This window comes from Erysipelatoclostridium sp. DFI.2.3 (assembly GCF_019132535.1).
In the GTDB taxonomy this organism is placed as follows: domain Bacteria; phylum Bacillota_I; class Bacilli_A; order Erysipelotrichales; family Erysipelotrichaceae; genus Clostridium_AQ; species Clostridium_AQ innocuum.
Genome location: NZ_JAHOOJ010000017.1, coordinates 1 through 57671, shown reverse-complemented (window position 1 = coordinate 57671; position 57671 = coordinate 1). Strand labels below are relative to the sequence as shown.

Annotated in this window: 51 protein-coding genes, 2 tRNA genes and 1 CRISPR repeat array (1 of these 54 running past the window's edge); of the genes, 19 read left to right on the top strand and 34 right to left on the bottom strand. The window is 44.0% G+C overall.

The features are described from left to right. From KSZ58_RS16165 to KSZ58_RS16135, 7 genes are all read right to left on the bottom strand, one after another. A protein-coding gene (locus tag KSZ58_RS16165) for a MazG nucleotide pyrophosphohydrolase domain-containing protein (protein ID WP_002608404.1) crosses the window boundary here: on the bottom strand, nucleotides 1-31 show its 5' end (the start). It extends 296 nt beyond the left edge of the window; only the first 31 of its 327 coding nucleotides appear in the window; its start codon is at nucleotides 29-31; the stop codon falls past the left edge of the window. Nucleotides 32-52: 21 nt separating this feature from the next. Further along, entirely contained in the window at nucleotides 53-223 is a 171-nt protein-coding gene (locus KSZ58_RS16160) for a hypothetical protein (protein WP_154410952.1), read from the bottom strand. Nucleotides 224-553: 330 nt separating this feature from the next. Then, entirely contained in the window at nucleotides 554-997 is a 444-nt protein-coding gene (locus tag KSZ58_RS16155; protein ID WP_100933518.1) for a GNAT family N-acetyltransferase, read from the bottom strand. A 197-nt stretch (nucleotides 998-1194) separates the two neighbouring features. Beyond that, complete coding sequence (locus tag KSZ58_RS16150) at nucleotides 1195-1875, bottom strand: dihydrofolate reductase family protein (RefSeq protein ID WP_008818980.1); 681 nt, start codon at nucleotides 1873-1875, stop codon at nucleotides 1195-1197. Nucleotides 1876-2625: 750 nt separating this feature from the next. Continuing rightward, nucleotides 2626-3132: a hypothetical protein gene (locus tag KSZ58_RS16145; RefSeq protein ID WP_044905376.1), complete on the bottom strand. Its 507-nt coding sequence runs from the start codon at nucleotides 3130-3132 to the stop codon at nucleotides 2626-2628. A gap of 113 nt (nucleotides 3133-3245) precedes the next feature. Further along, the gene (locus tag KSZ58_RS16140) at nucleotides 3246-4040 is read right to left on the bottom strand and encodes a polysaccharide deacetylase family protein (protein WP_009269419.1); all 795 of its coding nucleotides are present in this window, start codon (nucleotides 4038-4040) and stop codon (nucleotides 3246-3248) included. Between the two features lie 6 nt (nucleotides 4041-4046). Continuing rightward, nucleotides 4047-5507: an aldehyde dehydrogenase gene (locus KSZ58_RS16135; protein ID WP_224727261.1), complete on the bottom strand. Its 1461-nt coding sequence runs from the start codon at nucleotides 5505-5507 to the stop codon at nucleotides 4047-4049. Nucleotides 5508-5834: 327 nt separating this feature from the next. Here KSZ58_RS16135 and KSZ58_RS16130 point away from each other — a divergent pair, with 327 nt between their 5' ends. Beyond that, on the top strand, nucleotides 5835-7349 hold the full coding sequence (locus KSZ58_RS16130) for a 4Fe-4S dicluster domain-containing protein (RefSeq protein WP_002608396.1): 1515 nt from the start codon (nucleotides 5835-5837) through the stop codon (nucleotides 7347-7349). Between the two features lie 335 nt (nucleotides 7350-7684). On the opposite strand, the gene KSZ58_RS16125 is transcribed toward KSZ58_RS16130, so the two are convergent. Continuing rightward, a complete protein-coding gene (locus tag KSZ58_RS16125; RefSeq protein WP_008818984.1) occupies nucleotides 7685-8593 on the bottom strand; it encodes a cation diffusion facilitator family transporter in 909 nt (302 codons plus the stop codon). A 252-nt stretch (nucleotides 8594-8845) separates the two neighbouring features. Between KSZ58_RS16125 and KSZ58_RS16120 the strand changes: the two genes are divergently transcribed. Continuing rightward, on the top strand, nucleotides 8846-10777 hold the full coding sequence (locus tag KSZ58_RS16120; protein ID WP_008818985.1) for an NAD(+) synthase: 1932 nt from the start codon (nucleotides 8846-8848) through the stop codon (nucleotides 10775-10777). A 129-nt stretch (nucleotides 10778-10906) separates the two neighbouring features. On the opposite strand, the gene KSZ58_RS16115 is transcribed toward KSZ58_RS16120, so the two are convergent. The 4 genes from KSZ58_RS16115 to KSZ58_RS16100 all read right to left on the bottom strand — a co-directional run bounded on the left by KSZ58_RS16115 (nucleotide 10907) and on the right by KSZ58_RS16100 (nucleotide 16693). After that, a complete protein-coding gene (locus tag KSZ58_RS16115) occupies nucleotides 10907-13129 on the bottom strand; it encodes a GGDEF domain-containing protein (RefSeq protein ID WP_008818986.1) in 2223 nt (740 codons plus the stop codon). A 477-nt stretch (nucleotides 13130-13606) separates the two neighbouring features. Further along, complete coding sequence (locus tag KSZ58_RS16110) at nucleotides 13607-15346, bottom strand: carbohydrate-binding domain-containing protein (RefSeq protein ID WP_009269422.1); 1740 nt, start codon at nucleotides 15344-15346, stop codon at nucleotides 13607-13609. After that, nucleotides 15336-16007 carry a DUF4956 domain-containing protein gene (locus tag KSZ58_RS16105; protein ID WP_008818988.1) on the bottom strand — a complete coding sequence of 224 codons (672 nt, stop codon included), beginning with the start codon at nucleotides 16005-16007 and terminating at the stop codon, nucleotides 15336-15338. Before KSZ58_RS16105 ends, KSZ58_RS16110 begins: the two co-directional genes overlap by 11 nt. Further along, on the bottom strand, nucleotides 15989-16693 hold the full coding sequence (locus KSZ58_RS16100; protein ID WP_009269423.1) for a polyphosphate polymerase domain-containing protein: 705 nt from the start codon (nucleotides 16691-16693) through the stop codon (nucleotides 15989-15991). Before KSZ58_RS16100 ends, KSZ58_RS16105 begins: the two co-directional genes overlap by 19 nt. A gap of 134 nt (nucleotides 16694-16827) precedes the next feature. Here KSZ58_RS16100 and KSZ58_RS16095 point away from each other — a divergent pair, with 134 nt between their 5' ends. Then, complete coding sequence (locus KSZ58_RS16095; RefSeq protein ID WP_009269424.1) at nucleotides 16828-17940, top strand: 4-hydroxybutyrate dehydrogenase; 1113 nt, start codon at nucleotides 16828-16830, stop codon at nucleotides 17938-17940. A 482-nt stretch (nucleotides 17941-18422) separates the two neighbouring features. Here the strand turns inward: KSZ58_RS16095 and KSZ58_RS16090 are convergent, their stop codons facing one another. Both KSZ58_RS16090 and KSZ58_RS16085 read right to left on the bottom strand, forming a co-directional pair. Continuing rightward, on the bottom strand, nucleotides 18423-19022 hold the full coding sequence (locus KSZ58_RS16090) for an HdeD family acid-resistance protein (RefSeq protein WP_009269425.1): 600 nt from the start codon (nucleotides 19020-19022) through the stop codon (nucleotides 18423-18425). Beyond that, a complete protein-coding gene (locus KSZ58_RS16085) occupies nucleotides 19019-19294 on the bottom strand; it encodes a hypothetical protein (protein WP_008818992.1) in 276 nt (91 codons plus the stop codon). The genes KSZ58_RS16090 and KSZ58_RS16085 overlap by 4 nt, the downstream gene beginning before the upstream one ends. Before the next feature lie 285 nt (nucleotides 19295-19579). Here KSZ58_RS16085 and KSZ58_RS16080 point away from each other — a divergent pair, with 285 nt between their 5' ends. Together KSZ58_RS16080 and KSZ58_RS16075 are read left to right on the top strand one after the other, a co-directional pair. After that, nucleotides 19580-20296: a NifB/NifX family molybdenum-iron cluster-binding protein gene (locus tag KSZ58_RS16080; RefSeq protein ID WP_008818993.1), complete on the top strand. Its 717-nt coding sequence runs from the start codon at nucleotides 19580-19582 to the stop codon at nucleotides 20294-20296. 438 nt (nucleotides 20297-20734) lie between these two features. Next, nucleotides 20735-20899 carry a hypothetical protein gene (locus KSZ58_RS16075; RefSeq protein ID WP_162232147.1) on the top strand — a complete coding sequence of 55 codons (165 nt, stop codon included), beginning with the start codon at nucleotides 20735-20737 and terminating at the stop codon, nucleotides 20897-20899. 59 nt (nucleotides 20900-20958) lie between these two features. Here the strand turns inward: KSZ58_RS16075 and KSZ58_RS16070 are convergent, their stop codons facing one another. The 4 genes from KSZ58_RS16070 to KSZ58_RS16055 all read right to left on the bottom strand — a co-directional run bounded on the left by KSZ58_RS16070 (nucleotide 20959) and on the right by KSZ58_RS16055 (nucleotide 22771). Then, entirely contained in the window at nucleotides 20959-21165 is a 207-nt protein-coding gene (locus KSZ58_RS16070; protein WP_009269427.1) for a heavy-metal-associated domain-containing protein, read from the bottom strand. A 41-nt stretch (nucleotides 21166-21206) separates the two neighbouring features. Next, nucleotides 21207-21764 (bottom strand): hypothetical protein, encoded by a 558-nt coding sequence (locus KSZ58_RS16065; RefSeq protein WP_009269428.1) that lies wholly within the window; start codon nucleotides 21762-21764, stop codon nucleotides 21207-21209. Further along, entirely contained in the window at nucleotides 21761-21943 is a 183-nt protein-coding gene (locus KSZ58_RS16060) for a 4Fe-4S binding protein (RefSeq protein ID WP_040014021.1), read from the bottom strand. Before KSZ58_RS16060 ends, KSZ58_RS16065 begins: the two co-directional genes overlap by 4 nt. A 63-nt stretch (nucleotides 21944-22006) precedes the next feature. Further along, complete coding sequence (locus tag KSZ58_RS16055) at nucleotides 22007-22771, bottom strand: 4Fe-4S binding protein (RefSeq protein WP_009269429.1); 765 nt, start codon at nucleotides 22769-22771, stop codon at nucleotides 22007-22009. A gap of 348 nt (nucleotides 22772-23119) precedes the next feature. Between KSZ58_RS16055 and trxA the strand changes: the two genes are divergently transcribed. Then, the gene (gene trxA, locus KSZ58_RS16050) at nucleotides 23120-23428 is read left to right on the top strand and encodes a thioredoxin (RefSeq protein ID WP_009269430.1); all 309 of its coding nucleotides are present in this window, start codon (nucleotides 23120-23122) and stop codon (nucleotides 23426-23428) included. 764 nt (nucleotides 23429-24192) lie between these two features. Here the strand turns inward: trxA and KSZ58_RS16045 are convergent. From KSZ58_RS16045 to KSZ58_RS16035, 3 genes are all read right to left on the bottom strand, one after another. Beyond that, entirely contained in the window at nucleotides 24193-24705 is a 513-nt protein-coding gene (locus tag KSZ58_RS16045) for a pyridoxamine 5'-phosphate oxidase family protein (RefSeq protein ID WP_224727260.1), read from the bottom strand. A gap of 44 nt (nucleotides 24706-24749) precedes the next feature. After that, nucleotides 24750-25412, bottom strand: a complete 663-nt coding sequence (locus tag KSZ58_RS16040; protein ID WP_009269432.1) for a DUF5680 domain-containing protein — start codon at nucleotides 25410-25412, stop codon at nucleotides 24750-24752. A gap of 450 nt (nucleotides 25413-25862) precedes the next feature. Continuing rightward, nucleotides 25863-26645 carry a PHP domain-containing protein gene (locus KSZ58_RS16035; protein ID WP_002608378.1) on the bottom strand — a complete coding sequence of 261 codons (783 nt, stop codon included), beginning with the start codon at nucleotides 26643-26645 and terminating at the stop codon, nucleotides 25863-25865. Between the two features lie 195 nt (nucleotides 26646-26840). Between KSZ58_RS16035 and KSZ58_RS16030 the strand changes: the two genes are divergently transcribed. The 4 genes from KSZ58_RS16030 (at nucleotide 26841) to KSZ58_RS23250 (ending at nucleotide 29034) form a co-directional block, all read left to right on the top strand. Beyond that, complete coding sequence (locus KSZ58_RS16030) at nucleotides 26841-27161, top strand: DUF6442 family protein (protein ID WP_009269433.1); 321 nt, start codon at nucleotides 26841-26843, stop codon at nucleotides 27159-27161. Next, entirely contained in the window at nucleotides 27158-27373 is a 216-nt protein-coding gene (locus KSZ58_RS16025) for a helix-turn-helix transcriptional regulator (RefSeq protein ID WP_035303272.1), read from the top strand. The genes KSZ58_RS16030 and KSZ58_RS16025 overlap by 4 nt, the downstream gene beginning before the upstream one ends. 316 nt (nucleotides 27374-27689) lie before the next feature. Continuing rightward, nucleotides 27690-28349 carry a TetR/AcrR family transcriptional regulator gene (locus tag KSZ58_RS16020; protein WP_008819004.1) on the top strand — a complete coding sequence of 220 codons (660 nt, stop codon included), beginning with the start codon at nucleotides 27690-27692 and terminating at the stop codon, nucleotides 28347-28349. Further along, entirely contained in the window at nucleotides 28342-29034 is a 693-nt protein-coding gene (locus tag KSZ58_RS23250) for a M23 family metallopeptidase (protein WP_009269434.1), read from the top strand. The genes KSZ58_RS16020 and KSZ58_RS23250 overlap by 8 nt, the downstream gene beginning before the upstream one ends. Nucleotides 29035-29057: 23 nt before the next feature. Here the strand turns inward: KSZ58_RS23250 and KSZ58_RS16010 are convergent, their stop codons facing one another. From KSZ58_RS16010 to KSZ58_RS15990, 5 genes are all read right to left on the bottom strand, one after another. Further along, nucleotides 29058-29330, bottom strand: coding sequence for a DUF1905 domain-containing protein (locus KSZ58_RS16010; RefSeq protein ID WP_009587848.1), 273 nt, complete (start codon nucleotides 29328-29330; stop codon nucleotides 29058-29060). A 227-nt stretch (nucleotides 29331-29557) separates the two neighbouring features. Next, entirely contained in the window at nucleotides 29558-30466 is a 909-nt protein-coding gene (locus tag KSZ58_RS16005; RefSeq protein WP_008819007.1) for a phosphocholine cytidylyltransferase family protein, read from the bottom strand. Nucleotides 30467-30555: 89 nt separating this feature from the next. Beyond that, nucleotides 30556-32142, bottom strand: a complete 1587-nt coding sequence (locus KSZ58_RS16000; protein ID WP_009269435.1) for an ABC transporter permease subunit — start codon at nucleotides 32140-32142, stop codon at nucleotides 30556-30558. Next, nucleotides 32132-32917, bottom strand: a complete 786-nt coding sequence (locus KSZ58_RS15995; RefSeq protein WP_008819009.1) for an ABC transporter ATP-binding protein — start codon at nucleotides 32915-32917, stop codon at nucleotides 32132-32134. Before KSZ58_RS15995 ends, KSZ58_RS16000 begins: the two co-directional genes overlap by 11 nt. Then, nucleotides 32905-33882: an extracellular solute-binding protein gene (locus KSZ58_RS15990; protein WP_009269436.1), complete on the bottom strand. Its 978-nt coding sequence runs from the start codon at nucleotides 33880-33882 to the stop codon at nucleotides 32905-32907. Before KSZ58_RS15990 ends, KSZ58_RS15995 begins: the two co-directional genes overlap by 13 nt. 184 nt (nucleotides 33883-34066) lie before the next feature. On the opposite strand from KSZ58_RS15990, the gene KSZ58_RS15985 reads away from it, so the two are divergent. Next, complete coding sequence (locus KSZ58_RS15985; RefSeq protein WP_009269437.1) at nucleotides 34067-34666, top strand: hypothetical protein; 600 nt, start codon at nucleotides 34067-34069, stop codon at nucleotides 34664-34666. Nucleotides 34667-34824: 158 nt separating this feature from the next. On the opposite strand, the gene KSZ58_RS15980 is transcribed toward KSZ58_RS15985, so the two are convergent. Beyond that, nucleotides 34825-35538: an NTP transferase domain-containing protein gene (locus tag KSZ58_RS15980; RefSeq protein WP_008819012.1), complete on the bottom strand. Its 714-nt coding sequence runs from the start codon at nucleotides 35536-35538 to the stop codon at nucleotides 34825-34827. Then, nucleotides 35535-36590, bottom strand: a complete 1056-nt coding sequence (locus KSZ58_RS15975) for an alanine--glyoxylate aminotransferase family protein (protein ID WP_009269438.1) — start codon at nucleotides 36588-36590, stop codon at nucleotides 35535-35537. Before KSZ58_RS15975 ends, KSZ58_RS15980 begins: the two co-directional genes overlap by 4 nt. A 769-nt stretch (nucleotides 36591-37359) precedes the next feature. Between KSZ58_RS15975 and KSZ58_RS15970 the strand changes: the two genes are divergently transcribed. From KSZ58_RS15970 to KSZ58_RS15960, 3 genes are all read left to right on the top strand, one after another. Beyond that, nucleotides 37360-37433, top strand: a tRNA-Cys gene (locus KSZ58_RS15970). 8 nt (nucleotides 37434-37441) lie between these two features. Further along, nucleotides 37442-37529: transfer RNA gene (locus KSZ58_RS15965), tRNA-Leu, on the top strand. A 309-nt stretch (nucleotides 37530-37838) separates the two neighbouring features. Further along, nucleotides 37839-38942: a DUF2974 domain-containing protein gene (locus KSZ58_RS15960; RefSeq protein WP_009269439.1), complete on the top strand. Its 1104-nt coding sequence runs from the start codon at nucleotides 37839-37841 to the stop codon at nucleotides 38940-38942. 102 nt (nucleotides 38943-39044) lie between these two features. Here KSZ58_RS15960 and KSZ58_RS15955 read toward each other — a convergent pair whose 3' ends face one another. Further along, nucleotides 39045-39902 (bottom strand): metallophosphoesterase, encoded by an 858-nt coding sequence (locus tag KSZ58_RS15955; RefSeq protein ID WP_009269440.1) that lies wholly within the window; start codon nucleotides 39900-39902, stop codon nucleotides 39045-39047. 448 nt (nucleotides 39903-40350) lie between these two features. On the opposite strand from KSZ58_RS15955, the gene KSZ58_RS15950 reads away from it, so the two are divergent. Continuing rightward, nucleotides 40351-41487 carry an anaerobic ribonucleoside-triphosphate reductase activating protein gene (locus tag KSZ58_RS15950; protein WP_008819016.1) on the top strand — a complete coding sequence of 379 codons (1137 nt, stop codon included), beginning with the start codon at nucleotides 40351-40353 and terminating at the stop codon, nucleotides 41485-41487. Between the two features lie 18 nt (nucleotides 41488-41505). Next, nucleotides 41506-43884: a ribonucleoside triphosphate reductase gene (locus tag KSZ58_RS15945; protein ID WP_009269441.1), complete on the top strand. Its 2379-nt coding sequence runs from the start codon at nucleotides 41506-41508 to the stop codon at nucleotides 43882-43884. 259 nt (nucleotides 43885-44143) lie between these two features. After that, nucleotides 44144-46200: direct repeats of the CRISPR family, unit length 33 nt; unit sequence GTCTAGCCTCTCCTGAGGCTAGTGGATCTAAAT. Nucleotides 46201-46296: 96 nt separating this feature from the next. Here KSZ58_RS15945 and yunB read toward each other — a convergent pair. The 4 genes from yunB to rbr form a co-directional block, all read right to left on the bottom strand. Continuing rightward, complete coding sequence (yunB, locus tag KSZ58_RS15940; protein WP_008819018.1) at nucleotides 46297-46980, bottom strand: sporulation protein YunB; 684 nt, start codon at nucleotides 46978-46980, stop codon at nucleotides 46297-46299. A gap of 115 nt (nucleotides 46981-47095) precedes the next feature. After that, a complete protein-coding gene (locus tag KSZ58_RS15935) occupies nucleotides 47096-47773 on the bottom strand; it encodes a TrkA family potassium uptake protein (protein WP_002608360.1) in 678 nt (225 codons plus the stop codon). 12 nt (nucleotides 47774-47785) lie between these two features. Beyond that, entirely contained in the window at nucleotides 47786-49183 is a 1398-nt protein-coding gene (locus tag KSZ58_RS15930) for a TrkH family potassium uptake protein (RefSeq protein WP_009269442.1), read from the bottom strand. Between the two features lie 245 nt (nucleotides 49184-49428). Next, the gene (rbr, locus tag KSZ58_RS15925; protein WP_002608358.1) at nucleotides 49429-49965 is read right to left on the bottom strand and encodes a rubrerythrin; all 537 of its coding nucleotides are present in this window, start codon (nucleotides 49963-49965) and stop codon (nucleotides 49429-49431) included. A 335-nt stretch (nucleotides 49966-50300) separates the two neighbouring features. Here rbr and KSZ58_RS15920 point away from each other — a divergent pair, with 335 nt between their 5' ends. Beyond that, on the top strand, nucleotides 50301-52394 hold the full coding sequence (locus tag KSZ58_RS15920) for a glutamine synthetase III (RefSeq protein ID WP_009269443.1): 2094 nt from the start codon (nucleotides 50301-50303) through the stop codon (nucleotides 52392-52394). Between the two features lie 223 nt (nucleotides 52395-52617). Continuing rightward, complete coding sequence (locus tag KSZ58_RS15915) at nucleotides 52618-54291, top strand: Na/Pi cotransporter family protein (protein WP_008819021.1); 1674 nt, start codon at nucleotides 52618-52620, stop codon at nucleotides 54289-54291. A 1604-nt stretch (nucleotides 54292-55895) separates the two neighbouring features. Here KSZ58_RS15915 and KSZ58_RS15910 read toward each other — a convergent pair. After that, entirely contained in the window at nucleotides 55896-56408 is a 513-nt protein-coding gene (locus KSZ58_RS15910) for a hypothetical protein (protein WP_142419646.1), read from the bottom strand. A gap of 132 nt (nucleotides 56409-56540) precedes the next feature. On the opposite strand from KSZ58_RS15910, the gene KSZ58_RS15905 reads away from it, so the two are divergent. Beyond that, nucleotides 56541-56783: a hypothetical protein gene (locus tag KSZ58_RS15905; protein WP_217752799.1), complete on the top strand. Its 243-nt coding sequence runs from the start codon at nucleotides 56541-56543 to the stop codon at nucleotides 56781-56783. Nucleotides 56784-57671 lie beyond the last annotated feature (888 nt).

The following is a 57671-nucleotide window of genomic DNA, read 5'->3' as shown; positions in this document are numbered from 1 at the left end:
CTTTCATTTCATTGATCGTAAATTCATCCATGTTATCCTCCTTTATTCTAATTTATTTCTTTCCCTTCTCTATACATTCAGGCAAGCTGCCAATCAGCAACCCAACCACGAAACCAAGAGCTATATTATCCAATAATAGTCCGCCCATAAATCCCAAAATCAGGCCCCATGCGATTTTATCATTAGAACTGGATTTTCTGTTTTTCCTGTTTTTCACCATCATCCTCCTGCGCATATTCTGCTTATAGTAATCTATTCATGCTTATCTATGAGTCCCTTGTAGTCCTGATTCCAACAAATGGGTAGGTAATGGATTCTCCAGTGAGAACTGTACACCTACCTTTGATAAACATTCATATTACAAGCCTGTTTCAGAAAATTCAGATGTCCAATGGTATCTACAAAAGCTTGATTGCACATAATCTTCTTCTGTTGCCTTTTCTATTATATGTAAGAATGAACCATATCTTTGATCAGCAGGCTCAGACCCATACATACAGCCTTTCCATACCCTGTGAATATTCTAGCAGCTTCGTTTGTGTATTCGGACAGATCAATTCAATTTCATATATAAAAGTGGGTATGGATTGCCTTGTTCATCACACTCTGTCCTTTTATACACTTTAAATCCCATGTATTCATAAAACCCTTTTGCTAGAGGATTTTGTTCATTTACTGCCAGATCATTCACTGAATATTTTTCTATTCCGAATGTAAGCAATTCTCTGCCCAAGCCTTTTCCTCTTTCTTCGTCAGAAATGAAGAGCATTTCAAGATGCTGCTCTGCAATTCCCATGAATCCTACAGGAACCTGATGTTCATTTACCGCGATAATCAAATACGGTATTTCCTGTATTGCCTGTGGCACATAGTTCTTAATATTTTCTATTTCTTCCTCTGACAGGAAGAGATGGGTTGCTTTTACAGAGCTTTCCCACACCTCTAGCAGCTGCCCTGTCAGTGTTGGATTTCTATCTATTGCTTCCATGATTTTCATTTTGTTATCCTCCGTAATTCTAAAATATTTTATGCTGTCAAAGTACCATCAACAACAAGCACTGCCTAACCAATACAGCCAAGTGAAACAGCCCTCCTATTGCATATGCTGTTACAGTATCCATAAAAGAAAGTGTGCCGTCTTATCGCCTTAGCGCCTATATACTAAAATACTGACATTTTAAACCGACCAGCTTTTCAATTGATCACTTTATATCTTAGGCGAATATACGAATTTTTCAGTACATCACACGCTTCCAGCTTCAGTACTCCCAATGCATGCAAATCATCTACAGATGTGATGGAAGCTCCGTCAATCAGTGTTGCAGTATCTTTTCCGCCAATCAATATCGGGGCAACAACAATATCTATATAGTCCAGCAATTTCTTCCTCAAAAAAAGTCCGTTCAAGGTACCTCCTGACTGTACCGTTAATCGACTGCATCCATAATCCTCTTTTAAAATTTCCAAAGCGCCTGCCAGATCCAATGTATCCTGCATGATGATGTGTAAATTATCTTCCTTTACTAAAAATGCCGGATGTGCGGGGTTTTGTGTAATCAACACAAATTCCTTGGACAACTGACAGAAATACCGAATGCCGTGCTCCGTTAGATGATGATTATCCAGCAACACAAAGGATACAGGCGATTTTGCCGGGAAATCCTCTTCATTTACTCCCATTTTCTGCTGAACTCGACCGGTATTAAAGGACCATAGATCACTCATTTGTTCAAATTCATAATATTGATGAAGTCCCTCCTTAACGCCGGTTATATTAGGAAAGTCTTTATCTACATCCAATTCATCCGATGACCCGGTACTGATTTTCCCATCTACTGACATCAGCATAAACAAGGTGGTTACTGCTCTATCCATAATTCATTCCTCCTATGACTAGCTTCATTCTAACACAGTGAAATGAAATTGTCATGAATGAATAAACTCCCGGGTTGCAAGCTGGATTTCTTCATGAGTAAAAAATAAAAGCAGTCACCTATTTACCACTTATTGACATAATCGAGCTTACTCAATACTTATATCCTTTCGGAATATATGATGGAACTGCTATTTTAAGAATAGTGAATACAAAAAGAAGTGAATTCTATAAAAGACTCCACTTCTATTTCTATCGCTTTGATATTGCCTAGGTATCTTTCTAAATGCGATATAACGCAATTATAGTATATTTAACGCTTTTACGCAATACCTCTGTATAAATCTTCATATAGAAAGGGCAGGTATTTTTTGGCTTAAAGCAGATTCATTTCAGCTTGTTTACACAACCTTGCTACATTCCCAGTTAAGCCGAAGCATACTATCCTGTTTAAACTGCATTGAAAAATAAAGAACGACGTTTTTGCAAATGGGCATATCATTGGTATATCTCACTATGCTGACTGTTTTTATTTTGAATATATCAATTTCTTCATCGATATCTTAATATCCCCTGCAGATCTTTTGTGTTTTCTTTCTGCTTTTCTTTCTCTCTAACATGACGATTTATACACATATAACTGTAAATAATTCTAATTCGCCAAATATGCAAATTCCCACAATAGTAAAGACCCCTGCAATACATGCAGGAGTCCGTTTGTTATATGAATCGCCTGAAAAAGGAATCAGCTGTTAATCTTCGTATTCTTCGTACTCTTCGTATTTTCTATCTGTTTCATCATAGTCGAATGCTTCCGCATAATCCTCACGCAGATCATCATCACGCAGTCGGCAGTTTCTCATGCAGCGGCGATACTGCTCACGGCAGCGGTCCTCACAGCTAGGGCGTGGCGGACACGGTCTTGGCGGGCATGGTCTCGGTGGACATGGTTTTGGCGGACACGGTTTTGGCGGGCATGGTCTTGGTGGACATGGTCTTGGCGGACACGGACGGTGATTGCCGCAGCCACAGCCATGAGAGTTTCCATTGCTTCCACAACCGCAGTCATTGTCATGGTGATGACAGCCGCAGCTGCCATGATTACCACCGCAGCCCGGACGGTAGGTGTTGACACAGGAACAGCGGGAACGGCTTTCCGTATTGCAGCCGGACTGGTTTACCAGAATTCTTTCTCCATTGCGTGCGCAGGAAGACCCGCGTCCGCTGTTGGAAGAACAATTGCATCTTGAGTTATACATGTAAGATTTCCTCCTTTATATGAGATTTCATCCATCTCAATCCACTATATGCAAATGTCCGATGCCCAACATAGGCGTATCACAATGGTGGAGGGAAAATCTGTGTTTTTTTCTTACCTGCTTTCCAGCATGGCGCGGAATACATCCAGTCTGGTATAGGCGTTTACATTAAACCGCGGCAGTGCATAGGAATCATCACTGCGTTTTGCTTTGCGGTTCTCATTGTATCCAAAGGCAAGGCGCGTGCCGTTATCATTCAGAATTTTCTGTATTCTTTTATTATATTTCCCATACGGATATGCGTAATAGGTGATAGAGCCCTGCTTTGCGGCCTGCTCCGTATCCCTTTGCAGCTGTTCATCGTTCAGCTGATCGATGCGAAAGCCATCCGCATTCTTATGATGAAGATCATAGGAATGTGAGAAATACTGCAGCACACGTTCATCCTGCATATCCGCATGGGAAGCATGCTGGCGAAGCTTAGGATCATAGGGACCGTGCTGTTCATCAATAACCGAGCCAATCACGAATACCGAGCCGGTAAAGCCATAGCGCTTCAATACCGGCTGTGCAAATTTCGTCGTTGAATAAAATCCGTCATCAAAGGTGATGGCAATACTTTTCTCATCCAAATCTTTCTTCCCCATCTTCCAGGCATATACATCCTCCAGTGTCACACTGTGGTAGCCCTCTTCCTTTAACAGCTGCATCTGCCGTTCAAAATCAGAGAGGGAGATCACCCACATGTTGTTCGGGAAGAAGGCCTGTTTATCAGCATCCGGAACAACATGGTGATAGCCGATAATCGGTATGCCGTCCTCGCGGTTAAACGCCTGCACAAGCGCATTTCCCGCATACAGCAATAGCAGGATGCAAAGCAGAATGACCGTTAGCTTTCTCTGACGCATAAACACCTACTTCAGAAACAGACGCACCAGGCGCTGCTTGCATGTTGTATAGGGGTGATAGCGAAAAGGCAGATCGATCCAGTTCGCTTTTTTTACGATACTCTTGCGGTGAGAGAAGGTTTGAAAGCTGTCATAGCCGTGATAGCTTCCCATCCCGCTTTGACCAACACCGCCAAAGCCCATCGCACTCGTTGCCAGATGAATAATCGTATCGTTGATGCAGCCGCCCCCATAGCTAAGAGCTGACAACACCCTGTGCTGATTCTGCTTCTGCTCGCTGAACAGATACAATGCCAGAGGTTTTTCCTTATCCAGAAGTGTCTGTACAACCTCATCCAGATCCGTAAAGGTCAGTATCGGAAGCAGCGGACCAAAAATTTCCTCCTGCATGATGGCATTGTCCCATGAGATATTCTCAATTACCGTTGGCTCGATTTGACACGTTTCTTCACGGATGGCTCCGCCCATACAGATGCTTCCCTCCTGCATGAGTGCACAAAGGCGGGCAAAATGCTTTTTATTTATGATTTTCGGATAGGTTGCACAATCCATGGCACTTCCCTGAAAAAAGGTATGCAGACTGTCCTGCAGATAAGCCAGAAACTCATTTTTCACCGATGCCTCTACATATACATAATCCGGGGCAACACAGGTCTGTCCCGCATTCAGGAACTTCCCAAACGCAATACGGCGGGCAGCCAGCTTCAAATTTGCGCTCCTATCTACAATGCATGGACTTTTACCGCCAAGCTCCAGCGTGATCGGTGTCAGATATCTGCTGGCCTTTTCCATGACCAGACGGCCGACCTCTACTCCGCCGGTAAAAAAGATATAATCAAAGCGCTGCTCCAGCAGCTCTGTATTTTCACGGCGGCCTCCCTCAACCACTGCCACATATTCACTGGGAAAGCAACGGCGAATCAGCTTTGCGATGATGGCAGAGGTTGCGCTCGCATAGGCACTCGGCTTGATGATGACCGTATTCCCTGCCGCTATCGCGCCAATCGCCGGCTCCAGTGAAAGCTGGAACGGATAATTCCACGGCGCTATTACCAGAACTACCCCATAAGGCTCAAACTGCGTCCAGCTTTTTGCTGAAAACTGTGCAAGTGGTGTATGTACGCGCTTTGGCTTTGCCCACTGCTCCATATGGCGAAGCTGATAGGTCAGCTCACTCAGCACCATACCGGTTTCGCTCATATACGCTTCCATATCGGATTTATTGAGGTCTGCGCGCAGAGCCGCATGAATTTCCGCTTCCATGTCGCGAATTGCTGAACGCAGCTTCTTCAATGCATTTCGGCGTATTTCCAAATCCTTTGTTGCCTGCGTGCGAAAATATGCACGCTGTTTCTTTACCAATCCTTCGATTTCCATACCATCACCTGTTTCCTTTGTTTCTGAAATTATAGCAGAATTCTGTCTGCTTGTGTACCTTACGGCTGAAAAACCTCTGCTGCTTTTCATCACCGGATTTCCATTCAAATCGAAACATACACCGCGATATGCATTGCCGCAGTATCGTATGCATAAAGCATATCAAATTTTTTCCTCTATAAGTATTTATAAGGGATACATACCGCAGGCCACCCTGCTGGAACACGATGCTTTCGTTCCTGCTGCTTGGAATTTTTGTCTACCATGTGTCTTATTCATTTCCTTTGTCTCATAGCTTCTCGCTGTCATTCACTGAAAAAGCGATTGATTATAGAGGTAACGAAAAATTTCACAAATTTACATTTCCTGCTTACAAATAGAAATAAATACAGTATAATGGAATCGAGGTGAAACGTTATGAGAGGTATTTACAATTCAGTAACTGATATAAGAAGAAATGTCTTTACAGAAATCGCCCGCCTTGCCTATGAAGGCGGAGATTATGCAAGCAGTATTGAAAAGCTGCCATTTAAAATTATCCCGGGAGAACGTGCTACTTACCGTGATTCTATTTTTCTGGAGCGTGCCATTGTTGGTGAGCGCCTGCGTCTTGGAATCGGTCTTCCTGTAAGAAGAATGGATGAGCATTCTTCCTTGAGTGATGGTATTGAAGAGAGTGCCATCGCCGAAAAATATTACGATGACCCACTGGTAAACGTTATCAAGTTTGCCTGCAATGCATGTCCGGAAAAGACGGTTGTGGTAACCGATACGTGTCAGGGCTGTCTGGCACATCCATGCAAGGAGGTATGTCCAAAGGATGCGATCTCTATGGTGAACGGAAAATCCTACATCGATCAGGAAAAATGCATCAAATGCGGACGCTGTATGGATGTGTGTCCATATGGTGCAATCAATAAGCTGGAGCGTCCTTGTGCAAGAAGCTGCGGTATGGATGCCATTACCTCCGATGAGCTGGGTCGGGCGGAAATCGACTATGATAAGTGTGTATCCTGCGGTATGTGTCTGGTGAATTGTCCATTCGGTGCCATTGTCGATAAGGGACAGATTTTCCAAACCATTCATGCGATGAAGTCCGGTAAGGAGGTGATTGCCGCGATTGCCCCTGCCTTTGTCGGCCAATTTGGACCGACTGTCACCCCGGAAAAGGTAAAAGGAGCATTAAAGGAGCTTGGCTTTGCGGATGTTGTTGAAGTTGCAATCGGTGCTGACCTTTGTACAGTGGAGGAAGCTGAGGATTTCCTGAGCAAGGTACCGGCTGAGCAGCCGTTCATGGCGACCTCCTGCTGTCCTGCATGGTCTGTTATGGCGAAAAAGCTGTTCCCGGACTTCAAGCCGTATATTTCCATGGCTTTGACTCCGATGGTACTGACCGGACGGCTGATCAAAAAGCAGAAGCCGGACGCAAAGGTTGTCTTCATCGGACCTTGCGCCGCAAAGAAGCTGGAAGCCAGCCGGAAAAGTGTGAGAAGTGATGTGGATTTTGTCTTGACCTTTGAAGAGGTAATGGGGATGTTTGAAGCAAAGGGAATCAACCTGCCGCAGGTCGAGGCAGACGCTCCATTTGAGGAAGGCACTGCCAATGGTCGTGGCTTTGCAGTCAGCGGAGGCGTTGCCAATGCGGTGAAGCAGTGTATTCAGAAGGAGCATCCGGACAAGGAGGTTCTGATCGATTCCGCTGAAGGTCTGAAAAACTGCCGCACCATGCTGATGATGGCAAAGGCTGGAAAAAGAAACGGCTATCTGCTGGAGGGTATGGCATGTCCGGGTGGCTGTGTAGCCGGTGCCGGAACATTGCAGCCGGTAATCAAATCCAGTGCTCTGGTTAAGAAATATACAAATGATGCAGAAAAAAAGCTTGCATTCGAAAGTGAATATCTGGATAATCTGGATTTACTGACCAAAGAATAAACACATAAAAAAATAAAACAGACATCCTGTACAGCAATTCGCGGTTCTTTCTTACTTTAGGGTGTTTGCAAAAGGGGAGACTTCAACTTGTATTGATAACTGCAATAGTTGGAAGTCTCCCTATTTTACGTTTACCTGCAATCGAGAAAGAACCCAATTCGCTACAGGATGTCTTTTGAAAAAGGAAGTCCTTGTGTACAGGGGCTTCCTTTTCTGACGATAGTATACTGTTCACCTTTAGAATAAGCTAAAGTGATGGACTTTCAGGCTGTCCTGCACTTGACCTTTCTGCGAGGATGCTGTAAGCCGTTTTTCAAATTACATATACCTGAGAATCAGCCTGCCGCTTCTTTGATATCCGGTGTGATTTCCACATAGACATCATCATAAATATCCTGCAGGGAGCTGCTCAGCTGCTTCTGTATAGCCGCAAGCTGCGTCACATTGATCATATTGGTATCGTTGCGGATGTATATTTCCACCCAAAGCTTTCGTCCGGTCTGTATGATATTATAAAAGGTTGGTTCATAGGAATACCGTTCGAATTCATGATCCGCCAGCCTTCGAATCCGCTGTGTTACATCCTCCTCAGGCGCAAACAGAATCAGACTGCGAAATGCATCCTTCATCATACGCCATGGCTGCGGCAGCATGATCATCGCAATGACGATGGCGATAATCTGATCCACATAGGGAGACAGCCATGCAAGCGAGGTATCGGCCAACAGGCCGGCACACAGAAACGCAGCGGCAACACCGATGCTGCTGCACACATCAATTTTCCAGCCCAGCAGCTCCGCTTTTATCAAAGGAGAATCGACACGGCGATTCATCACCAGTAAGGCGATGAGTATGACAGCGGACAGCACTGCCAGAAACAGCTCAAACCAGCCAATCATTCCCTGATCCACATGATTACCGCCATTAACGATCATCTGTACATTACCAACGATCAATCCAATAGTTACAGCTGCCAGAAAACCTCCCTTCATCAACAAAAAGAAGGACTCCAGCTGGGAGTAGCCATATGGCTTGCGCTCCGAATACGGGCGGTACAGCAGCGGTACAAGAAAGACCATCAGCGCAAGGACAACAGCCTCCGCACCGTCATAGATACTGTCCATCAGCACCGCCTGAGAATTTGTATAGATTGCCATCATGACCTCGATTACGGAAAACAGAATTCCCGCAGCGACCGTCACATGCAGAAGACGCTGTTCATAATTCATTTTTTCTTTATTCATTGTTTATTCAGCCTCACTTTTCCATAAAGAAATACCCTTCTCTATTGAAACGGGCCCGGCTGTATATATTGTTTGGATGTACGCTTTTTTCTTTTGTCCGAATGGACAAGCATAGTTTCACAATCCTTTCCTGTTTCCATTGTATCGCTTTTTGTACTGCATTACAAGGTATGCATTCACCTTCCATATATGAATTTATTGTATTTTGCTTACTTTTTGCTTATACTAAACAGGAAAGTGAGGTCAGATATTATGGAAAATTACGGATACTTTCATGTTGCGTGTATTACGCCTGCTGTTCAGATTGCGGATGTGGAGACCAATCGAAAGACCATGCAGAGACTGCTGCATACCCTGCGCCCCGATATACGGCTTGCGGTGTTTCCTGAATTGTCGCTGTGTGCTTACACCTGTCAGGATCTGCTGTATCAAAATCTGTTGCTGGATGATTGTCTGGCAGCCTTGAAAGCACTGCGGGATGAGAATGAAAGTGAAGCCATCCTTGCAGTCGGTCTTCCCCTTCGACAGGGGAATCATCTGTTTAACTGTGCAGCGTTTCTATATAAGCATGATATTCTCGGCATCGTTCCCAAAACCTATGTCCCGAATTATAATGAATTTTATGAGAAGCGGTGGTTTTCAGACAGTGAGCAGCGCATGCTGGATACGATCAGTCTGTTTGGAAAGTCTGTACCCTTCACACCGAATCTTTTGATTCATGATGAAACAAGCGGCGCTGTAATTGCCGCCGAGGTGTGCGAGGACCTCTGGGTGCCTATTCCCCCATCTACCAGACATGCCGGGCATGGAGCCAATGTAATCGTCAATCTGTCTGCCAGTAATGAAACAGTCGGAAAAAGCGAATACCGCAAGGCGATAATCACAACGCACAGCGCCAAAAACATGTGCGGCTATGTCTATACCTCGGCAGGTGTCAGTGAAAGTACAAGCGATCTGGTATTCAGCGGACATGACATCATCGCAGATAACGGCACCATCATTTCAGAATCCGAAATACTGGAAGAGGAACACATTCTCTATGGGGAAATCGACCTGGAAAAATGCCGCAGTGAGCGGCTGAAATTTCATACAGCGATGCAGATTCAGGACAGCTGCACCTATACAGAGGTTACGATACGAACTGCCCCGATCACGCAGCCGCTGCAGCTGATGCGTGACATCTCTCCTTATCCGTTTGTACCAGGAGAGGAAGCACAGCGCAGCAAACGCTGTATGCAGATTTTGCATATGCAGGCTGCCGGACTTGCACAGCGATTGAAGAAAATCAATTGTACACAGCTGATTATCGGTATATCCGGAGGTCTGGATTCCACGCTGGCGCTGCTCGTAGCACATATGGCGTTTGAAAGGCTCGGTCTCAACAGCAAGGGTATCCTTGCAGTAACCATGCCGGGATTTGGCACCACAAGGCGAACACGCGGCAATTCCCATAAGCTGATGGCTGCCCTGCATACAAGTGTGAAAGAAATTTCCATACATGATGCATGCGAGCAGCATTTCCACGATATCGGGCATGACCCGAAACAACTGGACATCACCTATGAGAATACACAGGCAAGAGAAAGAACGCAGATTCTGATGGATTTAGCCAATACATACAACGGCATTGTCTTGGGTACCGGTGATCTGAGCGAGCTTGCTCTGGGATGGTGTACCTATAACGGAGATCATATGTCCATGTATGGTGTCAATGCATCCATTCCCAAAACACTGGTACGCCATCTCGTAAAAACATATGCACAGGAAATGCGAAAAACAGAGAAAACAGATATCGCGGATGTATTGGATGATATTTGTGCGACACCGGTTTCGCCGGAGCTTCTGCCACCGAAGGCAGATGATGAAATCGCACAGATAACGGAGGATGCCATCGGCTCCTATGCATATCACGACTTTTTCCTCTACCACATGCTGAGAAATCACTATGCCCCTGCCAAGATACTAAAGCTTGCAGTGCTCGCCTTTCCACAGGAAGAACGTAAGGTTATCCTTGATACCATGCGGATATTCTACCGTCGCTTCTTTACACAGCAATTCAAGCGAAACGCAATGCCGGACGGCGTTAAGGTAGGTTCCATCTGTCTTTCCCCGCGCGGTGACTGGCGCATGCCGAGTGATGCCAGTGCAGCGGCGTGGATCAGGCAGGTGAATGACCTGCAATAGACCCCGTATTATCAGATATTTGCAATTCGCAGTGATATGGTATTTAAAAAAATGCCATACCATAAAAAGGTTCAAAGCAATCCATTCACGGACAGCCTTGAACCTTTTTCACAATCCTGCTGTAACACATCATCTATCTGCATTCTGCCTGCATATATAGGCCTCGAAATCCTCCACACACAGTGGCTTGGAATAATAATAGCCCTGAATTTCATCACAGCCATGCTCCTTTAGGAACACAACCTCATCCGCCTCTTCAATTCCTTCTGCCACACTGTGAATACCAAGCGTCTTCGCAAGACTCAAAACGCCGCCGACAATATCTCTGGCACGCTGCGTATTGCCGTGGTTAGTCTGAAAGAACACCTGATCCAGCTTGATGGTATCGATGGGGATATCCTTCAGCATATTCAATGAGGAATAGCCGCTTCCAAAATCATCCATGGAAATACGGAACCCATAGGAACGCAGCTCCTGAATAATGGCGAACAGCTCCAAGCTGCGGTCAAAAATCACACTTTCCGTTATTTCTATTTCCAGCTGCTTTGTGGAAACGCCGTTGCGCTCAACAATTTCGAGTACACGCCGGGCAAAGCCGGGGCGGAAGATATACATTCTGGAAACATTGATGGAAATACGCAGCGAGGGATACGTTTGCTCCCACTTCTTTAAGAGCTGACAGACTTCATCCATCATATACATGTCCAGCTGTTCCAGAAAACCGTTTTTTTCAAACAGCGGGATAAAGGCCATCGGCGGAATCATGCCGAATATCGGAGAATCCCAGCGCACCAGTGCCTCCGCACTGTGGACAATATCATCACGCAGTGTAACCTTCGGCTGCAGAAAGACCTTAAATTCCTTATGCTGCAATGCCTGCTCCATCTGCCCCTCCAGCCGCTTCTGATACAGCATCGTATCGTACATCTTTTCACTGAAGAAGGTACAGCGCTGTTTCTTTTCTGCCTTGCCAAGCATCTTTGCATGCATACAGCGGTCATGACATGGAGAGAACTCACGATCCGTATTCTGGAGCAGATATACACCGGCATAAAAATCAGCCTTAAACTGTTCGCGCTGCTTTCGCATATCCTCCTGAACCGCTTCCATCAAAGCAGCATAACGACTCGCAATGCTATCCGTATCACGCATTTCCCACAAGACGATAAAACGGTCTGCGGAAATCCGTGCACAACGCTCATCCGCACTGCAGTTTTCCTCACACAGCCGCATGGTGGTAATCAGCAGCTGATCCCCGCCCTGATAGCCATACAATTCATTTAACAGCTTGAAGTCACTGACATCAAACTCAATCAGTGCATAGCTGTCGGCCTGCCCTTTATCCAGCAGCATCTGAACGTCCATGCGAAATTTATTGTAATTATAATGGGAAGTCAGATCGTCATAGAATACCACCTTGTCAATTTTCTTCTCATTGCGCACCCTTGACATATACAGATAGCATATGATGCCGCTGAGAACCAGAGCTACCAGAAACCAGGTAGCCGCCGCTATGACAATGACATTATTGATCTGACTGGTCACAACGCTCACCGGAACAACGGAAAACACATACCAGTTGTTATAGCCCAGCGGTTCATAGGCGAGATAGCGGTCTTCATTGTTCATCGACTTGAATTTTACAATACCGCTTTCCTGTTTTTTCAGCTTCTCCGTACCGAAATCATCGTAAAAGCTCAGCTGCTTGAGATTGTGTACGGCCCTGCTGGCGGTTTCACTGTTCGAATTAAGGACGATATTTCCTTCCTCATCCCAGATGGAGCTGAAGCCCTTGCCGTCATAAATTTCCATCAGCAGCTTATCTGCCACATCCTTTGTCCTGCTTGCCGCAAACAATACATTGCGGATACTGCCATCCTCTGCGCGAACCGGTGTGGCAAACACATTGAGATCATACCCCCCGATTTTATCATGCAGGGTATTGGAGAAGGAGGATTTCCCCTTCAGGGCTTCTTTGAAATATTCCCGGTCTCCCACATAAAACTGCATTCCGTCCGTTGTCAGACAGTTTCCCTTTTCATCGGTAATGCCGTAACGCATAAATTCACTGTTTGCACTGGCACTCATCAGTGCCTGAAGCAGCTTTTCCGTATCGGTGGTATGCTCATTCTGGAGCATATAGGATATGTTCTCCAAGGTTGACATATGATCATGAATCCGTATTTCAATCGCGGTTGTAGTAGAAGCGGAGATTTCCTGAACATTATGCTTCAGATCTGTAATCAGACTGTTCCGAATGCGATCGATATAAAATCCTGCAATACAGGCAAAAAACAGAAGACTGAGTGCTGCAAGAACAATCGCCTGTTTAATGGATCCGTGTTTTTTCATATTCAGCTTCCTCCCTTCTACTAAGTTTATGTATATTATATTTTTATGAAGAGTATAAATTCCCTTTTTTTGTTACATTCTTATTATAAAGTCATTTTCCGGCATATACAACTGAAATTTGTCCATCTGATGAAAGGAAATCTCATTTTTTATCAAAACTGGTAAATCTTGTCTTTTACAGACAGGTAGCACATGAAAAAAGGTGACTGTATTCCTTTTTGATTCTTCTTCGCTAACAGGGACTGTAACATAAAAGAAGAACTATCGTTCCTAACATTCTTAGAAACGATACTCCTTCCTGTTTTGTTATACTTATATCCTAATCAGATGAATCTCTGTTTGAGCAGCTCTTTTTTCATAGTAAATGAATACAAGCTCTCTTCAGAACAGCTCAGCGCTGTTATTTACAGACTTATAAGCTATACATAGGATTAACTATCTGTACTTATGCAATACGATGCGTTCTTCGCTTGTTATTTATGGATGCCTACCGTCTCCCTGCGGCCCCTGCAGCATACCTGCATTTCCATACGTGGACACCACATCATTCAGCGTCATGGATGCCAGCAACGTACCGCTCTTTGCGTTTGTAAAGACACCATTTTTCACGGAGGATGCACTGCCGCCTACATAGATATCATAGGTACTCCCTTTCTTCAATGTCCCCGTACTGATGACCACATTCTGCCATGCCTTCACCGAAGACACACCCAGTATGATTTCGCCATCTTCATCCTGCACATACAAAATCGTTTCCGCAGGTTGTGTACTGTCTGTACGAATCATAAGAGAGGGCTGTGTACTGGAGGTCGAAGGAGCCATCGCCATATCACTGCTTCCCACTGCAACCAGCGTTCCCCCGTTCATCGCAAAGCTGCCATCATAATCCAGTGCCCCGTTGCCGCCGCTTTCAGGCCCCATGACAATCAGGGTACCATCATTCATCACAATATCCTGATTGCTGTCCACCCCATCTCCATCAGCGTCTACATAAATGGTTCCTCCGTCTATGGTAAGCAATGGATTCCCCAAATCACCGGCCGCATTGATGCCGTCATCACTCGCTTTTATCTGAAGTGCTCCACCCTTGATTTGAATGGTATTCGCCTCCATTCCTTCATAGGACTGTTTGACCTGTATTGTGCCATTGTGAATCGTCAGCGTATCATCCGCGTGCACACCGTCATCATCACTTGACAGGGTATAGGTACCGCCTTTGATATCCATACTTCCATTGGCATGCAGGGCATCATCATGAGAGCTGATGGTATAGCTTCCCTTATACAGTACCATATTCTTAGCGGCCTTGATTCCCTTCTGGCTCTTTTGGACTGCTTCATCATGATCATCAAATTCTCCCCAAGGCTGTAATGCGGAGCCGGTGCCAACCTTATTAACGCATCCCCCGCCGCTGGTAACCGTAAAGACCCCGTCGTAAATCGTAAGATCTCCGGCACTCTGTAAACCGTCCTGCTGTGCTTCAATAGCAAAGGTTCCCTGATCAATGCACAGATTTCCCTGTTCCTTTTCATTGGTTGTCACAATGCCGTCTCCCTGAGCCTGCACCATGTAACTGCCTTTATAAATAAGTAAAGCGTCCCTGGCCTTGATTCCATCGTTCTCTGCCGTGATGTTCAAATTTGTATCTACCAGCTTCAGCGTATCCTTGCACTGGATACCGTTTTTATAAGAAGCTGTGATGTTCAGTGTACCGCTGCCGTTGATCGTTAAATCATCCTTGGAAAACAATGCCGCACTTGGTTCTTCTTTTTCATCCACAGTATAGGAGGCTGTATCCTTCAGGGAGCTGGCAGTGCCCTTAGGCAGTGTGATGATGACCTTATCTGCCTGCTTCACATATATCGGTGCACTGTTTTTACTCCTGATATGAGCATTATCCAATACAATGCGAACAACGGCAGCCTTGGCATCCACGACAACAGAACCGTTCTTCAGTGTGCCGCTCAGCTGATACGTGCCGGCCTTTGTTATCTTCACATCACCGCTTTGCTCATCCAGTGAAATTTTTTGTGCATCATTGATTTCCGTATCGTAGTCCTCTGCCTCCAGAGAAAGAGTGCTGCTTTGCTTCACCGCAGAAGTATTTGTGTTCACGGCAAACGTGGTGTCCTCAGTATCCGAATCACTTTGACAGCCTGCCAATACAAGTGCTCCGGCCAGAAAGGCGGACATCCATGCGGCTTTTTTATAATTCATTCTGCATCGCCTGCCTTTTTGCTACAATTACATTCAGATTGCCATTGCGGCAGCGAATGTCATCTACCATATGCTTTTCCTGTTTTACTTCCTTCAACTCCACATGATAGGTCATTTCCAGCATGGCGCCAAGCTGTATCGTTTTTACGCGGACAAGCTCCGCACGTTTACAGTAGCTTTGCAGGATATCGTCAAATACCTCTGTATAATCCAGATCCTCGGGAATTACGATTTTCAGTTCCTTATACAGCTGCAGATTGTTCGGCTGCAAAAGAGTAAACAGCAGCCATGCACTCATACTGATAACAATCGTCATAAATGCCGCAAAGCTGACATAGCCCATGCCGATTGCCAGTCCGATTGCCATGGAGAAAAAGATGAACAGTATCTCCTTACTGCTGCCTGGAAGTGAGCGAAACCGAACAAGACTAAAGGCCCCGACAACGGCAATTCCGGTTCCCAGATTACCATTGACCATCATGATGACAAACTGCACAAGAGCGGGCAGCAGTGCCAGTGTGACAGTAAAGCTGTGAGAGCAATACCCAAGTCTTCGATAAAACCATGCAATGATCAGTCCCAGACCAAGTGCACTCATGCAGCACACCACGCCGTTTAGGATCGTCAGACCCTGTTCCAGATTTAAGATGCTTGTAAACATAACAGTTCTCCTTTTTCTTTTTTATAAAATACCTGTCCCACCTTGGAAAAGGATGTTGGGTACAGCCGCATATCCGAAAGTACGCTGCTCAGCCACAGCGGATAACTCCTTTCAGCCTTGATTTCCAGCAAAATCATATCTCTGTGAAACAACTCTTCATTGCTTTCGTGATCGTTTAAGGACAGATGGTCAAACCTGCTTCGAATATGGCTGTCCATCGTGATGCGCAGCTGCTGTTCCTGTTTTCCGACATAGGAAATACGATCATATGCCAGAAAGATTCTAGGCTGCACCTGATAATGGTACAGCGTATAGGATAGTTCCTTTTCAATCTGACTGGCACTCAGATTGGGATTGTTCAGGAACCTGCGGCATTCACCATAGCTCAGCTGCATTCTGCGCTTGCAGACTATCTGTGCATATTTGCGTTTGATTTCCAGATATATGGGTTCCTCTTCACTGCATACCGGTGTATAGCTGCGGATGCGCAGCTTCTCCTTAAAGGGCGGCTTTTCAATGGAACGGTGGATAAGATCAAACTGCTCCGTATCCAGATAAAGATTATATATGGTGCTTGCCGGATAAATGTCCTCTGTAATATATGGTTGGATGCGCATTACAAAGCTGCGGCACTGATCTGCATCCAGCAAATATTTTTTTTCAAATCTCTGTATAACCTGCTTCATAGATATCACCTCGGTCATAGTTTAGCAAAGGTGAACGGATATTTCATGATGGTGCCTTGAAAATTAAGTGAAGTTTTCAATGCTTTTTTTTAAGAAGCTGTTACAATAATAGCAAGAGAAAAAAGGAGAAGATTATGGACGTATTTCAACAAAAAACAAAGATTCTGCAATATGAAACGGTACAGGAGTTTCTGAGGGATTTCACCTTTCAAAAGAAGGATTACATTTTAGCAAGCCGCAGTATTTACGAAGCATTCTTTCGCGATTCCACCGGTAGGGCTTCTATCGCCTTTCACAGTGATTATGGTCAGGGAGAACCCGATGATCGCATGCTGGATGCGATGCTGAAAGATATGCGGGAAAAACAGCCTGAGCGTATTATTGCAATCGGCGGCGGCAGTGTGATTGACTGTGCCAAGCTGTTTGTATTGGAAGGAACTGCCAGTGCTGAGGATATGTTTCTGCACAGATGTACACCGGAAAAAAGCAGGGAGCTGATCGCCATACCGACAACCTGCGGCTCTGGCTCTGAGGTCAGTCGGATTTCCATCTGTGAGCTTACATCACTGCATACCAAGCTGGGACTGGCCGTCGATGCACTGTATCCGGATCAGGCAGTTCTGATTCCGGAGCTGCTGTCCAAGCTGCCGTTCTTCTATTTTGTAACAAGCGGCATTGACGCTTTGATTCATGCGAGTGAATCCTTTGTATCCCCTAAATCCAATGCCTATACCCGCATGTTCAGTGCGGAGGCTATTCGCCTGCTGCTACATGGGTTTCAAGTTATTGCAAAAGAGGGTGAAGATGCACGCATGCGACTGTTAGGGGATTTCATGCAGGCCAGCAACTTTGCGGGCATCGCATTTGGCAATACCGGTACAGGTGCAGTACATGCCCTCAGCTATCCGTTATCGGGAATCTACCATGTAACACACGGGGAAGCCAACTATCAGTTTTTCACAGCTGTATTCCAAACATATGAAGCACGGGAAAAATATAGTGTATATGATATAAAGAAACTGTTTTCAGAAGCTCTTTCCTGTTCCATGGAGGATGCCTTTACCTGTATGGAAACACTGTTTTCCACGCTTCTTGCACGAAAGCCGCTGCATGAATACGGTATGAAGGAAAGTGAAATCAAAGGATTCACAGACAGTGTAATCGAATCCCAGCAGCGCCTGCTTTCCAATAGTGCAATACCTCTTTCAAGAGATGAAATTCACTCTATTTACAAGGCTTTATTTTGATTGTGCTGGAACAGATGACAAAACTGCATATAAGCATTTGAAAAAACATTAAATAGATTCATCTGTGGAAGTCCGCATTGTCTGATAACAATCAGTTGACGAAATCACAAATGTCCGTTGAAGCAGTGCTGCTGCATCATGCAGATTGGAAAGATTTTAAAGCTGTGATCTTGACTCCCCCCTCTGCATTGGACATGATGCCTGTATCAATATTACAGAAAAGGTGGGAAATGATACGCTGCCTAGCACACAGCATATGCAAAGCTATCCACATTGCCGCCTATACGATAAACAAAAGGAATCAAGCTCATTTTTTACAATGTACTTGATTCCTTTCCTTTTTCGCCTGTTATATCCCTTGTTTAATTTTCAGCAAGTGGAAGTCACTGCGAATCATTTACTAATCTGATTTTATCCGTATCTGCATCTGTGTTAATAGGACCTAAAGCATGCAGTCATGCTTTATATGCGGCTGTCCCCATTCATTCCTGAGCATCCTCTATCTTCATATTTTTCATGGTAACCACTTCCACAAGCAATGTGATTCCACCCACAGCCAAGTAGCCTGCAAGTGCCGTATTCAGCATCACAATGGATATGAGCGGGATTATCAGAAAAACAGCAGCAGCAAGTATATTCATAACTCCGCTTGCTATCACCCAGCTGTAATCAAAGATACCAAAAAAATGCAGCTTATTGGCAAAGGTGATTTTATTCACACCAAAAATCATCAATAGAAATCCAAACATATAGGCAAAAACTGATACTGTGATTTCCACCGGTGAGAACAGCAGAAGCATACCGATCACCGTATTCAGCACAGCACCAATCAGCGTTCCCCCATCCCGTAAAAGAACCGGCATATAGTAATAATCCACCAGCTGATACATTCCCAGTGCAATTATCACAAGTGCGGCAGCCGTCTTTAATGCCTGGTGCATCGGTACTGCGGAATGCATACACAAAACTGCGCAAACCAGCATGCAAAGACTTACAACAGCACCAAGCAGCCTAACCGATTTCAGCTTGCGGTTCCAGTTCTCACTAAATACACGTGCAAAATCTCTGGATTGCTTCATCATTTACATGCATCCCGATTCCCGACATTCCCATGCAGTACGTGTCTGCACACACGCAAGCGCTCAAGCATTGGCATATCCTTCGGTATTGTCAGGACGGTTTTCTCTTTATCCTCCTGAATATCGGAAAGCTTTTCCTTGAGCTTATGCAGAGGCAGAGAATCCAGGCTCTTTTCCATCCTTTTCATATTGCGATAATCCTTCACAAAGGAAGCCCCGGCACATAGAGCAGCAACTCCACCAATGGTACAGATACATTTCCAACCCTTTTTCATTTGGCATTCCTCCTATCCTGTCTTCATTTTAACGCTGCCTTCCTTACGCTTCCATATACAGAATCCCGTATATGTCAAAATCGGCAGCACTAATTTCAGAAGCGGCATTGGCAGCTGCTTACAAAAATGCATAGAAATGCTGTGCGAATAACAGCAATGCTTTGACAGCTGCATCTGCCGATACGCTACAGCTATTTATACAAAATAACAACAGAGCTGATTTTCAGCATTATTATTGACATATGCAAATAATTGACGTATGATAACATAGAAGGAGCTGATAAAATGCCACGACCTTGCAAGAAAAAATGCGTGTCCTCCATACCGAGCTATACTGCTTTCATCCATACAGATGAGCCGATTCCCGCAAGTCATATCCAAATGAGTGTAGAGGAATATGAGACCATTCGTCTAATTGATTATCTGGGATGGAATCAGGAGGAATGTGCAAAGCAGATGCAGACCAGCAGAGGCAGCGTACAATCCCTGTATAATGAGGCAAGACGCAAGCTTTCCCGCTTTCTCATGGAAGGCAGTGCAATGGTGATAGCCGGCGGCAATTATCAGCTGAACCTTGCACAGAAACCAACAGGAGATGATAGTATGAAAATTGCAGTTACGTATGATAACGGACAGGTGTTCCAGCACTTTGGACACACACAGATGTTTAAGCTTTATGAGGTTACAAATCAGGAAGTCACAGCAACCAGACTCCTGGACACCAATGGTAACGGCCACAGTGCGCTGGTCACCCTGCTGAAAGCAAATCAGGTGGATACACTGATCTGCGGCGGTATCGGAGGCGGTGCGAAGAATGCACTTGCGGAAGCCGGTATCGAGCTGTATGGTGGCGCATGTGGTGATGCAGATGCACAGGTTACCTCCTTTCTGAACGGCAATCTGCAATACAATCCGAATATCCAGTGTTCTCACCACGGTGAGGGACATACCTGCGGAAGCCATGAGGGACGTGGACATTCCTGCGGTTCTTCTCATCTATAAACCATACGACAAATACACTCTCACAAAAGGACTGTGCATCGCAAAATGATGAAATTTCAGCTAACAGAAAACCATCAAATGCCAGCACAGTTTTTTTCTGCTCTGATGATGATTATGACTGTTCAACATCTGTCTGCGCCAGCTTGCTTCTGAAGTCAGGTATCCGCGCTTCTATATTCACCCATTGCATTTGGATTTTCTTCTCCATTCATACAGACATAAGGATGCCTGTAATTCGCAACAGCTGCAAGTAAGGCTTCCAAGCGACCGATATATCCATGCCCTAGAAACACTATAAGGATAATCCTATGCATCCTGCTTCTGCTCCTCTACCACATATATACCATACGTGCCTGGCCATAAAACAAAGGGTCAACATCCTGAAAAAGGCTGCAATCATAATATTATGTTCCAATAGAAGAAATGCTGCATCCTGTAATGAAATGGGGAGGTACCTGCTATTACATCTATTCGAAAAACGCAAGGAACCGTGAGCGTCGGTTTGATACGAGTATTGAAAACGACAGTGTCGCCACCGCTACTGCGAATTTCAAAACGCAGACGCACAAAAAAACGTCTTTGAAACAAGACGCTGTCTTCTAAATCATATGGAGGAACACGCAGTCAGCAGCCATTCAGACAACAGCTGCAGGCTGCACTCCTTACCCTTTTACATCATATCCGGTGTCTGTGATTGCCTGTATAATAGCGGCATCATTGATTTTCTGCGCATCATACTCCACATTGACAATACCGTCTTTTGCACTTGCCGAACAGGCGCTAACACCTTCCATGCCTTGCAGTGCCTTATTTACACGCTGTTCACAGTGCTGGCACATCATACCTTCAACCTGAAATGCTTTTTTCATAAACTCACTCCTATCATTACCGTTATCATAGCATACTTTTATCAGAATTTCCTTTTTTTTACTCTGCATACCATCTGTGTCATGGTACCCATTGGACAGTATACACACCATGTCCGGGGTTTATACACCAGCATGGTGAGGATGCCCAGCATCGTGCTTGTCAGCATCAGACTGTAAAAGCCGTATGCAAACTGCAGTATCCAGTCCTGTGCACCGGACTTTACAAACCATGGAATCCGCACAGTCCATAAAAGTGTGATGGAAGCGGATAGCGGCTTTCCCTGCAGAACAGCATAGCTCATATACAGCATACTGGCAAACATTGATAGAAAGAACAGCAGGAAACCATAGCGAAACCATCTGCTTCTCAGCCATCCAGGACAGGCTCGCTGTGCAGAAAACCGATTTCCCAGCCGCTGCATGAGCTGTCCTCGGCCGCAGTAATGATTACAGTAGCTCTTTTCTCCTTTTCCAACAGCCAGCAGCAGCGGTACCAGAAAACAAATGAGTCCCAGCCAGGCAAACAGAATATGAAACAAACCGAGAAACAAATACAGCAGGGATACAATCCATAAATAATCTGACCATTTCTTTTTCATGTATGCACCTCAATAACGCTTGCAGGACAGGCCTTACTGCAAAGACCGCAGCCTACACAGCGCACAGAATCAATGACTGCGTAACAGCCATGCGCAATGTGTATCGCCTGACGGGGACATGTGACAAGACAGGTTCCACAGGCAACACACTCTTTTTCTTCTACAAAAGCTTTTTTCAAAACAGCTCCTCCTTCTGCCTGTATTCAGTATACAGAAGAAGCCGCCGTTTTACCGTGACTTTGTCACAGAAACAAATCGTTACTCTTTCTAGTCACACAGGCCTTATGCAGCTTTCTAACAGAAACCGCCAGCAACAGCTTATTCAAGCTGCGGGCATGTACAGGACAAACAGCGATGCAGCGCATACAGGATATACAACGGTCTGTGTCTGTTTTTTCCGGATGCTTTATCGGGATCGCCTGTACAGGGCATTGTGCGGCGCACTGCCCACACTGCATACACGATTGATTTGCAGAAGGCTTCAACGGAACTCCGTTATAGGGCTTATACGGATGGTTTCCCGTTACTTGCAGCTCACATGCCGCATCCTTTTCCAAATGCTCCCGTATCTGACGGGCAAATACAGTAAGCTCCTGTGTATCCTGTGCATCTGGACGTCCGGCTCCATACTGATGCATGATGGAATGCTCGGCAACAGCCGCGATCGCGGCACGGCACACAAAGCCGCTTTCCTGTGCACATTCCTTCATCTCCAGCAGAGTATCCTCATAGGCACGGTTGCCATAGCTGCATACCAGAATAGCAGAAGCATGATTTCCCTGTATGACACGCAGTCGCTGCAATGCTGTTTGTGGTGCTCTTCCTCCATAGGAAGGCATAGCTATGATGCAGGTATCATCCTCTTTAAAATAAGGAAGACTTTTTGTTACCTGTGGATCACAAAGGTCGATACAGATACGTTGTTCTTCCTTCCATTCACGCTCCAGTATTTCAGCAATGCGCCTTGTTCCGCCGCAGGGACTGAATAGAATCGTATAAAATGCCATGATAAAATCTCCTCTCCTTTCAGGTATACAGATGCATTCGGAAGCAAGCCTTCACAATCTTGGTATAAGCATGCATACCTGAACCCTTTTGTATCTTTCTCCATTATAGAACGATGGACAGTGTGATTCAATACGCCCTGCCGTTTTTCCTTCACTGCCGGAAAAAGTCAATGCATAAAAAACCTGCCTCCTCAAAAACTGTTTTTCCCACCTTGTATGATTACACGCTTATCCTAGTACAGGAGCTGTAGGACAGGCTGTATATTTCAGGAATGTGATAAAGTCACTGAAGTTTTTGTTCGCCGGTAGTATGCTTTATGCGTAAGATAAAGCAAGGAGGTCATGATTATGACAATACATGTAACAAGCGAGAATTATGAAGAGGAAATACTGGACAGCACAGAGCCTGTCCTCATTGATTTCTATGCAGACTGGTGCGGTCCCTGTCAGATGCTGAAGCCGGTCATCGAACAGATCAGCGAGGAGGCGGAACATACGAAAATCGTGAAAATCAACATTGATGAAGAGCCTCAGCTGGCCGACATGTTTCAGGTTATGAGCATTCCCACACTAGTATATATGCAGAATGGCTCCATACAGGGAAGTGTCAGCGGCTATCACAGCCTGGGACAAATCAAATCCTGGATTGGGGAATAGCATGCTGTTCTTCAAACAACGCTGAAAGTAGAAGCAACTTCCAAGAAGGAAGGCATGGTGCTGAAGCATAGTGAAAAATGCAGGAGATCTAGCGTAACCTCTAACTCTTGATTGTTTGTACAACACAGTTTCTCTGCAAACATACTGCCATGGAGCAAGTATGATGAAAAAGCAGTACATGGATATGCATCACTTACCTTCAAAGCATAGCTGTCCGTGCTTCTACATTCGTGAAAAGATAGGGTATCATATTTCTTTCTTATAGTAAAAATACCTTCATCCTATCGCTACAAACGCGTATCAACTTCTTTACAGTGTAGGTTTTTATATTTTACACTTGACTTATAGTGAACTTTAAGTTGTATAGTAAAGGCGTATGAATCTTTATATCAATCATAAAGGAGGAGTTAGGATGAAGAAAGCACTAATTGCATATTTCAGCGCTGGTGGATCGAAATTACACTGGTATAGTCAATGTAATCAGGCATTCCAGACAAGCTCTATTACGGAGCTGCAGTTTTAATACGAGCCATTGAAACTGCACTTTCTCACAATCAGGTCATGCATTTGGCGGCTATGGCAGTTCTCTTATATAAGCCTCTGCATCAGGCTCTATATGAACATATACAAAAAACCGTAGAAAACAGATTACATCACAGTAACGTAATCCACAGTCTGCGTTTTTTTATCTGCAGGGCTTATGGCAGACATACAGATGATATCCGTATGCTCATATCCCAGTAACTATTACAAATCATATACGTTCAATCATCGTTCAGATAGACTTCTTCATGATACTGCTTTTCATGAAGATAGAGTCTTTCTATCATTGGCGATCCATTGATATAGCTCCATCTTTGAATGAACGTTGGCCTCACTACAAATAACCTTTCATTTGGAAGCTGGCTATAGGCTTCAAAGGACGATGGAAAGTGTTGTTGAAACAGTCTGCAAAAGTCCTCATGCTCGATAGGTCGTCCGATTTCCTCACAAATTCCTTCAAGCTGAATATTGGAGAAGCATAATGCAACATTTGGATTTCCCTTTATATCCTGATATTTACGCATCCCTTTATCCGTTTGAAAGTAAAGGCTTCCCTCCAGAATGACGAAACTCATTGTTCTAGCGGAAACCTTGTTGTTAAGAGAAGTCGCAAGTACCAGTTTGGCGTGGTCTCCGATTTGTTGAAATATCTCTGTGTATTTCTGCTGATATTTATTCTGCATAATTGCCTCCGTTTCCAACTGCGTGCAGTCACTGATTTTGATACAGATCATACCGGATCAGATTATTTAATATAATCAGCTTATCACGCCTTTCCCTATCGAATCACTCCGCCGTGAAAACAGCCCTCATATATTTTCTGCGTCTGATAAAATATGCTTTCATGACCTTGAAATAAACAGATGTCTCCTTCTACTTCTGAAATATAGGTATATTCTCCTTTTCTGTACATAGCAGGTCCCCTATAGGGTCTTTGCGTATCGACAAGCATAAGTGCCTCTTTCAAAAAATCACCATGAAAGGCTTCATGTAAAACTGTTCCGTAATAATTCATACTCCAGCAGGCCTGAGCATCCCTGTAAACCAGCTCCTGACCGGAAAAACAGGAAGCGCCAAAGAATGAGTCTCGGTATGTATATGGATTTCTGGAAAACATATAATCATGGGAGCCTTGTCTTGTCCCTTCTGTTTTATTTTTCCGCGCCGCATAGGTTGATCGCTTGGCAGTTACTAAAAATTCCGCAAGGGCTGTTGTGTGAACCTGATGTGAACTTTCACATATACAATCATCATCCTTAATCAAATGATCAATCGTTACTCCAAATAACCGAGACAAATCAATCAGATATTCCAAACTCGGCAGAATCGTTCCCTTCTCCCATTTTGTAATCGTTTGTCTGGAGACACCTAATCTATCAGCTAATTCTTCTTGTGTCATCATATTCTTTTTTCTATACTCTATCATTTTTAAATGAAACATGAACTCGCCTCCCTGATAGATCTATCATATCATGTCTTTTCCAGTTATCCTAGAAACTGTCGTTTACATTTTTGCTATACATGAGTACTCTGCATCTCTCCAGAATGCAATAACAAGGAATCGGATATGTTTAAAAAAAGAGCCGGCACTATACTGATTTTTGCCGCTCTCCTTATACCCTGCTTATGTTTGACCCAAACAACTACGGGATTCTTCAGCTAACACAGATTTCTCATGCTGATTCTTTTAACCGCATGAAATCGCCTGTTTTCATCATTTCCTACTATACCGCATTCGTACTATCATCCTGATAGGATGAGAATCGCATGCTTCCCTACCCAAAAAGTCAATCAATACGTATTCATGATTTGCTGCATGCGTGAACACTACACAAAGATACATCCCTTATGATATAAGAACGCATGTGTTACCTTCCATATCATAGCGGTCTTATTCCCACGCAATTTCAATCGGCTTTCCTTCCTGAAAGACTGTCAGCTTTGAAATATCATGCCGCCGCAGAAATTCCTTTCCCTCATCAAAATGGTAGGCATAGGCTTGCGCTTTGTGCGCATCCGAGCTCATGGTAAACATCCTTCCTCCCATCTGTATATACCAGTCCACCACGATTTCATATAAAGGCAGCTGTCCATACTGAAACATACTGCGGGTATTCAGCTCCAGGGCAATGCCACGCTTAATCATTTCCGGAAATATTTTCTCCATATACGGATGTGCAATGGTGAGAAATGTATCGGTATCAACATCCTGTATGCGACTGACATAATCGAAATGACTGAGAACATTGGCTGGAATACCACTGCGCAGCGCATCGAGCATCTGCTGGAAATAAGAACGCAGAATATAGATGATATCATGCTTTTTAGCTTCCTCATCCATATAATCAAAGATTCCGTTCTGATGTATACTGAGCAGGATAATATCAAATTGCTTGCATTGCAGCCAGGCCATAAGCCGTCCATGATGTTTTCTGAGCCAGCCGATTTCCACACCTTTCAGAAGTCGGATGTCTGTATTTTTCTGCAAATTCTCAAGATATAAAGAATAGCGGTCATAGTCCATCCAGCTATCCATGAAATGGTTGGCGGAATTTTCCAAATCCACGTGCTCGGTAGTCACAAAGCAGCCATCCGCATGCTTCAGATAGTCAGACAGCTCTGTTTGTGAATCAAAGGAAAAACTGGAATGGACATGCTGATCGTAATAGTTCATAGGTGCCTCCTTATTCATGTATATTCCTTATCGTAAAAACAACATGAATTCTCTATCTGCATTCTAGCAGAATTATTGCAGAAAAACAATGAAGATATAAAATACCAAGAAAACTTGTCATTCATATTGACAAGTACACTTGGTATGATATACTTAAGTTACCAAGTATACTTGGCAAGAAAGGCGGAATACCCTATGAATAAAGAAGAGATCCTCGCAAGGAGCAGAAATGAAAACAAAGGCATGGATATTATGGAGCTGCAAAGTCTTGAAAAAGCAAGCAGAATCGCAGCACAGGTCGGCATGCTGCTATGCTGCTTTGTCGCAGTCATGGAGGTCGCTGTAACCGGACAGGTCAGTATGGAAAGCTGGCTGATCTATTTCGGCATACTAAGCACACTGTTCCTTATAAAATACCGCCTCATGAAAAAACGGCATGAGCTATTTCTTTCCATTTTTTATACTGCACTGTTTCTCATGTTCCTCGTTCTGTTTCTGTGGAAGCTGTTATGCTGAAGGAAGAACTGATTCTACGCAACCGGCTGAAGCAGGCCCGTACCGCTATGCACCTATCCCAGACACAGCTGGCAGAGCTTGTCGGTGTTTCGCGCAACACCATCAGCTCCATTGAGACAGGCCAGTTCAATCCGACCGCCAAGCTTGCTCTCATCCTGTGTATTGCCCTCGAGCAGAAATTTGAAGACCTGTTTTATTTCGATGAAGCATGATATTGTTTATATTTTTTTAAAAGCAAGGTGACAGAAGCTTTTCCACAGTATTTCGTGTCGAGGTTCTACTCGATGGTAGGCAAACTTAAAACAGGGAGACTTCCATACTATTGAAGTTATCAATAGAAGAAAGTCTTCCTTTCGCATACACCCTAAAGTGAGAAAGAACCCGTGTTGAAACGTTTTTTTTATAGTGATTTTAATTATATAAAGCAACACGTATTTTGTAGGATAAAGCAGCATGCATTGACCTATTAGGTAAACGATGGTATACTGTTATTGACCTATCAGGTAAAAACAGATAAGGAGGATATATATGTCCGCAATAACGCCACAGCTTCAGGAACAGCGAAAAGCAGCACTGTTGAACGCTGCATTGAGAGAATTCGCAGAGTACGGCTATGAGCAGGCTTCTACAAACAGAATCGCAAAGGAAGCCGGACTTTCCAAGCCGCTTATGTTTCACTATGTTGGTAATAAACAGCAGCTGTTTCTCTTCGTTTATGAATACTTCTTCGATCTGCTCAATAAGGAGTATTACAGACAGCTGGATTGTACAGAGCCGGATGTAATCAAACGGCTTCATGGTGCATATCGGTTACAGCTGCGCCTGCTGTATGCATATCCATGGGTATTCGATTTTTTCAAAATGTATGCGGGCATGGATATCCGGATATTTGATGAAGACCTGCAACAAAGGCTGAAAAAGTGCAGGACGAAGGACTGTACCGATTTGTTTGAACAATATGATCACAGTCTGTTTATATCGCAGCTGGAGGAAGCCGCATGTATGCAGATTCTCTATTGCTCCTGTAAAGGGTTTGGTGATCTGATGCTGGATAAAATCAGAACAATGCAAAAGGAAGAGCTCAGCTTTTCTTCCGTCGAAGAGGATTTACATGTATTTTTCGAGGGTCTGCGCAGACTTATGTATAAGGACAGTGCAGCCGAAGCTCCCCATGCCTGCAATGAATAAGCCGATTCTTATGCGTTTTCCGTTAATTGGCGAATGGAATACGCCCAATACACCGGGAAGCCGCATCCCCAGTCATGGCACAAATGCGCTGGGTACCAGATACGCCTATGACTTTCTGCAGCTGAACTGGAAAAAAAGAGGACATCCCTGCTATCGCTCCCATGTCCTTTCGTATCTGTTATTCGGTGTCGCATTATCTTCGTGCTATTGCTATGGATTGCCTGTGTATGCCCCATGTGATGGAAGGGTTGTATATGTGATGGATGGCTGCCGAGAAAGAAAACGCGCCTGGTTTTTCTCTGATGCCCTGATGGCTTTTAAAAACAGTCGTCGTAGGCAGGACCAAGAAATATGTGAAATCAGCGGAAATGCCGTAATAATCCAGTATACGGATACGGTCTATGCCGCCTTCTGTCACCTGCAGCCGAATTCGATTGCGGTGGCTGTTGGACAGTATGTCAAAGCAGGAGATTTTATCGGCAGCATCGGACACAGTGGCAATTCCATGTTCCCCCATCTTCATTTCCAGCTCATGGACAGTGCTGATTTTCTGCATGCGAACGGGCTTCCCTGCGCCTTTACCCAATATGAGGTGTTGGAAAACGGACAATGGCACACTGTATACGGAGGTATCCCCACAGCACAGCAGCGGATACGCTATGCTCCGGTAGATGAATTCGTATAAAAGCCGCTTTGGAATCTGCTTCCTCAGCGGCTTCTTTCCTGTATGGTAACATGAATGCTGTCTCCCGGCTGCTTCCCTATTTTAGCGCGAATATCCTTGCGCACACCTAATATATGGCGGACAGTCTGCATGCGGACAAGGGAGCCATCATACGCCACATTGTCAAATGTCGCATGTACGCAGACCCTCCCCTTTTGAAATTCTTCTTTTACATCCCACGGAAACTCGATATAGGCACCATCGATACCATCAACCTTCTGCAGCACGGCATCAAATTCATAGATTTTAGGATTCATTTTGCACACAGCCTTTCCTCTTTCATATCCTGTACAGCTTTACAGCGCCCATACACAGGATATTCCTTGTTCTATCCGAAACAGAGAAAAAGGAAGTTCCTCGGTAAGGCTTTTTTACGCATAAGACGATTGTGGCTCCATCTTATTCCAGATGCATGCAATGCATGGAATAGCCTCCTGCATCCCTTACCGTAATGAAAGCTTTTTACCTGGTGAAATTCCTCTCGTTAAACATTATAGATAGGATCGATCTGCTTCAATTCCTTGAACGTATCGATTTCCACGATATCCTCCTGACGGACAGGCTTTACAATGACCTTGTGATTGGACAGCTTTTCACGCAATGCCACCTCATCCCAATACTTTTCCTTACCGCCCGGCATTTTAAACACCTCTTCGATATCCTTCGCCATTTTCTCTCCATCCTCCTTATTCCAGAAGGAGATTCCCACCATCTGATGACAGTCCTTGCCACCTACGGCAAGTCTGCTGATATAGCCCTTTCGGGTATAGAAGCACCAGTCATCGGTAACGTCCATTTTAATACCGCAGTAATTCGTCGTATATTCATATTTGCGAATAATTTCCGGATTGTACAGCAACAGATCGCTTTCCAGCACATAGGCATTGCACATCATATCCTTAATCAGATAGGCACTGGAAATATTATTGGTTTCGTTAAACAGCGGATTCTCAATGAATTTGATTTTCGGATATTTGTGCAGGAGTACGTCAAACTGCTCTCCCAGATAGCCGCGCACAATTGTGATATCCTCGATCCCTGCAGCCACGACAGCATCCAGCAGGGTTTCTATGATGCGCTTTCCATGTACCAGAACAAGCGGCTTGGGTGTATTCAAGGTGATCGGAACCATGCGGGATCCAAAGCCGGCCGCAAGAAAGATCGCCTTCTTCACGCGATAGGGCTCCAGTACCTCGTAGCCCTTGAGGGTAACATCGTACATAGAGCTGCCTCTGGTTTTGATCACCTCGCTGTCCTGCAGCTCCGTCAGGGTTTTATTGATGACACCGAGAGAAAGATCCAGCTTTTTTGCCAGTCTTCTCTGGGTGCATTTGTCGTTTTGATGGCGTTCGATATACACAAGGGTTTCAAACTGATTTAATGTAAGGTTCATATATTTATCTCCTCTTTACAGCGCTTTTATCATTATAGCAGAGTACAGCGGTTTTGCAAATATCGAAATACATAGGAGGAAGCCTCCTGCTAAGCCTCATGATCCTTGATCAGCTTCCTTTTCACCACATATACAAGCAGCTTCACAATCAGATTGACAAGCAAAATCACAACAGAGATAAAGGCGGTCGCCTCAATCAGTGACTGCGAATCAAACTGCGGTATCAGCAGCGACAGCGGCATATTGCGGAAATTCGCCAGAAAGGATACTGCGGATATCGTCACCATGGAATTGACAAACAGATAGCTGAACATCTCTACAATGGTTCCCTTCGTACAGGGAATATAGACATCCTTCAGCATACGGAAGCGGGAAATCCCCATTGCTGCGGAGATATCCTCCAGATTGCTGTGAAACTGCTGAAGCGAATTGTATGCCATCAGATAAGGATTGGCAAAGAAATGCGTAATGTTGACAAGCACCAGAATCGCAATGCCGCCATACAGAAAGCTTCCCTTGTAAAAGAGCACATAGCTCAGACCGAGGACGACACCGGGTATGGCTAGCGATATCATGGACACCAGATGCAAAACGCGGCTGGATAGCTGCGATGCATTACGGGCTGTCATAAAGGCTGTTAAATAGGTCAGACAGACGCCGACCATGGACGTCAGCATTGCAATCGCCAGCGAATTTTTCAAATACATACGAACGCCGAGATCCATCGCCTGTATAATATTATCCAGTGTCAAAGAAAGATCGGTTGGATAGTGATTGACAAAGGAAAGCACGGCAAAGGTGATCAGCGGCAAAGAGAGAAAGACAACCGTGGCGATACAAACAATATGGGCAATACGATCACGCTTCGCATTCGGCGCAATCTGATAGGAACGCGTTACCGTGGAGCTGCTGCCCTTATTTTCATTTTTCAAATCAAGGACAAAAGCGATAACTGCAGGAATCAGCAGCAGGATTCCGATAATGGCTCCCTTTGAAAAATCCAGAAGTCCAATGACCTCACGATACATATATACCGGAAGGGTGATGGATTTCCCGCCGACGACAAGCGGTACGCCGTAATCGGTAAAAATCATCGTAAAGACTGAGAAAACAACACTGATCAAAGGCCCCTTGATATTGGGCAGCGTGATGGTGAAGAACTGCTGGCGCTTGGATAAGCCAAGCACACTGGCAGCCTCATAGGTCGTGTAATCCTCATATTGAAAGGTATCGTTCAGCATCAAAAAGGCAACCGGAAAGGAATACAGGATGGAGCCAAGAATGATACCGACATACCCGTACAGGAAAAATTTCATATGCAGCAGATTGGATATGATGCCGTTATCACCGAACAGCAGTACCAGCCCCATCCCATGGGAGATGGAGGGGATAAGCATCGGCAGTGTGAACAGCATGGTGTAAACAGAGCGATGCCGGATATGGGAACGGTTCATAAACCAGGCAAGTGCAAAGGCCAGGGATACGGATAACAGGGTTGCCAGAATGGTGGTGCACAGCGAGTTGATCACCATTGGCTGAAACTGCGGGGATGTGAGTACCTTATGAATATCCTTGGCATCGATGTTTACCAGCAGGGCAATCAGCGGACAGATGACAAAGAAAAACAGAAAAAGGGCAACGAGGACACGGGAGGCCTGATAGCGTTTATTGTTCATAGACCTGTTTCCCCGTACATTTACACAGACTTTCCAGCTTGCCGTCCAGATGCGCATTGACGAAGTCGATGATATACTGGTTTGCCGGATGGTGATAAATATTCTGCGGTGTATCAATCTGCTCGATGTTTCCCTCACTCATAACCATGATGCGATCGGACAGATAAAATGCCTCCTCCTGTTCATGGGTGATAAAGATCATGGTGGAATTAAAGCGCTTCTGAATGTCCTTCAGCTCCTTTTTCATGACCTCGCGCATGCTGACATCAAGTGCACTGATCGGCTCATCCAGCAAAATGATTTTCGGATTCAGCGCCAGTGTTCTGGCGATTGCCACACGCTGCTGCTGTCCGCCGGATAGCTGGGAGGGGCGTTTTTTAATCTGATCGCTCATACCGATCGCTTCCAGTGTCTGTAAGGCGATCTTTCGGCTTTCCGCTTTTTTATCCGAACGCAGCTTCAATGCATATTCCACGTTTTCCAGTACGGTCATATTGGGGAACAGTGCATAGTTTTGGAATATGATTCCCATATTTCGCTCACTCGGCTTCAAGTGGGAGATATCCTCTCCATCCATTAGGATTTGCCCTTTGGTTTGCTGTTCCAGTCCGATCAGGATTCGCAGAAGCGTTGTCTTGCCGCAGCCGCTGGGTCCCAGCACACTTAGAAATTCCCCTTCATGCACAGTAAAGGATATCGTTTTCAGTACATCCTTGCCATCAAAATTTTTATACAGATCGCGAACGATCAGCTTTTCTTTTTCTAATACTTCCATAAGTCCAGCAGCCTTTCTTTTTCATGTATGTCCTCGATGCCGTTCATATCGGCATACGGAATGTGTGTCGGATAATTTTGTATCGTATTCTTTTGATCCTTCAGGATAGCCTCCGGTGAGAAGTGCTCCTTATCATACAACAGGAAATCGTTGATGATGAAATCAAACACCCTTTGTACATCGGGATCATCCGCATGACGCTTCATCAGACCGGTGCCCGTCAGAGAATAGGGCGAGCCTTCCTTGGGATAGATGATTTTAAAGGGAGAGCCGGTGTTGATCTGATTGACCGCCTGAAAGGTCAGTCCCAAGCCGATGCCGACCTCGCCCTGAATGAGCAGCTTGATCGGTCCGCTGCCGGATTCCGTAAACTGCTTGACATTGAATTCCAGCTGATCGATATATGCCAGAGCCTTTGCTTCTCCCATGGTATTCACCAGATTCTTGTAGAAGAAATAGCCGGTGCCGCTCGATTTCGGGTCTGGCATGGCAATCAGATTATAATATTTGCGATCCAGCAGATCCTCATAGGTTTTCGGTTCGCTGAGCTTATGCTTTTTCAATACATCCGTATTGATGATGAAGGCACCTGCCTGTCGTTCCCAGGTCACATACGCATTGCCGTGATCCTTAGGTGCCAGACCATCCAGATACTGCAGACGGCTCTTTCCCTTGATATCCGCCAGCTGATCCTTAATCTTCTCCATGTAGGAGGTTTCCAGACCAACGACGATATCCGCATCGCTTTGCTCCTGCTCCACAGATATTTTTGCCGCAGCCTTGGCGGTGGATACATACATGACCATGACATGCAAATCCGGAAATTTTTCATTCAGCTGCTGCTGCAGCTCCTCTCCACGGAATTGCTCCATGGAGGAGTAGACGATAATCGTATTCTGTTCATTGGATATGCTCACGAGTAAAGCCATGGTGATCACAACCATGGCAAGAATCAGCTTTTTCATACACCTCAACCCTATCTTTGTTCATGTAGTACCCATTTTATCACATTAAGAAAACATTTCAATCTTATTTTCGCATTTCATTATTACAATTTTGCAACAATTCCGATGCTATTTGAACATATCGCAAGTTTTGTATAACCCTTTTTCACCTGACGTATACTAGAAAAAGGAAAGGAGGAGTTCTATGAAGCATAAACTGCCGATTCTGCTGGTATTCTGCATGCTGCTGCAGCTAAGCGGCGTACAGGCTGCCGAAAAAGAAGAACGGCTGCTATTGATGAGTGATGATCTGGCGTGGCTGATTGATGTACGCATCAAAGAGGATGACAGTCTGCAAATCGGCTTTCTGCCTGCGAATCTGCTTGTCCCGATTGCCTGTGCACAAGGTTATGCTGCACCACTGTCCCATGTAAAAATGGAGACAAACCGGGAATGTATCACAGAGAGTGTCGGTAATTTCCTGCATGTCGATTATGATCACAGCATCTATCTGCATATGAAGACATTCAGCAGGGATGTGGGGCTGACACTGCCGGATACCGGATTGAAAACAAGTGGCGAGCTGGTGGATTTCATGCATAAGGCAAGCGATAAGCTGGAAATGTCGATGCTGTTTCATTATAAGAATTATATTACCAGTGATCTGTCCGCGATGGATTATATCCGATACTATCGCAGACTGCATGGAAAAAAGCTGAGCATCACCTACGCATATATGAATTATATGGATATGGAGGATGCCTCGATCCCTATGGATAATCAGCTTCATGTGCGAAAGAAATAAGCATGCCGTTGAAAGAAGCCTTTCCAGCATGTACACGATATTCAAATCAGACTGCCGGTATACGGCACAAAAAAGACTTATCAAGACCAGACCTCATGCCTGGCTGTGATAAGTCTAATTTTATTTTTATGTGCTTACCTCCGCATTGGCTGCGCAGGTTACAGACACTGTGGATGCCGGTGCACATAGTCCAGTATATTTTCATAATCCTGCAGAACATCGATTTCCGACCAGTAGTGCCCTGCGATATCCTGTACCGGAATCTGCTTCTGCGGTATCATGGAATACAGTGTATTCTCCCACCAAAGCTGACAATCACCTTCATGGACGAGCAGCTCCAGCTGTTTGCGAAAGCAGGCGATCTCCTGCTTCTGTATCCGGGCAATGCCGACATACTCACTGGTACGCTCAGCCTCCGGCATATCCTTTCCATAATCTGTCAGGATTCCGTTTTCACAATGGAAGAAATAATCTCCGCTCAATCTGCGGGAGCTGTCTGCCAGTAAAACGATTCCACGCTGATCCGCAAGCAGAAGGTCAAGAATATCCTGCTGCCAGAAAACATCCGCATTCGCAAGCAGAAGATCCTGTGTTTCATCCAGCTGTTCTCTGGAAAACCAGAGGGATGCGATGCTGTTGGTAACCCTATAAAACGGATTTTCATAAAACGTGATTGGATAATCACGGAGTGCTTCCCTGATCAGATATCCTTTAAAGCCCAGACAGATGCATACCTCCATATGATTGTTCAGCAGCAGCTCGACCGTATGGCGGATCAGAGGCCCGTTGCCGATATCCAGCAAACACTTCGGTTCATTTGTTTTCGTGGCGATACGGGTACCCATACCGGCTGCCATTAGAATTGCTTTCATTTTCCATACTCCCTCAGCCCGTCGCACAGGGCATCATAATCACACAGCTTCAGATTTCCCAGATGCCCCACACGCAGCATACGCTCCCTCATTGCTCCTCCGCTCGGGGTCAGTGTGATGGCACAGCTCTTTTTCAGAAACTGATAAACCTTCTGCGCATCACCGTCAAACAGCAGTGGAGTCAGGGCGTTGCTGAGAGGAAAGTGTGGAAGCTGTATTTCCAGCTTTTGAACTCTGCTTCGAAAGTAGGCAGCACGCGTTGCGATCCGCTGCTGTTCAAGGACAAAGCCATCCCCCTGTAAGTGCTGCAATCGCTCATGAAGCTCCATAAGGATACCCACTGCCGGTGTGTTGGGAGTCTGTCCCCTCTCCATATTGCGTGCATGCTCCTTTAAGCTCAAATACAGGCAGATATCATCTTTGGGCTCGACCATATCGCGATAGAAGGATTCCTGCAAAACCACCATCGACAATCCACAGGACAATGCCAGTGCTTTCTGAGAGGAAAGAATCAAGACATCGATTCCCATTTGGTCCATATCCAGCGGATCAGCCATAAAGCTGCTGATGGCATCCACAATCAGATACATATTCTTTGCTTTCGTAAATGCAGAAAGCAGCTGAATATCATAAAGCTGTCCGGTGCTTGTTTCATGCAGATTGACAAGCAGGGCACAATATTCATTTTGAAAAAAAGCGTCCAGGTGTTCCTTTCGCAATGCCTCCAGCTCCTGCAGACACAGCTCATCATAGGGTATCCCGTAAATTCTGCACAGCTGCACAAAGCGCTCGCCAAAGCTCCCTCCGCGAAGTATCAGTACCTTGTCCTGTCTGCGAAAGCTGCAGGCAACAACCGCCTCCATTGCTGCACTTCCGCTGCCGCACAGAAATAATGCTCTTCCTTTACGACAGCCGCATAAGGTCAGCAGCTGCTGTTCGTTTTCCTTCATGATGGATGAGAATTCATCATTGCGAAAGTATGGCAGCTGTGTACCGCTGACCTGTAATGTTTCAGGATACATCTCAACAGGTCCCACTGTGAACAATTTCATAGTATCATCTCCAGTTGTTTGTTCATATTTTAGATTATATTATGCAAATAAGAAAAATACAACTGAATTTTTAATCATATTTTGTTCATATTCTAAAATGTATTTCTCATTTTGAAACGAACAAAAAGATTTGGACAGATTCTTTTTCATTCCCATCCTTTGGATATTTTGATTCTATGGTACATGTACAGAAAGAAAAGCGCGGTGTCTATTTAATCATATGTATAGGACTGTAATCAGCTACTTTTATCAGCTGTGGTCCGTCAGCTTGATTGGCCTGTGTTCTATGAGTATGTTAAAAAGCCATATTGTGGAAAGGTTCTTACTCGATTGTGGTTAATTTTAACTAAAGGAGAATGCAATCCTATCGTAATTTATCAATAAAATTTGAATTCTCCCTTTTGCAACGAACCTAAAGTAAAAGCCTGTGAAAATCCCTGCTTGCTGTTTTCTACAATATTTTATAGTGCTTGCGCCAATCTCGATATTCTTGTTTTAATCTCCTGTTTCTTCATAAACATGGGAGGTTATGATTCATGTAGGTATAACAAATCAATCAGTGATATGATAGCGTGTGCTCCTTTCTGTATGAGTTTACTGCCCTACGTAATTTCGTTTTTGCCCTTATCTATGCTATTATCTGCAATTAGATCCGTGAATAGTGACAAATCTTCCAAAAAAAGCTATAAAAAGGCAAAATGCCTATTGCAATTTCTAAAAATTATTGTATAATATTAAAGCAACATGTTTCAAAAAGAATATGTCAGATGGTTCCGTAGCCAAGTGGTAAGGCAATAGACTGCAACTCTGTGATCATCGGTTCAAATCCGATCGGAACCTCCATTTTTGTTGGGATCGTGGCGAAATAGGCAGACGCAACGGACTTAAAATCCGTTGGGAGTTAATCCCGTGTGGGTTCAAGTCCCACCGTTCCCACCATTCAGAAAAACAGTCCTTGAAAAAGGACTTTTTTTATATAAATACTATGGAAGTGCTATGTGAACTATTTTCAGGGAACGGTGGACGATTCAGCAAGAAACCTGTCTTATACAGTCTTCACCGCATACAACCTCTTTCACCTTATTGTGCTGACTGAAAATGTGAATGAAGGAAAAAGCGACACAGCGTTTTATGGAGGTATCTTACATGCAGGTCCTCCCTCATGAAAACAATAAGCACCTGCTTCCAGAGCAGACCACCTTCAAAGTGGTAATGGATACACCTGAAAAAATATAGGAGAATGATAGTATGAGCAATCTGTTTGATTATCTTACATGGAGAAATGATTTAACGTTTTCAAAAGTTCCCTGCTGTGCAGTGGATACCCTCATATGCAGCTGTCTATCCTATCTGCGACTGCAGCCGGTGTTTGCCAAACAGGATATGCTCTATGTCAAGCGTGCTTCTGAAATTATAAGGGCGATAAATCCGGAGGAAATTCACTTCCGCGTAAAGGAAGACCTGCAGCTGCTGCATAAAATGGCAGAAGGCAACCGATATGGGAATGTAATACTATGCGGATATGTCGACCATCTGGATCCCTCTATGGAAAAACAGTTTTATGCCCTCACCTGTCTGCTGGAGGATGATGTCATGCTGATAACCTATCGCGGAACAGATAATACACTTGTTGGATGGAAAGAGGATTTTAATATGACCTTTCTGGACACCATTCCCTCCCAAAAGGAAGCGGTACAGTATTTGGAGGCGATGGCAATTGCATATCCCGATCGGCGTATAATCCTATGCGGGCATTCCAAGGGTGGAAACCTTGCGGTCTATGCAGCTGCATTTTGTTCTTTCGCTATACAGAATCGGATACAGCGGGTATACAATCACGACGGCCCGGGTTTTTCCGCAGAAACGCTGCAAGCAGCAGGCTATCGCTCTATTGCACAGCGTATAGAAACCTTTGTTCCACAATCCAGCGTTGTCGGTATGCTGATGGAGCATGAGGAGCATTATACTGTGATTTCCAGTACACAGATTTCCCTATGGCAGCATGACCCCTATTCCTGGGAGGTGCTTGGTCCTGATTTCGTACGACTGGATGCGTTAGATCGCCAGAGCATCGTTCTGGACAGCACCATCAAGCACTGGATCAGTGAGCTGGACCGCTCCCAGAGAGAAGCCTTCACGGATGCTGTGTTTCAGATACTCAGCAACACCAATGCCGCCTCCTTTAAGGAAATGAATGAAAACCGGATGCATAGCACTGCTCTGATTTTGAAAGCATTAAACCGCACGGACAAGCAGACTAAAAAGATGCTTTCCGATATCATCCTGAAGCTGTTGTCCAGTGCGAAAAGTGCCATCGAGACAAATCTTGAAAACGGAAAGCCTACAGACTGATTACGTGTTCTTCAATCCCATGCACAAGCGAGTAAAAAGAGAATATCAAATTCCAGTGAACGATACTGAAATTGCATTCTCTTTTTTTGTATCCTGCATGCATCACTTTGGCCGTATCGTAACGAACAAAATTTCATTATGGGATGCGACCCGCATCGGAAAGCCCCATGTGCCTGCTCCTGACGATACCAGCATGCGATAGCCGACATCATAGTTGCCATATGCTCTTGGGTACGGGATTCTGGTCAGCACAGTATTCGGGAAAATCTGACCGTTATGCGTGTGTCCGGATAGCTGCAGCAACTGTGCATCCAAGTACTCTTCTACAGATTCCGGGCGATGCTCCAGTAAAATCACAGGCTCATTCCCCTGATATTCCTTCGTAAGGGAAGACCAGGAGCGTCTTTCTTCTCCCCGATCCCTTCGTCCGATTATTCTAACACCGTTCACCACTGCAGATTCATCCTGCAAAATATGCACACCTGCAGAGCGCAGCATTGCCTCATATTCCCTGCGCCGCTTCTGTAACAGCTCATGATTCCCGCCTGCATAGTAAACATCTTTATGCAAATCGGAAAGCATTGTACAAAGAGCTTCCATATCCTTTTGTGAAGTTGATTCATCAAATAAATCTCCGCCAAGCAGCACTATATCACATTTCCCAGCCAGACGCTTTATAGTATTATAAGGTGAAGAAAGCGTTGTACCTGCATGCAGGTCAGTGATATACAGAAGCTGTTGTTCCTGTTTCACTCCCTTTAATTCAACAATTTCCTGACGCACCTTTACACGGGCTGCACACCCGATTCCATATACGGAAAACAAAAGCATGACAACAGAAACAAGCACATAGAGCCTTGAATGAAACTCCTTGGAATACCTTCTGCAGTACAGCTTGTGCAGCAAAGCAAGTAGACAAAAGCCTGTCATCTGCGCTACATATACACTGTTCAGTACCAAAACAAGTGCCCCCCCGCATCGGCATCGCATCCTTGTACATCGCAAAAAACGGTGTAAAGCGATAAATCAGAAAAACGCTGCCTAGCAGAGATAATATCGATAAAGCATAACGGATCTGCTTTTTCTTATACAGCTTCTTTATCATATGCCAGAAAAACAGCTGCATAAGGATAAGAAGCAACAGACACAAAAGTAAAAACAACTGCATTCTCATGAATTTCACCTTCCCTATTATCCTAGCACAGAACGAGGCTGCTCTCTACCCCGTATCAAAATTTTTGCAAAACCTTTTTTATTTTTGATAAAAGATTACCTATCCGATTTATACAATTATAAAAATTTGTAATGACTTTGCTTTTCATTTGTTACATTCTTTACAAAGGTTGAATGTTCAACTTTTGTATGCTATCATTCTTATAGTTGAGTGGTCAACCATTGGAGGGAAGACATGGATAACAGCAACTATTTGTATTTAAACACCTCGATTCTGTACCGCTGCGGTCAGAAATATTATGATAAGAAATTGAGCGGACACGATATCAATGCAGCACAGATTCTCTTTCTGATTCTTATTTATGAGCAGGAGGGGCTGAACATGCAGCAGCTTGCGCAAAAGGGCTGTTTTGATAAAGGGACTATCACGAAAAGCATTTCCCGTCTGGAGGAGCTTGGTTATGTGACTACACAGAGCAGTCCCCAGGACAAACGTATCCGATTGCTATATACGACTGATAAAACAAAGGACATCATCCGTGATATCTATATGATTCGTCAGCAGTGGTGGGAGCTTTTATCCAAGGATATCGGTGCACAGGAGCTGCAGCAGTTTGAAGCAACGCTCAGCCGTCTGAGTGAAAACGCACGCAAATACGAGCAGCAGGAAGAAGCAGGCATCAAGCTGTTCGGTATTCAAAAGCTGACTCTGCTGGATTACCCGCAGAAAATGGCGAGCACGATTTTCACAGGCGGCTGCAATTTCCGATGCCCCTTCTGCCAGAACAGTGACCTTGTCTTTCTGCCGGAAAACATGCCGGAGCTTCAGGAAGAGGATGTGCTTAGCTTTCTGGAAAAGCGAAAAGGAATTTTGGATGGTGTCTGCATCAGCGGCGGAGAGCCTCTGCTAAATCCGGAGCTGGCAGGATTTCTGAAAAAAATCAAGGACATGGGCTATGCAGTCAAGCTGGATACAAACGGCAGCAGTCCGGATCAGCTGAAGCACCTTGTTGAAGAGGGACTTGTTAATTATGTGGCAATGGACATCAAAAATGCTCCGCAAAAATACAGTGAAACTGCCGGCATCCGCAATCTTGATCTCAGCGGCATACAGGAGAGCATCACCTATCTAAAGGAAGGACATGTTGCTTATGAGTTTCGTACAACCATTGTAAAGGAGCTTCATACAGCTCAGGATATTCAGGATATGGCAGACTGGCTCCAAGGTGCAGCCGCCTGGTATCTGCAAAATTTTGAAGACAGCGACCGTGTTATTCAGAAGGGATTGCATGCGTGGGATGAAGAAACCCTGCAGCAGTTTCAGAAATTGGCGAAAGCGAAGGTTCCAAATACAGAGCTTCGTGGTATATAGAAGGAAAGGAAGAACGATATGTATCAGGTTATTAAAAGAGATGGAAAGATTTCAGAGTTTGACATTGCCAAGATCAGCAATGCCATTCAAAAGGCATTTGATGCGGTGGAACGCCAGTATCATCCAAGCATTATCGATATGCTCGCTTTGCGTGTCACATCCGATTTTGAGCCAAAAATCAGACATGACCGCATTCAGGTGGAGGATATTCAGGACAGCGTGGAGTCCATCCTGATTCAATCCGGTTACGGTGATGTAGCAAAATGCTATATCCTCTATCGGAAGCAGCGGGAAAAAATCCGGAATATGAAATCCACAATTCTGGATTACAAGGAGCTTGTCGACAGCTATGTGAAAGCCACCGACTGGCGCGTAAAAGAAAATTCAACGGTCACCTATTCCGTAGGCGGACTGATTTTGAATAACTCCGGAGCAATCACTGCCAATTACTGGCTGAGTGAAATCTATGATGAGGAAATCGGAAATGCCCATAAGTCCGGTGATATGCATATTCATGATTTGAGCATGCTGACAGGTTATTGTGCCGGCTGGAGTCTGAAGCAGCTGATTCAGGAAGGCCTGGGCGGTGTCGGAGGAAAAATCACCTCCAAACCGGCAAGTCATCTTGCGACACTCTGCAATCAGATGGTAAACTTTCTCGGCATTATGCAGAATGAGTGGGCCGGTGCACAGGCCTTCTCTTCTTTCGATACGTATCTGGCACCTTTTGTAAAAGCGGATAATCTGAACTATGATCAGGTTAAAAAATGTGTGGAGTCCTTCATATATGGTGTCAATACACCAAGTCGCTGGGGTACACAGGCTCCCTTCTCCAATATCACCTTGGATTGGACGGTTCCTGCCGATCTTGCTGAGCTGAATTGCATAATTGGAGGTAAGGAAGTAGATTTTAAATATAAGGATTGTAAAAAGGAAATGGATATGGTGAACAAGGCATTTATTGAAATCATGATTGAGGGAGATGCCAATGGACGTGGTTTCCAGTATCCGATTCCCACCTATTCCATTACCCGTGACTTTGACTGGTCGGAAACAGAAAACAACAAGCTGCTGTTTGAAATGACTGCAAAGTATGGGACACCTTATTTCTCAAACTATGTAAATTCTGATATGGAGCCAAGCGATGTACGAAGCATGTGCTGCCGTCTTCGTCTGGATCTTCGAGAACTGCGTAAAAAAAGCGGTGGATACTTTGGAAGCGGCGAAAGCACCGGCTCTGTTGGTGTAGTCACGATCAACATGCCGCGAATTGCTTACCTTTCAACAGATAAAGAGGATTTCTATAAGCGACTCGATCATCTGATGGATATCGCTGCACGCTCCTTAAAGGTAAAGCGCACGGTCATTTCCAAGCTGCTGGAGGAAGGCTTATATCCATATACCAAACGGTATCTTGGAACCTTTGCGAACCACTTCTCCACATTGGGGCTGATCGGTATGAATGAAGTCGCGTTAAATGCCAAATGGCTTGGCATGGATCTGACACAAAAGGAAGCTCAGAAATTCACAAAAGAGGTTCTGAATCATATGCGTGAGCGTCTGGTAATTTATCAGGAGGAATATGGGGATCTGTATAATCTGGAGGCTACGCCTGCGGAATCAACAACATATCGTCTGGCAAAGCATGACAAGGAACGCTATCCGGATATCATCACTGCTACAGAAGAAGGAAATACACCATATTATACGAACAGCTCTCACTTACCTGTTGGCTATACAGAGGATATTTTTGAAGCACTGGATGTACAGGATGAGCTACAGACCTTGTATACTTCCGGAACTGTGTTCCATGCGTTCTTGGGAGAAAAACTTCCGGATTGGAAAGCAGCAGCAGCGCTGGTAAGAAAAATTGCCGAGAACTACCGCCTGCCTTATTACACCCTTTCTCCCACCTATTCCATCTGTCGAAATCACGGATATATTAACGGGGAGCATTATACATGTCCGCAATGTGGTGGTGCGACTGAGGTATGGAGCCGAATTACGGGATACTATCGACCTGTACAGAATTGGAATGAAGGAAAGAGTCAGGAATTCAAAGAACGTAAGGTTTATGATATCGGACATTCTGTGTTAAAAGGAAAGGATGCCCTTCCACATGTTGAGAAGGAAGCTGATACCGTCAGGGCTGCAAATGAAGAAGGTGTTTTTCTGTTCACAACGAAGACCTGCCCAAATTGTAAAATAGCTGACACCTGGCTGAAAAGCGCTGGAATATCCTATGAAAAAGTGGATGCCGAGGAACAGGCTGAATTAACAAAAAAATTCTCAATTATGCAGGCACCAACGCTGGTCGTATGCAGAGATGGAAGCTGTGAAACATACAGTAATGCATCCAACATTCGTAAGTACATTGATATGATGCAGAAAGCATAAGCAAATAAGAGGATATATTTCATACTGGAATGTATCCTTTTTATGTATTTGGAATTTTTTCTGTTATAATAATAGTAGATGGTTATCCCGCTAAATAATCCAGCGCGAACCATAAGCTCACATGAATTCCCTGGGAGGTTCGCGCATCATTTTGTTCAAATTCACACAAATGTAACAATTTCAACAAAATTTTCATTAACCAAAGTTTTATATTTGTGTAAATTTGTTTCATTTAGGGGATTTCATGGGATTTTTCACGGTCTAGCCTCTCCTGAGGCTAGTGGATCTAAATTCATTATGCCCGTCCACGGTAAGGGCGTAAATCAGTCTAGCCTCTCCTGAGGCTAGTGGATCTAAATGTACTGTCACCGGCTTAAAGTAATCATCCCACGTGTCTAGCCTCTCCTGAGGCTAGTGGATCTAAATCAGCAATCTAGGTGCGTATCATGAATTTTTATGGTCTAGCCTCTCCTGAGGCTAGTGGATCTAAATCTAACACCATCATAATCGGGATGTTATGCGAAAGCACGTCTAGCCTCTCCTGAGGCTAGTGGATCTAAATAAATTTTCTGCAGTCATTGTGGTGCAACAATTTATGTCTAGCCTCTCCTGAGGCTAGTGGATCTAAATACCTAGATATTTTGTTGCCCTCTGTCCGTGATATTGTCTAGCCTCTCCTGAGGCTAGTGGATCTAAATCCCCATTTTTAAATACAACTACATCACCAATATGGTCTAGCCTCTCCTGAGGCTAGTGGATCTAAATCATGAAGCCAATAAGTGCGTCAACTTCGTTCGGTAGGTCTAGCCTCTCCTGAGGCTAGTGGATCTAAATAGCAGTGGTTAGAACAAGGTCTAATTAAAATAGGTCTAGCCTCTCCTGAGGCTAGTGGATCTAAATGGAAATGTTGGTGACAAAAAAGAAATAAAAGAAGTAGTCTAGCCTCTCCTGAGGCTAGTGGATCTAAATTATCACATCATCACAGTGTATTGTGGTTATTGCCGTCTAGCCTCTCCTGAGGCTAGTGGATCTAAATTGGTGTGGAGGTTTAATCGTCGCTTTGCTGATTGGTCTAGCCTCTCCTGAGGCTAGTGGATCTAAATTAATTCATACTGTTCATCGTCTAATACGATAGTGTCTAGCCTCTCCTGAGGCTAGTGGATCTAAATTTGTCAATCGGCGGAGCTGTTGACGAAATCGAAATGTCTAGCCTCTCCTGAGGCTAGTGGATCTAAATCACAATTAAAAAGGGTGAAGTAGTACAGTTAATGGCAGTCTAGCCTCTCCTGAGGCTAGTGGATCTAAATATATAAGGCATGGGTTGCTCAGAATCAAGGACAGTGTCTAGCCTCTCCTGAGGCTAGTGGATCTAAATTCCTGTTATGAGCAGCCTTTTCGTATTGATTCCGGTCTAGCCTCTCCTGAGGCTAGTGGATCTAAATTTAGGCTCCTGCCACATCTGCAATGCCACATTATGTCTAGCCTCTCCTGAGGCTAGTGGATCTAAATTTGAATACGGCAGCTTCTCTATGATCTCATCCAGTCTAGCCTCTCCTGAGGCTAGTGGATCTAAATGTGGATATACAATGCGTAACCACTGGTTTCTGCGGTCTAGCCTCTCCTGAGGCTAGTGGATCTAAATTGTTAGAATAGGGTATAGAAAAAGTATCGTCTTGTCTAGCCTCTCCTGAGGCTAGTGGATCTAAATTACTAAGTGTATGTATGTGAGAGCTGTTTCTGAAGTCTAGCCTCTCCTGAGGCTAGTGGATCTAAATCCAGCCATCCGCCAGCTCCAGCTCCGCCTCTGTAAGTCTAGCCTCTCCTGAGGCTAGTGGATCTAAATAGTTGCTACTGCTTGTGATGGCGAAGCCCCCGTTGTCTAGCCTCTCCTGAGGCTAGTGGATCTAAATGTCAATGCGAATCAACATGTTGTGACGCATTGGGGTCTAGCCTCTCCTGAGGCTAGTGGATCTAAATACCATACACAGAGAGCTTGCGGAATGCGTCCCTGCAGTCTAGCCTCTCCTGAGGCTAGTGGATCTAAATATTAACACTTCTTTTCCTTTCTTTCGCAGCTTTACGTCTAGCCTCTCCTGAGGCTAGTGGATCTAAATTCAAAACGGCGATGCTATCGTTCTGGTCGAACACAGTCTAGCCTCTCCTGAGGCTAGTGGATCTAAATCTGTTTGGTAAGGTGCAAGATATAGTTATATCCGGTCTAGCCTCTCCTGAGGCTAGTGGATCTAAATGTTCTCTTGATACCGCTTCTTGCTCCGCTATAGAGTCTAGCCTCTCCTGAGGCTAGTGGATCTAAATAATCCTTCTAATCAGGTGCTCACTAAGCGATACCCCCTAGTCTCTCCTTAGGCTCACAAACCAAATAATAAACAATACTCCAGTAATACTTTCTCATCACTTACCAGAAGGATTGCTATATGGAGTAAAATCAGGCACCTGTCCATTCACAATCTGTACAACCAACGGTATCTCCGTTTTCGTCTCCAGCTCTGACGTACTCAAAAAAGTTATAACCTGCGCATTCACCTTAACAACAAGTGATATTTTAATCATGGTGTTGTTGATTCCATATGGCTTTGATTCCGTTTTTATCTCTCCTGTAACATCATTCAGCATCCGCATACGCACTCTGATTTTCGGCCCCTTATCATATAAAAAGAAAATATGACTCAGATAACCTGCCGGTACTTCATACAAAACTCCATCCTCATAGAAGACATCCTTCGTCGTAGGATCCTTTTTACCATCCTGTGCAGCCAGCAGTGATTTATCAATCGTATTCAATGCCGAATACAACAGCTGATTTAATTTATACGAATCATATTCAATACTGGTTATATCCCCGTTCTTTGTGCGATTTATTTTAAACAGCGCATCGGTATCATATTCAATATCCGCCAGCACTTCCTTCACAATATTATTGATTGCAAACCCTGTATGCTGCTTGGCAATCGCCTGAAGCTGCGGCTCCATATACGTATTAAATGAACGGACAACACATCCAAATCCAAGAACGATCGCGACCAGCAGAAGAATCAGCTTCTGCTTTTTATATTTCCTGCTTTTGACTTTTCTCATTGAGCATCCTGCCTCTATTAACAATAAAAGCATCCTCCATTAAAACAGTATATGAAAGCATACCTGAAAACATGTGTATCCATTATGCACAAAAAAAAGATGCAGTTTTCGCATCTTACAGCTGATCCAGCACGTCGAATCGATCCAGTGTCTTGCAATCCGCAATCACAACCAGATGATCCTCCTTCTGTATTTTATACTCTGCATCCGGGCACACATTCAAATGCTCCTGCAAATAAGAACGAATGCCCACAACATTGATACCGAATCTTCGGCGCAGATCAAGTTCAATCAGAGATTTTCCTACCCACTGTGGCGGCGTAGGTATTTCCACGATACTGTACTCCTTATCCAGATCCACAACATCGATAATATTTTTCCCTAATACGCCCTTGGCAACCTGTTCGCCCATTTCCTTCTCCGGGCGTACAACCTTATTGGCTCCAAGCTCCGTGAATATCTGCATATAGCGCTTGTTTTTTGCCTTTGCCACGATATACGGAACACCCAGCTCCTTCAGATTGATAATGCCCATCACACTCTCCTCAAGGTGGCTCCCCATACTTACAATCGCAATATCACAATCCTGTACACCCGCCTCGCGCAGCTGATTGATATCGGTAATATCACACATCATACTCTGCGTAACGATATCCGCCATGCGATCTACGCATTTTTCGTCATTATCCAGAGCAATCACCTCGCAATTATAGCTGCTCAATGTCTTCGCTACTGTTGAACCGAAAATCCCTAATCCGAGTACAACATACTGTCTGTTTGAAATCTTTTTCATTTTTCTATCTCCTTATCCCACAATTATGTTTCCATTTGGGAATGATACCTTATTGGCTGAATTTCTATTTGGCTTATTACGTGTCAATGACAATATCAGTGTGGAAATACCGATACGTCCGACATACATGAGGAAGATGATGATCAGCTTGCCTCCCACACCAAGAGAGGTAGTGATTCCAAGACTCGAGCCTACGGTCGCCATTGCGCTCACCGCTTCAAAGGAAAGACTCAAAAACGGCTTTTGCTCAACGATATTCAACAGGAAAATCCCGGTAAACAACACAACCAGATTGATGAAGAAAATTCCCATTGCTCGAATGATGATTCCTCTTCCGATTTTCCTGTGAAGAACAACGGTGTGCTCCCTCCCCTTCAAAGAGGAGATAATATAGATGACAAGCACCGCAATCGTCGTCGTTTTGATACCACCTGCCGTACCTCCCGGAGAACCACCGATAAACATGACAACCATCATCAGCAAATCGGTTGCAGGCTTCAAGCCAGCATAGTTAATTGTTGTAAAGCCTGCCGTTCGAAGTGCTATGGATTCAAACATTGCAGTCATCAGCTTCTCGAATATATTGAAATCTCCCAGCGTTCTGGAATTTGTGAACTCCACCAGCATAATCAGCAGTCCGGGTATGATAATCAGAAACAGACTGACACTCAATACGATTTTGGTATGCAGAGACAGAGAATGTCTGAACTTCTTGAATGTGATCCGACGATGCAGCAGCGGTCCCACCTTATCCCGAATATCAAACCAGACAGCAAAACCCAGACCACCCAGTACAATCAGCGCCATAATTGTCAGACACATCAGCGGATCATGCACATATTCCTGAAGACTCACCGATCCAAGCGTATCGAACCCGGCGTTACAGAAAGCTGAAACAGCCAGAAATACCGCTTTAAAGCTGCCATCCACAAGTCCGAAGCGCGGTATCATGCGAAACGATATCAGAATCGCACCCACAGCCTCAAAAAACAAGGTATAGTACAGGATGTCCAGCAGAAACTTCCGCATATTTACGACCCTGTCCTGATTCAGCATTTCCTTCATAGCGATTTTCTCATTCATAGAGAGACGGTTTTTCACAATCAGAATAAAGACCGCCATAAATGTCATCAGTCCAAGACCGCCTACCTGAATCAGCAGAAGCAGAATCAGCTGACCAAACCAGTTAAGCTGATCAGCAACCGTAAATACACTCAATCCGGTTACGCAGGTAGCACTGGTTGCCGTAAACAAAGCATCCAGCCAGTTCAAAAACTGAAAATTCTTATTGGAAATCGGCAGCATCAGCAGCAGTGTTCCGCTGAGAATCACAAGCAGGAAGCTCGATGCAATCTTCTGTGCAGGAGATAGTTTTTTGAATCCCAGCACCGAATGAATAAAATTTGTCATATCAATTTAACCAGACTTTCTTTCTATTTGTTCGCAGGAAACTGACATAATCCTATGCAGTCTTCACCTTTTATTTATACAGAACAGACAGCGGCCGCTGAAAGATGTATCAAATATATTCTACACATATTATATTTTTTTACAATACGCTTTTCTAAAAAACATATAAACTTTCCCAATACTTTTTCTAATGCCGCAAAAAAAGGCTCCTTTCCTATCGAAAAAAGCCTTTTCTATGCTATGAATTAGTAATTCTCTTTGCGAACCTCGAAGTAAGAACGCGGGTGATTGCATACCGGACATACCTCTGGAGCCGTTTTTCCAGTGTGCAGGTGTCCGCAGTTCAGACATTCCCACAGGGTTTCCTCTGCTTTTTCAAACACAGTACCATCCTCGATATTGTTCAGCAGAGCAACATAGCGCTGTTCATGTGTTTTCTCAATAGCCAGAACGCCTTCCATCGTATCAGCGATGTCATCAAAGCCTTCCTCGCGTGCTTCCTTTGCCATACGTGCATACATGTCTGTCCACTCGAAGTTTTCACCGGCAGCAGCATCCTTCAGATTGGTAACCGTATCCGGCATACCGTCATGCAGCAGCTTAAACCACAATTTTGCATGCTCCTTTTCATTGTTTGCTGTCTGTTCGAAAATATTGGAAATTTGAACATAACCGTCTTTCTTCGCCTTGGAAGCATAATACGTATACTTGTTTCTTGCCATGGATTCTCCGGCAAATGCCTCATTCAGGTTCTTTTCTGTCTTTGTTCCTTTTAAGTTCATATTTTTTCCTCCTTTTAAGCAGTCTTCGCCCCATTGTATGTAAATCCTGCTGTCCTTATGCGTTCAACCGCCGAACTGCAGGAAATAGAAAGCGTTGACAGCCTCTTTACCGATATTTATATTATACTCTACTTTTCCAATTATTTCATTCTTTTTTCTATGAACCCATCATTTCCCACAATACAGAAATTTTTCACAGTTTATGACAAAAATAGAATTTTTATTCGCATTTCTCCAATTTTTTTCTATTTTCTTTTTGATTTTTAAATTTTTTCATGTTTTTATATACAAAAAATTCATTTTGCAGTAAAATTCCACTATAGGAGGAATCTATCATGGCAGAAAAACACCCTTTTGATGATTTTGGAATCAATCTCTTTAGTGAATGTGTGATGAAGGAATGTCTCCCTCATCCGATTTATAAAAAATGGAAAACCGCAACCCGCAAGGAGGATGCGCTGGATCGTCCGACGGCAGATGCGATTGCGCATGCAATGAAGACATGGGCAATGGACAAGGGAGCGACGCATTTTACGCACTGGTTCCAGCCGCTGACCGGCTCCACTGCCGAAAAGCATGACAGCTTTATCGAGCCTGGGGATCACGATCAGCCGATTTCCAGATTCAGCGGGAAGTCCCTGATCAAGGGCGAGGGGGATGCCTCCTCTTTTCCAAGCGGCGGTTTACGGGCAACCTTTGAGGCACGCGGGTATACGTATTGGGATTGTACCTCCCCGGCCTTTCTGCGGGATAACGTTCTCTGTATCCCTACCATCTTTGTTTCATACAACGGAGAAACCCTGGATAAAAAGGCACCTCTTTTAAAATCAGCGGAAGCGATCAGCAAGCAGGCCACCCGCATTGTCAATCTGTTTAAGGATAAGGATATCAAGCATGTCAATGCTATGGTCGGTCTGGAGCAGGAATACTTTTTGATTGATAAAAGGATGTATCTGGAGCGGAAGGATCTGGTGCATACCGGACGCACGCTGTTTGGTTCCATGCCGCCAAAGAGTATGGATATTCGCGGTCATTACTTTGGAAGCATCCCTTCCCGTGTACAGGCCTTCATGACAGAGGTGGATGAGGAGCTGTGGAAGCTTGGAATCTATGCAAAGACCGAGCACAACGAGGTAGCTCCCTGTCAGTTTGAAATCGCACCGCTGTTTATCGATGCCAATGTTGCGGTGGATCAAAATCTGATCATCATGGATGTGTTGAAGAAAAAGGCGGATAAGCACGGTATGGCATGCCTGCTTCACGAGAAACCGTTTCAAGGCGTGAACGGAAGCGGAAAGCACAACAACTGGTCACTGGTTACCGATGATGGACAGAATCTTCTGGAGCCGGGGGACCGCCCGCATGAAAACATTCGTTTCCTGTTGTTTGTCTGTGCAATCATCGAGGCTGTGGATACATATCCGGAGCTGCTTCGTATGGCGGCAAGCTGCTATGGGAATGATTACCGGCTGGGAGCTGATGAAGCACCGCCGGCTGTTGTTTCCATCTGTATGGGTGATGAGCTGGAAATCATTCTGGAAAAGCTGCGTAACGGTGAACATGAAATCAAACCGGATGTGGAGACACAGCCATATGCGATTGCGAATCTGTCGTATGTACCAAAGGATACCAGTGATCGAAACCGCACCTCTCCCTTCGCCTTTACCGGTAATAAATTTGAATTCCGTATGGTAGGAAGCAGTCGCAGTGCATCAACGACAAACATTATCTTGAATTCCATTGTTGCGGATTCACTGCGCAGTATTGCCGACACTTTGCAGCAGTATAAATACATTGACGATATCCGCAAGAAGTCCCTGGACATCTGCCGTGATATTCTGCGCAAGCATTCCCGTATTCTGTTTTCCAAGGATGGCTACAGCGAGGAATGGCTTCAGGAGGCACAGGAACGCGGATTGCCGAACATTAAGCATTATGTGGACAGCATCTATTCCATGCTGGATGACAAGGCAGTGGAAATGTTTGAGCGAAACAAGGTATATGACCGGCTGGAGCTGGAGGCCCGCGTTGATATTCTGACAGAGGAATACCGTAAATCCGTCAAAGCGGAGGTGCTGACGCTGCTGGATATCAGTAAAAAGGATATCCTCCCTGCTCTCGTTCGTGAAATCAAATTTTATACAGATGCACAGAATTCTCTTGGTACAGAGAACAGCTATTATCAGCGGAAAATCAAGCATTTGTGTGATCTGTTAGCCACCTTTGATGAACGCTATCATGATTTGAAGAAGCATATGATTGAGCGTCAGCAGTATCCGGATAATATGGAAAAGGCACAGTATCTCAATCAGGTGATCGTTCCGAAAATGGAGGAGCTGCGCGCAGTGATTGATGCGATTGAGGAAGCGGTATCCTCGGATAATTACCCGTTTCCAACCTATGATGATATGTTTATCTCCATGCAATAGCATTGCGTCGTCTGTCAGTGACAGGCGGCTTTTTTTATTCGCTTTGTCTGTGTTAATAATTTATTTATACTTTTGAAACAGCAAATTCATAAACGGTGGAATTTGTTAAGATTTCGTAAGCGTATTTCTCTGTTTTAACAAAATGTTAACAAAACCTGCTTGTTTCTTTTTCCTTCGTTATTTATACTAAAGCCGACTTGATAAGGAAAGGAAGCGATGATGTATGACCATTCAAAATGTATTATCTCTGTTGGGAGGTCTGGCACTGTTCCTATATGGAATGCATATGATGAGTGTCGGTCTGGAAACGGCTGCCGGGGACCGCATGAAAGCCATTCTGGAAAAGCTGACCAGCAACCGCCTGCTCGGTGTTGCCGTAGGAGCCGGCATCACTGCCGTTATCCAAAGCTCCTCTGCCACAACCGTTATGGTTGTCGGCTTTGTGAACAGCGGACTGATGACGCTGAATCAGGCAGTCTGGATTATTATGGGGGCCAATATCGGCACGACGATTACCGGGCAGCTGATTGCCCTGGATGCCTCCCGCATTGCCCCGCTGGTTGCCATCATCGGTGTTGTCATGGTGACCTTCCTGAAAGGAAAGCGCATCAATTCCATTGGAGACATTCTCGCAGGGCTTGGAATATTGTTTATCGGTATGGATATGATGTCCAATTCCATGACACCGCTGCAGGACTCTCCTGTATTCCTGAATGCCATGACCTCCATTTCCAATCCGCTGCTTGCGATTGCTCTGGGAGCCGGTTTTACTGCACTGATTCAAAGCTCCTCCGCATCCGTGGGAATATTACAGGCTCTGGCTTTGAGCGGACTGATTCCACTGTCCAGCTCGATTTATATCATCTTCGGACAGAATATCGGTACCTGCATTACCGCCGTGCTGGCATCCCTGAGTGCGAACCGAAATGCCAAGCGGACAACCATTATTCACTTATCCTTTAATATTATCGGAACCATGCTGTTCTTCTGCTTTATCCATATCTTTCCGTTTGTGGACTGGATGTGTGAAATCACTGCAAACCCGGCGGCACAGATCGCCAATACCCATACGATTTTCAATATCGTAACGACCCTGATTCTATTGCCGTTTGGAAACCGTCTGGCTCATCTCGCACAGCTGCTGATGCCGATACGCAAAGAAGAGTATCAAAGGGATGAAGCAAATCTGCCGCTTGCCTTTGTTGATGTCAATAATATTGGCAGTGTTCCGATTGCCATCTCCTCCCTGCGCAAGGAAGCGCTGGCGATGCTGAAAATGGCACAGACCAATTTGATCGAAGCACTGCACGGCGTTTGTCAAGAAGCATGTAGCATACAGGATATCGAAAAGCGTGAAAAGCGGATCGATTCCATCAATTATCAGATTTCCGATTATATGACCTCTGTATCCACCCTACCTATGAATCCCACTGCATCCAATACAATCAATGCACTGTTTAAATGCTATGCGGATATCGAACGCATCGGAGATCATGCAATCAATATTCTGCAATACACTAAAAATGAAAAGGAGCGTCTGCAGGATGTCGGTGTGATTCGTGAGGAGCTGATGCAGCTGGAGGAGCTGCTGGATAAAAGCTTCCAGCTGTTGTATACAAACCGTTTGGAATCACAGGATGAAAGTCTTTTGAAAATAGAACGCATAGAGGCCCGTATTGATGAATTAACGGCAGAATTCAGAAACCGGCAGATCGAACGCATGGTGCATAAGCAGATACATGCAAGAGATTGTGTTATCTACTCGGAAATCATGACAGATATCGAACGTGTCAGCGACCATATCATGAATATTATTGAAGAATGCCGCCGCTGCAGCTTTACCTTGAATGACGAGGAATTAAAGGATATGCCGCTGATTCAGGAATGTGCTGCATAATAAAACTTACAACGGTAGTAAAACAGGAACGCTGTATCCAGAGACTGTTTGTATGGAAAGCTGATGAACGCGTCAGCATTGGGTAAAAAACAGTGTGTAGCTTTATTTTTTCGGAAGCTATTGGCATTTACTTTGCATGTGCATCACAACACCATCCTTATGAACAGGAAAACCACATACTTCACAACTGCAGCTGCAGTTCTTTCCTAAATTCAATTTCAGCCGTATTCAAATATCCCTTCGATATTTCATAAACAGACACCAGCTCTTATCGTGCACAGATACCGCATTTTCCACATGCAGGCAATACAGCGGTTCTTTCTCGATTGTAGGGTAATATAAAACAGGGAGACTTCAACACTATTGTATGTATCAATAGAAGCTGAAGTCTCCCTTTTGCATACACCCCAAAGTAAGAAAGAACCAATTTTCTATGCTGGAAGAATTCAACGATATCCAGGGCATCCAGCTCCAGCTGTGCCAATTCTGTTTGCAGGGCATCTTTCCAGCACCTGCTTATGTTACCTCGATATAGATGCAGGCTTTTTGATTTTCCGTATTTCCATCACAGCCTGCTTACTGTTTACAGCGATAGCGAAGACATCGACTCATGCAGTCATTTCACTGCAAATCTTAACCGTTATATTACATTTTCGACTGGAAAACGGTTTCAAATGAGGTTTATAAATATTTTGTGTTAATTATTAACAGAGTCTCATTGGAAATCCTTTAATTATCGCCTTTTTTTTACTTTTTGTTAGCTTATGTTAGACTATTATCGTTTGTATTGTTCTTTCCTTATATTATATGTATTATGATATAGACAATATATATACAGATATTATGGCAAAAAATGATGATTACTCACCATTTTTTCACTTCATATTAGATGCTTCAATACAGTATATTTAATAAACCACAAAGCATTCGGAATTGTTCAACTGTGAAGTCCATACGCCTTTCATGAAATATGTACAGCAATAATGGCATCCCTAACTCCTTTGCTAAATCTGATACACTAATCCCCTTGATCTTTCTATTTAATTTAATGATATTCATGTGATATTATCCTTTCTTTGTAATTATTTACCAACATGTTGTACCTATATTATATACCTTTTATAATTACTTTTGGGTCGCTCTAATACACTTGATACGCTATCGCTAGTTAATTTACAAGGTGTAAAAAAGCCTTTATTTATCGCAATAGAATTGTTAAAATATTGCTTTTTCGGGTTAACTAGCGATAGCGTATCAACTATCTATGGTAAAAAGCGATAAAAAAGAGGGTTTTTACCCTCTTTAGTCTATTTATCTACAAATATATAGGGATGTTACAAATTCGTTACCTAATACATAAAATAAGTTGCAGTCATTATTATCTACATAAACATTTCGGATATTATTAATTTCAAATGACCTGCGACCGCTACAGATCATATTATCTAAAACGATGATATTACTTTTTCTCTTTGCAGTTATCTTTATATCGAGCTTGTATGGCTCAGTTATCAATCGTAAATTTTCCAACGTCATTGATTTACCAAAGAACAGCAGCATAACCGCATCATGATGAGATAACATCTGCATTAATTTATCTGTTGTCATATGATATTTATGCAGTTAACCCTTACGATCGTATCTAAGGCTTTCTCCAGTCCTACATCCTCTATATATTCGTTCAGCTGCTCGATATCATCTGGATCGTCTTTTATATCCATAACATCAATTATTAACTGCATCAAAAAACCTGCATCACATTGCACGCTATCGTTTACATGGTCAAGATCAATTATATGCATTGCTGTACTGGTTAAACAATTGTCTTTATATTCCTTGATATATAAGATATCTTTTTCCAGAAACGCTTCATTCAGATGCTTCTTGATCAGTGTATTATCGTCTTCCCATCTTATTTCCTCATATCCTAACCCTTCATAGACTTTTGGATGCAATGTATTGTCTTTGATCATATTTTTAATTGCATCCGGCACAATATCAAGCGTATGCTTAATAATGTCTTTTGTTTCCTCAACCGATGCTTCCCCATGCCCCAAAATCACTATTTTGTGGTTTGACAGTATCCCCCATGCTGCTTCTCTGCTTATTCTTTTCATTTTTACACTCTCCTTTGCAGGATAATATTGTAATATAAAACGCCGTCAAAAAGGGCTGGTAAATAATGGCAATACATTACCTATTGTATCTATAAAAAATAGTGGTATCATCATAAACAATGAGGTGACAGTATGCAAAGAATGTACAAAAAATATATAGAAGTAGAAATGCTCGTCGATAAAATGGGCGATATCACTCCCCTGGCGTTGATATGGGATGGGGAGCGTTATGAGGTGGACAAGATCATACGCCATAAACCACAATGCCATAGCAAAAACTGCGGTGGTGGTGGTCAAATGTTGGTGGCGCAACAAGGGCTATATACTATGAATATATGCCACCTTATAAATATAGATGGTTTATTGAGAGCTTAAGACCATAAAAAAGACTCCTGCACATAGACAGGAGCTGGCAGCTAGGAAGAAGATATGATACGGACTTGGGGGGAGAGTAAGATATCTGTGCTGCTGTGCACATTATCTCACATAAAAATTTAAAAAGGTAAATAAATCATCAAATACGGGATTTCTTGTTAAAAATCCCGTACTTTTTATTACTTAGTCAAAAGTCTTACAATGTCCATGATGGCCAGTAACGCTTTTTCATTCAGCGTTTCTAGGTGTTCGTTGATATACTGCATCATTTCTTCTCTTTTCATGTTAACCCTCCGTTTACATAGGCTCTCCCTATCCACCTATATAAAATAATAAAAGACCACCCATAGGTGGTCAAGTGCCGCAAAATACTGCCTAGGTATCTCTTTCTTTTTAATAGGCGGCAACGTAATCATTATATACCTCAATCAACTATTTGTAAATACATTGATACTATTTTATTAAATGTTATAAAAACTTTACAAAAAACCGGTATTGAACCGGTTCCCCATCTTTTTAGATGGATAGCATAAAGATACCTAGGCAGAAGCATATAATTATGCCAATATCATTCTATCACATTTCCTCCGTATGTAAATTATAAATTATTTAATTTTTCTTAATTTTTAATCTGCTAATAAAAAGCCGGCTTTAAGCTGGCTTTTGTCCCATTGTCACTGCATAAACTGTATGAAAGAGTGACTACGAAATTATATAGCATTTCTTCAAAAATTGCAAATCGTTATCTTAGTAAAATATTGTAGCTGAAGTGAAAAGTTAAATTCCACTTTCAAAGTAGCTAAGTAGAAAAGACTCTTACACAACAATCTAGTTGAATTTACACTTACAATTGCATTTAGTCTTTCATATATCCTTTTTTATATCTAT

Bases quoted from the DNA above. Each gene is read 5' to 3' on its own strand.
- KSZ58_RS16000 (WP_009269435.1), bottom strand. From the start codon at position 32,142: ATGAACAATAAACGCTATCAGGCCTCCCGTGTCCTCGTTGCCCTTTTT.
- KSZ58_RS15980 (WP_008819012.1), bottom strand. From the start codon at position 35,538: ATGAAAGCAATTCTAATGGCAGCCGGTATGGGTACCCGTATCGCCACG.
- KSZ58_RS15960 (WP_009269439.1), top strand. From the start codon at position 37,839: ATGAGCAATCTGTTTGATTATCTTACATGGAGAAATGATTTAACGTTT.
- KSZ58_RS16150 (WP_008818980.1), bottom strand. From the start codon at position 1,875: ATGGATAGAGCAGTAACCACCTTGTTTATGCTGATGTCAGTAGATGGG.
- KSZ58_RS15985 (WP_009269437.1), top strand. From the start codon at position 34,067: ATGAAGCATAAACTGCCGATTCTGCTGGTATTCTGCATGCTGCTGCAG.
- KSZ58_RS16155 (WP_100933518.1), bottom strand. From the start codon at position 997: ATGAAAATCATGGAAGCAATAGATAGAAATCCAACACTGACAGGGCAG.
- KSZ58_RS16055 (WP_009269429.1), bottom strand. From the start codon at position 22,771: ATGGCATTTTATACGATTCTATTCAGTCCCTGCGGCGGAACAAGGCGC.
- KSZ58_RS16160 (WP_154410952.1), bottom strand. From the start codon at position 223: ATGATGGTGAAAAACAGGAAAAACAGAAAATCCAGTTCTAATGATAAA.
- KSZ58_RS15950 (WP_008819016.1), top strand. From the start codon at position 40,351: ATGGATAACAGCAACTATTTGTATTTAAACACCTCGATTCTGTACCGC.
- KSZ58_RS16030 (WP_009269433.1), top strand. From the start codon at position 26,841: ATGAATAAAGAAGAGATCCTCGCAAGGAGCAGAAATGAAAACAAAGGC.
- KSZ58_RS15995 (WP_008819009.1), bottom strand. From the start codon at position 32,917: ATGGAAGTATTAGAAAAAGAAAAGCTGATCGTTCGCGATCTGTATAAA.
- KSZ58_RS15975 (WP_009269438.1), bottom strand. From the start codon at position 36,590: ATGAAATTGTTCACAGTGGGACCTGTTGAGATGTATCCTGAAACATTA.
- KSZ58_RS16135 (WP_224727261.1), bottom strand. From the start codon at position 5,507: ATGAAAAGCAGCAGAGGTTTTTCAGCCGTAAGGTACACAAGCAGACAG.
- KSZ58_RS16040 (WP_009269432.1), bottom strand. From the start codon at position 25,412: ATGTTTCATTTAAAAATGATAGAGTATAGAAAAAAGAATATGATGACA.
- KSZ58_RS16110 (WP_009269422.1), bottom strand. From the start codon at position 15,346: ATGAATTATAAAAAAGCCGCATGGATGTCCGCCTTTCTGGCCGGAGCA.
- KSZ58_RS16120 (WP_008818985.1), top strand. From the start codon at position 8,846: ATGGAAAATTACGGATACTTTCATGTTGCGTGTATTACGCCTGCTGTT.
- KSZ58_RS16070 (WP_009269427.1), bottom strand. From the start codon at position 21,165: ATGAAAAAAGCATTTCAGGTTGAAGGTATGATGTGCCAGCACTGTGAA.
- KSZ58_RS16005 (WP_008819007.1), bottom strand. From the start codon at position 30,466: ATGAACCTTACATTAAATCAGTTTGAAACCCTTGTGTATATCGAACGC.
- KSZ58_RS16080 (WP_008818993.1), top strand. From the start codon at position 19,580: ATGCCACGACCTTGCAAGAAAAAATGCGTGTCCTCCATACCGAGCTAT.
- KSZ58_RS16125 (WP_008818984.1), bottom strand. From the start codon at position 8,593: ATGAATAAAGAAAAAATGAATTATGAACAGCGTCTTCTGCATGTGACG.
- KSZ58_RS16085 (WP_008818992.1), bottom strand. From the start codon at position 19,294: ATGAAAAAGGGTTGGAAATGTATCTGTACCATTGGTGGAGTTGCTGCT.
- KSZ58_RS15920 (WP_009269443.1), top strand. From the start codon at position 50,301: ATGGCAGAAAAACACCCTTTTGATGATTTTGGAATCAATCTCTTTAGT.
- KSZ58_RS16095 (WP_009269424.1), top strand. From the start codon at position 16,828: ATGGACGTATTTCAACAAAAAACAAAGATTCTGCAATATGAAACGGTA.
- KSZ58_RS15915 (WP_008819021.1), top strand. From the start codon at position 52,618: ATGACCATTCAAAATGTATTATCTCTGTTGGGAGGTCTGGCACTGTTC.
- KSZ58_RS16130 (WP_002608396.1), top strand. From the start codon at position 5,835: ATGAGAGGTATTTACAATTCAGTAACTGATATAAGAAGAAATGTCTTT.
- KSZ58_RS16075 (WP_162232147.1), top strand. From the start codon at position 20,735: ATGAAATGGGGAGGTACCTGCTATTACATCTATTCGAAAAACGCAAGG.
- KSZ58_RS16090 (WP_009269425.1), bottom strand. From the start codon at position 19,022: ATGATGAAGCAATCCAGAGATTTTGCACGTGTATTTAGTGAGAACTGG.
- KSZ58_RS16115 (WP_008818986.1), bottom strand. From the start codon at position 13,129: ATGAAAAAACACGGATCCATTAAACAGGCGATTGTTCTTGCAGCACTC.
- KSZ58_RS16105 (WP_008818988.1), bottom strand. From the start codon at position 16,007: ATGTTTACAAGCATCTTAAATCTGGAACAGGGTCTGACGATCCTAAAC.
- KSZ58_RS16145 (WP_044905376.1), bottom strand. From the start codon at position 3,132: ATGTATAACTCAAGATGCAATTGTTCTTCCAACAGCGGACGCGGGTCT.
- KSZ58_RS23250 (WP_009269434.1), top strand. From the start codon at position 28,342: ATGAATAAGCCGATTCTTATGCGTTTTCCGTTAATTGGCGAATGGAAT.
- KSZ58_RS16065 (WP_009269428.1), bottom strand. From the start codon at position 21,764: ATGAAAAAGAAATGGTCAGATTATTTATGGATTGTATCCCTGCTGTAT.
- KSZ58_RS15930 (WP_009269442.1), bottom strand. From the start codon at position 49,183: ATGACAAATTTTATTCATTCGGTGCTGGGATTCAAAAAACTATCTCCT.
- KSZ58_RS16035 (WP_002608378.1), bottom strand. From the start codon at position 26,645: ATGAACTATTACGATCAGCATGTCCATTCCAGTTTTTCCTTTGATTCA.
- KSZ58_RS16045 (WP_224727260.1), bottom strand. From the start codon at position 24,705: ATGATCTGTATCAAAATCAGTGACTGCACGCAGTTGGAAACGGAGGCA.
- yunB (WP_008819018.1), bottom strand. From the start codon at position 46,980: ATGAGAAAAGTCAAAAGCAGGAAATATAAAAAGCAGAAGCTGATTCTT.
- KSZ58_RS16010 (WP_009587848.1), bottom strand. From the start codon at position 29,330: ATGAATCCTAAAATCTATGAATTTGATGCCGTGCTGCAGAAGGTTGAT.
- KSZ58_RS15990 (WP_009269436.1), bottom strand. From the start codon at position 33,882: ATGAAAAAGCTGATTCTTGCCATGGTTGTGATCACCATGGCTTTACTC.
- KSZ58_RS15910 (WP_142419646.1), bottom strand. From the start codon at position 56,408: ATGAAAAGAATAAGCAGAGAAGCAGCATGGGGGATACTGTCAAACCAC.
- KSZ58_RS15935 (WP_002608360.1), bottom strand. From the start codon at position 47,773: ATGAAAAAGATTTCAAACAGACAGTATGTTGTACTCGGATTAGGGATT.
- trxA (WP_009269430.1), top strand. From the start codon at position 23,120: ATGACAATACATGTAACAAGCGAGAATTATGAAGAGGAAATACTGGAC.
- KSZ58_RS15945 (WP_009269441.1), top strand. From the start codon at position 41,506: ATGTATCAGGTTATTAAAAGAGATGGAAAGATTTCAGAGTTTGACATT.
- KSZ58_RS16100 (WP_009269423.1), bottom strand. From the start codon at position 16,693: ATGAAGCAGGTTATACAGAGATTTGAAAAAAAATATTTGCTGGATGCA.
- KSZ58_RS15905 (WP_217752799.1), top strand. From the start codon at position 56,541: ATGCAAAGAATGTACAAAAAATATATAGAAGTAGAAATGCTCGTCGAT.
- KSZ58_RS16140 (WP_009269419.1), bottom strand. From the start codon at position 4,040: ATGCGTCAGAGAAAGCTAACGGTCATTCTGCTTTGCATCCTGCTATTG.
- rbr (WP_002608358.1), bottom strand. From the start codon at position 49,965: ATGAACTTAAAAGGAACAAAGACAGAAAAGAACCTGAATGAGGCATTT.
- KSZ58_RS16020 (WP_008819004.1), top strand. From the start codon at position 27,690: ATGTCCGCAATAACGCCACAGCTTCAGGAACAGCGAAAAGCAGCACTG.